We start from the raw sequence: 57,671 nt of genomic DNA, 5'->3' as shown, positions 1-57,671 counted from the left end.
AACATCAACCTTATCGGTTTCCTTGAAATCCGTTACGTTTGTTCCAAGCGAATCACAGTTAGCTATGTTTGGTGCCTCAATATCGTGAAGCAGCAAGTTTGTGATGCTCAAAAGATAGGGTAACGGCTTCCATTCTTGACCAACAACTGCATTTTGCAGTTTTTCTCCATCTTCGGCTGAACGTACACTCTTTCCCATATAATTGAGGGCAGAGGTAAGGAAGCCCCCTGTACCACTGGTAAAGTCACCAAAGGTCTCACCCAACTTCGGGTCAAGCATCATTACAATAAAATCAGTCAAAGCACGTGGAGTATAGAACTCACCTGCGTTCCCTGCCGATTGCAGGTCTTTCAATATCCCTTCGTAAATATCTCCGAATGTGTGACGGTCGTCAGCATCATCAAATTCAATCTCATTTACAATATTGACTACTTGACGCAAAAGCGTTCCATTCTTCATATACTGGTTCAAATCGGCAAATGTTTCCTGGACAATACTCTTAGCTCGTGGTGTATTGGCATCTACGGGAAGATTTTTCAATGCAGGAAATAGCTTTTCATTGACGAAGGAAAGTAGAGCTTCACCTGTTAATGCTTCGCCGTCTTTCTCATCTACCGCCCAATTACGCCAACGCAAATCTTTGGGAATAATAGATTGATATGTTTTACTCTCTCTGGATGCTTTGTATTCCCATGTTTCTTCTTGAGTGTCGTAAACTTTCAAGAAGATCATCCAAGTCATTTGCTCAATTCTCTGTGCGTCACCATTGATACCTGCATCCTGACGCATGATATTCCGGATTCGCTTTATAATGTTATTTACTGCCATTTTTATGCCAATTTATATATCTGATACTCTAATTCTCTGATAGCTTGCTCATAACCGGCAATGCCACCAAATAGTTTTATAATTTTAGTTGGTTTTCCTATGCTATTGAATGGAGGTATCTCCAAGATGTTTGCTTTTTCAAAGTCGAGAATACCATTCTCTGCATATTTTTCAAGAAGAGCCTCCAACACTTCACGTGCTTTACCTTCATATTTTCCGAAGTAGTTACACTTCTTCACATTATTTGCTCTCTCTTTCCTTGTTAATGGAGGCTGGTCAAACGCAACGTGACATATCACATCGAATATGTCGGCATCCTTTAATGCCGGATTTGCTTCACGGACAGCGTCTATCAGGATGGCATACTCCTTTAATTCATCCATTATAGCTTGCTTGCGTTCAGCTTCTGTCCACGTCTGTATGAAATCATTCAGACTTTGGTAATGACGCAATAATTGCGTTCTTGCGAATGATTGAATACTTTCTGTTCTCATCGTCTTGCCATCTTCGCCTAACACAGATACTATCTCATGGGCAATACGGATATCCTTTCCATTGATAATATATTTTTCATGAGGCTCGGAAACTACGGTTGATGGACCATCAATTATTTTATATGGTTTGGGCTTTTTACCACCTCCCTTAGGAGGTTCAGGATCACCATCGAATGTAGGGTCTTTGAATTTTGCAGTAGCATTGCGGAAATCAAGGATTTCCAAATGCCACTTTCCCTTATCTTTTCTGAGTCGTGTACCACGCCCTATAATTTGCTTAAATTCAGTCATAGACCCAATTTCTTTGTCTATGACGATTAAGCCACAGGTTTTACAGTCCACACCAGTAGAAAGAAGTTCGGAGGTGGTTACAATCACTGGATAAGGCTCATCCACACTAATAAAGTTATCCAATTGTTTCTTACCCTCCTTATCTTCACCGACAATGCGTGTTACATAGTAAGGTGATTTCTTGCACAAATCGCTATTCATATTGATAAGCAAAGTTCGCATTTCTGCTGCTTCCTCAATATCAGAACAGAATACAATCGTTTTTGTCATACGACCGATGTCATGCAGCATTTTGGTAATTCTGTTTGCTACAACCTTGCGTCTTAACTTAATAGCAAGGTCACGCCCTATATTTTGTCTTTGATATAATTTCTGCTCAATCTCCTTACCTAACAAATCTATCTCACCCTCTTCAGGAGTCCAGCCTTGCAGGTCAACGTTGATAAAGTCAGCAGTAACCCTATACGGAGCCAAAAAGCCATCGTTGATACCTTGAAGTAGCGAGTAGGTATACACAGGTTCACCGAAATAATCAAGGTTATTCGCCCCTTCATCGGCTTTAGGAGTGGCTGTCATACCTATTTGAGTAGCCGTATTGAAATATTCCAAAACTTTGCGCCATGCTGAATCGTCCTTGGCACTTCCTCGGTGACACTCATCAACTATAATCAAGTCAAAGAAGTTTGGCCGAACTTCCAAGAAGGGGTCGGGCCTACCTTCTTTTCCAACCAACTGATGATACAGAGCCATATACATCTCATACGATGAATCAATTTTTTCTTCACCCTCTCCAACTGAAGTTATCTTAGTCATAAACTTCTTGAATGGCTTGAAATCCTGAGTCATAGTTTGGTCTATAAGGATATTGCGATCTGCAAGATAAAGGATTTTCTTCTTTGCTCCACTCTTATGGAGCCTATGGATTATCTGGAATGCCGTAAAAGTCTTACCCGTACCGGTAGCCATTACCACAAGTACACGTTGTTGCCCTTTTGCTATGGCTTCAACAGTGCGGTCAACGGCTATACGTTGGTAATATCTTGGCTCATGACTATGGGCATCATAGTAGAATGGGGTCTCTATAATATTAAGTTCATCAGGAGTATAGTTTTTGGATGCAAGATAACGGTTGTACAGCTCCTCTTCTGTCGGGAAGTCTTCTAACTTAATCTCGGTTTCTTTACCTGTGATAAAGTCATGTTCCAAGAAAGCATCACCATTACTGGAGTATGCAAATTTCAAGTCAAGGATTAAAGCATAATCCATAGCTTGCTGCATACCACTTCCAACAGTGTGCTTGTTGTCTTTTGCTTCAACCACTGCAATAGGTTTACCGTTGTGGTACAATAGATAATCAGCCTTTTTACCCTCTGCTACTGAGTGCTGGTTACCAACAACAAGTACTCGACCGTCCGTAAAATAGTATTCTTCACGCATATTTACGCTTACTGCCCACCCTTTTTGTTGAAGTGCAGGAGTAATTAACAGAGTGCGTATCTCTTGTTCTTTAAGTTCTTTCTTGTTTACCTCCATGACAATAAGTTGTTTATGATTTGTTACTGCTGACAATCAAATCTTTTACATCAATATTAAGTTAAGGGCATTGCCTATGTCGTTGAGTGTCTTAATATCCGGTTGAACTGAATTACTACACCATTTACTCACAATGCAGTTGGATTTCCTAATTTGTCCTGCAAGCCATTTTCCTATTTTCTGTTGTTCTGCAAGTACTACTTTCAGTCTATTCAAATTAGCTATAGGGTAAAATGTTTTAATCAGAGAGCAAATTTATATAATTTATCTGATAGTGAAGCAACTTCCGATAATAATAAATTATTAGGAAGTAAAAATCTGGCTTAATTCCGGCTAAAACATGAGATTTTACAGATAGAAGAAGAAAAATTATGGATACAAAATAATTTTTCAAGGGTGGTTTTACAGAAGGACTACCCATTTTTTACACTTACTGTAATACTACTTATGTCAAAATTGATAATTCCAGATAACATATCTGACATACTTATAGTATCATTGTTAAAATTAACTAATTATTCCGATTAAGTTATCTTTGAAGGATTGGCAAGCCACCTTATTCACAGAGACTAGACTGTAATGGATGGTGAACTACATATCGACACGTTCCCCAACTTAACTCCGGTCTGAGCAAAAGAGAGAACTAACAGAGAAACAGCCGAACTTCTTGCACGAAAAAGAACGGTGTTATAAAACAGAAGCCCACTCTTTCTTCACGACCTTCTATAATCTGAACTGGAATGCAAATGGTAAAATATCGGCGGAAGAAGTAGCCAACAGAGTAAATAGCACCCTTGAAAAGCATCTTGTAAATGAAGAAAAGTTCGGTGTAAACAATGTATTGCAAAAGAATTTTATAGTCGAACAAAAGCAAAAATAATAGACTTGGTTTGGTTATACCAGCACTTTCTTTAACAATAGAAGGCATGTCTATTATAAAATAGGGAATCTAAACGAACCGCTGAAAAGAGTATTAAAGTTCTCCATGACTATGTATAAAAGATTCGGATAAAGCCGATTATTGGCGCATTATTGTAAAAGCATAAACAAAGGAATAGTCCTATGATAATATTTATACCAACGTGAATCCGATATAGCCACTCAAAACAGTTTCTCCCCTTTGCAAACTCATATTCTCTAAGCTACATCCTAATAACTACGAGAAGCAAATTTCATTTTCTGAACCAATCAGCAAATCATACTTCGATACTATTTGCCTAATGCCCTCTGATCTTTCATAGTCTGGAAATACTTCTATCTACATAAACTGTCATAGCTTACATTCATAGTTACAACAAAGAATATCTCTCTGTATATCAAAAAACTTATCAAAGGTACCCTTTCATCATTACTCTATTTCCGATTTCCTATCTTCATCAGCACCAGCCCGATAACAATCCAGACCATCTCCCGCACCCGCGTAATCAGAGCGGCAAATACCCCATATGCTCCGGACAAAGACAAGCCGGCTACCGCCAGGGCAAAGCCTCCTTCCCTACCCCCTAATTGCATGGGAAGAAAGAAAAGCAGATTGGCCAGTAGGGAAGAGAAAGCGACGATCAGGATGCAACCGACAAAACTGACATCCGTAGTCAATACATTCAGAATCAACCAGACTTCGAGACACCCCACTATGCGAGCGGTATACTCTAAACCCAATGCCAAATAAAAGGTACTTTTTCGCTGTTGATGAAGCAGAGCTATCTGACTGTCTATAGTCTCCAGTTTTTCTTTATGAAGTTCCGCGAAGCGGACTGCACGCTTCTTCAAAAAAGGGATATGACTACCCAGACGTACGCATGCCACAGCCATACCGTTCCGGTAGCCTTTGATAAAAAGAGTGACAAGCAAGAGGCAGAAGAGTGTGGTCAACCCCAAGACAATGCCCATCCCCCAACCGACCGGATAAAAAAAGACATAAATCAACACCGAGCTGAGCCAGAAACAGAAATGCGAAAAGATATGCATCATCACATACAGGATGACCGAAGATGTGGCACGCTCCACTCCGACATAGGGAGTAAGCTCCATAATCCGGTAAGGCTCCCCTCCCATCAGTCCCACGGGAGTGACATAATTCAACGCAAAACCGGAAACCGTGAATTTATAGAGCCGGGCGAACGACAATGAATTCACCGGACCACTGCTACGAAGGATGATATACCACGAAAGGGTATTAATCAGATAGATGAAAAGCCAAAGGACCAGAACCAGCGGCAGATAAAATCCGGCACGCCGCAGGTTGTCCAGCAGTTCATCATAAGACACATCGAAAGTGAACAGCATGATGATGACGGCCAGGATGCCAAAGGCCAAAAACAAATTACGAAATTTACTCTTCAAAACAATATACAATTTAACGCATCAAAGATAACGTTAATAATTTATACAATGATATAAGAATAGCCCGTTTAACAAAACACTTTCTTGCACAAGCTGTTTTTAATGAGAATTTAAACCTAAACAAATTAACTATGGATTGGATTATTCATCAACTTAGGGTTCACCCCGAGCTTGCCATCTTTTTGACCCTTTTCGTAGGGTTTTGGATTGGCAAAATAAAAATCGGAAAGTTCAGCCTGGGTGTCGTTACAAGCGTATTGCTGGTAGGTGTCCTTGTGGGGCAATTGAACATTACGGTCGACGGCCCCATTAAATCTGTTTTCTTTTTACTCTTTTTATTCGCTATCGGCTATAAAGTCGGTCCGCAGTTTTTCCGGGGACTGAAAAAGGACGGACTCCCCCAAATGGGATTTGCTGCCATCATGTGTGTATTCTGTCTGATTATTCCCTGGATATTGGCTAAAATTATGGGTTACAATGTAGGGGAAGCAGCCGGATTACTGGCCGGTTCACAGACGATATCGGCTGTCATAGGCGTGGCAGGAGATACGATCAATGAACTAAACATATCTCCTGAAACAAAAGAGGCTTATAATAATATTATCCCGGTATCATATGCCGTAACTTACATCTTCGGTACGGCGGGTTCAGCATGGGTATTGGGCTCTCTCGGTCCCAAGTTATTGGGCGGACTCGATAAAGTAAAAGCTGCCTGTAAAGAATTGGAGGCTAAAATGGGGAATAGCGAAGCGGATCAACCCGGCTTTATGCCCGCTGCACGTCCGGTGACTTTCCGGGCTTATAAAATAGATAATGAGTGGTTTGATGACGGAAAACGGGTATCAGATCTTGAAAGCTATTTCCAGGAGAATGACAAGCACTTGTTTGTCGAACGTGTCAGACAAGCCGGAGTTATCGTAAAAGAAATCACCCCGACCCTGATTCTCAGGAAAGGGGATGAGGTGGTATTGAGCGGTCGCCGTGAATATGTTATCGGCGAGGAAGATTGGATCGGTCCCGAGGTACTGGATCCTCAGTTATTGGACTTTCCGGCTGAAGTATTGCCCGTCATGGTAACCCGGAAAACCTTTGCCGGAGAAAAAATAAGTTCAATACGTTCACAGAAATTCATGCACGGTGTCAGCATACGCCGTATCAAAAGGGCGGGAATCGATATACCGGTACTGCCGCAAACCATTGTGGATGCAGGTGATATTGTCGAATTGGTAGGGACCAAACACGAAGTGGATGAAGCTGCCAAGAAAATGGGGTACGCCGACCGTCCAACCAACCAGACAGATATGATTTTCGTTGGTCTGGGTATTCTGATCGGAGGACTGATAGGTGCCCTGAGTATCCACATGGGTGGTGTCCCCATCAGTCTCAGCACCAGTGGGGGCGCATTGATCGGAGGATTGTTCTTTGGCTGGTTACGCAGCAAACATCCGACTTTCGGACGTATTCCCGAACCTGCTCTCTGGATACTGGACAACGTAGGTCTGAACATGTTTATTGCTGTCGTGGGTATCGCTGCAGGTCCCAGCTTCGTACAGGGATTCAAAGAAGTGGGGCTAAGCCTGTTCATTGTAGGCGCACTGGCTACTTCCATTCCTCTGATAGTAGGCATACTTATGGGAAAGTATCTCTTCAAATTCCACCCGGCACTGATATTGGGATGCACAGCAGGTGCACGTACTACTACCGCCGCATTAGGTGCCATCCAGGAAGCTGTCGAAAGCGAGACTCCCGCTTTGGGATATACAGTGACGTATGCTGTGGGAAATACTCTCCTGATTATCTGGGGAGTCGTAATTGTGTTACTCATGTAAAATAGATTTTGATATTAACTAAACATAACCCTGACATAATAATGAAAAGTAATGAAAACAACGGAGCAGTAACTAAAAGTTTTGCTAAAAAGATGGAGAGTATCAGTCCTTTCGAACTGAAAAACAGACTGATTGAAATGGCTGATGAGAGCATCAAAAAGATAGCTCATACCATGCTGAATGCCGGACGTGGAAACCCGAACTGGATTGCCACCACTCCACGTGAAGCTTTCTTCCTTTTAGGTAAATTCGGACTGGAAGAATGTCGGCACGTGATGTACTTGCCGGAAGGAATTGCTGGTATCCCGCAAAAAGACGGGATTGCCGCCCGCTTTGAGACTTTTCTCAAAACCAATCATAGCCAGCCGGGTGCGGAACTATTAAAAGGAACCTATCAATACATGTTACTGGAACATGCCGCCGACCCAGACACCCTTGTCCACGAATGGGCAGAAGGGGTAATAGGTGACCAATATCCGGTACCGGACCGCATCCTCCAGTTTACCGAGATGATTGTACAAGACTATCTGGCACAGGAAATGTGCGACAGTCGTCCGCCAAAGGGCAAATACGATTTGTTCGCCACCGAAGGCGGTACGGCAGCCATGTGCTACGTTTTCGACTCTCTGCAAGAAAACTTCCTGCTCAATAAAGGAGATGGAATCGCCTTGATGGTACCTGTCTTCACCCCCTATATTGAAATCCCTCAATTGAGACGCTATGAATTTAACGTTACGGAAATATCTGCGGACCAGATGACAGCAGACGGGCTGCACACCTGGCAATACAAAGACGAAGATATAGACCGCCTGAAAAACCCGCAGATCAAAGCACTCTTCATTACCAATCCCAGTAACCCACCCAGTTATACACTGAGTCCTGAGACTGCCGCACGGATTGTAGATATCGTGAAGAAAGACAATCCGAACCTGATGATTATCACAGACGATGTATACGGTACATTCAGTCCGCATTTCCGCTCGCTGATGGCCGAACTGCCGCAAAATACTTTGTGCGTCTATTCCTTCTCCAAATATTTCGGGGCTACCGGATGGCGCGATGCCGTAATCGCTCTGCACGAAGAGAATATTTTTGACCGGATGATAGCCCACTTACCGGAAGAACAAAAGGCAATCCTCAATAAGCGTTACTCCAGCCTGACCCTTGCCCCCGAAAGATTAAAATTCATCGACCGCATGGTAGCCGACAGCCGGCAAGTGGCGCTCAATCATACAGCCGGATTGTCTCTGCCGCAACAGACGCAGATGAGCCTCTTCGCTTCTTTCGCCATACTGGATAAAGAGAACCGGTATAAAAACAAGATGCAGGAGATCATCCGGAGACGCCTGAAAGCTCTGTGGGATAATACCGGATTCTCACTGGTGGACGATCCGCTGCGTGTAGGATATTATAGCGAGATAGATATGCTGGTGTGGGCTAAGATATTCTACGGAGAAGAGTTTGTAGACTACCTCAAGAAAACGTACAGCCCATTGGATGTTGTTTTCCGCCTCGCCAACGAAACCTCATTGGTATTGCTGAACGGTGGCGGTTTTGCCGGACCGGAATGGAGCGTACGTGTATCACTTGCCAACCTGAATGAAAAGGATTATGTCAAAATAGGCCAGGGAATCAAACGGATACTGGATGAATATGCCCAGAGATGGCAGGAATCACGGAAATAAAATCCTGAATCTTGTCAGTCCGTCAGCGTATGTACGCAATGAAAACGTACAGCCATGACGGCTTAAAACTTCACGGATAAAGACCAGGCCGATACCTTGTCCGTTGGGTTTGGTAGAAAAGAAGGGACTGAAGAGCTTTGCTTCAGTCTCTTTTGTTATGCCGGGCCCATTGTCCACCACTTCGATAGCAGCAGGTGATGAGGTGCGGATGGTAATCTGACCGTCTTTCCCGATACTTTCAGCCGCATTTTTAATAATATTCACCAATACCTGCTCAAACAGGGAGGCGTCCAGTTTCACATCCTCCAATGATTCATCACATATCAGTTGTAACCGGATATTCCGGTCATTGCACATCCCCTCCATAAAGCGTTTGCAACTGAATGCAAGGTCATTCAGGTTGATCGGAGTAAGACGGGGATCGGGAATCTTCACCACGTCGGCAAAACGGGTAATGAAACGGCTCATAGAAAAACAACGTTCCGTACAGACACGCATCACATCACAAATATCTTCCATACCATCCGACTCTGACAATGCCTGTTCGACTGTATCCAGTGTAGAAGTAATCCCTGCCGTCGTATTATTCACTTCGTGCGCAATCATACGGATCACTTTCTCGTATGCCTTTTTCTCTGCTTTCATCACTTCGTCTGTCAATCCTTCCATCAGATAAAAAGGATGCTGGAAGCCGCGGTCCACAAACGAAGAATGAGTACATTTATAAATATTTGAATCATTCAGTCGCACGGTGCTGGTTTCTCCCTTCGGAATGGCAGCCAGTTCTATGGCAAGCGGCGAATCGATCTCAGACAGTTTCCTGCCTTCGGCTTCTTCCGGACGGACTCCCATCATCTTCATCGCCATCGGGTTTAGTTGGGATACCTCTTCATCCAGTGTCATAATGACAACACCCATAGGTGAAGCGTTAATCATCAGATCAAGAAAATGATTCTGTTCACGCAACCGGAGACGCTCGTTTTTCAGTTGATCCATCATACGGTTGAACACATTCACTACCCGATCGGCTTCCTGTTGACCGACGTGGCTCAGGCGGCTGCTGAAATCCTGTTCTCTCAAAAGTTCCATACCACTGCCAATCGTATTCATTGGTTTCACTATCTTCCGGTAAAACAAAATCAGATATAAAACGAGAAACAGCATCAACCCTTCTGCGATATAGAGATATTTCGCCACAATGGTTTCGGATACATAGAACAGAAAGCCCATGATGGAAAACAACAGAAAGATAAGTATGAAGAAAAATCCTTTTACCGGCATGTGATTGATGATTAACGATTAAAAAGTAATGATAAGCAACGAGTCACTTATCACTGATATCATATTTCTCCAAACGACGGTACAATGCCGCACGGCTGATACCTAACGCTGTAGCCACCTGGCTCAGGTTCCCTTTATAACGCTCCAATGCCTGAAGAATTGTCTGTCTTTCGATTTCATCGAGTGTCATTCCCGCAAACGAAGAGGCAGTTGACGTACTTTCATCATGTCGCTGGTACTGACTCTCGAAATCGGTTGCATCCAACACTTCCTTGCCACTGACCAGAATCGTACGCTCCACCAGATTTTTCAACTCACGGATATTGCCCGGAAAAGGCAAACGACTCAGGAAGTTCAATGCATCCGACGAAAACTCCGTACGGGGTAGGTTGTTGATCTCAGCCTGACGATCGGCAAAGTGTCTGGCGAGTAACGGTATATCCTCTCTGCGCTCTCTCAACGCAGGAAGCTTTATGGTTATCAGGTTAATGCGATAGAACAGATCTTCACGGAAAGTGTGTTCGCTTACCATCTTGGCCAAGTCGGCATTGGTAGCCGAAACAACCCGTATATCCGTCTTACGCGGACGGCTGTCACCCAGTACTTCAAAAGTCTGGTCCTGCAATACCCGCAACAGTTTCACCTGGCATGAGGGATCGAGATCGCCGATTTCATCCAGAAAAATAGTTCCTTTATTCGCCATCTCAAAACGCCCCATACGATCGGAAGTGGCATCTGTGAAGGCTCCTTTTTTATGACCGAACATCTCACTTTCAAACAAACTCTGGGATATTCCTCCAAGATTGACTTTCACAAAAGGCTGACGGGCACGCTGACTGTTGATGTGGATAGCCTCGGCTATCAGTTCTTTACCGGTTCCGCTCTCACCGGTGATCAATACCGAAGCATTGGTTCGTGCAATACGAGCCACCGTATTCAACACTTCTGTCAATCCGCGGCTCTTGCCAATAATATGGCTCCGGTTCAATGAACCGCTTTGCTCCTGAAGCGTATCCTTCGGAGTTGCAGTAAGCTCCAAAGCAGTCTCTATGCGTTGCAGCAATGCGGCATTATTCCAGGGCTTGGTGATAAAATCGAATGCACCGGCCTGCATTCCCTGTACGGCAAGTTGGATACTACCCCACGCAGTCATCAGAATTACAGGAACATCCGGACGAAATATCTTGACCTGCTTAAGAAGGGTCAATCCCTCTTCTCCGGAAGTGGAAAGTGTAAAATTCATATCCATCAAAATCAGAGAAGGAGCTTCCGAACGGACTACTTCCATCGCCTCACGCGGACCGGGTACAGTTACCACTTGGTAACCGGCACGTTTCAGCATGAAACTCAACGAGGAACGAACTCCACTATCATCATCTATAATTAAAAGCATAAGTGTTATTTTTTTGATTTGCAAAACTACTCTTTTTGGGGTTAAAACCAAACTAATTCTTCACAACATCATCAAAATCGGCTTCCAGTGGTGTATTATTCTGGAAGTCCCACAGCGTCAGACTGCGGAGCTGGTAAAAATAATACCAGTACCAGTAGAGTTCATTGATATGTTTCTGCCGGGCATCATCTTTCGAATTCTGGGCATCATTCAGGTCGAGTGTATTGATTTTACCTATCAGGAAAGTCTCGATACTGGTTTTATAACGCTGCTGTGCAATCTTATCCGCTTCATTGGCAATAGAAAGTTGCTGTGCCTGATTATTAAAATTCTCTACAAGCAGGAAGATGTCCTGATCAAAGTCAATTTGTTCTTTACGTATTTTGGATAAGGTAACTTCCCGGTTACTCTTGGCTACACGCACTTTTCCACGACGCTTTCCCCAATCAAGAATCGGAATCTTCACACCGACCTCTACCACCTGGTTATCGAGTAATTTTTGATAAGAAGCAGAGAAATCCTTATTCAGTCCGGTATATCCCACGTTTGCGAAAAGATCGATACTACGAAGATTGCCACGTGCGGTAGCCACTTCGTAATCAGCTTCCAACTGCCGGCGACGTATGTTATGAGCGAAAGAATTGCGCTCCAATGCTTTATTCAGCACTTTGTTGTATTCCATTTTAAGATCGGGTGCTGATTCCGGTATTACCGGCTCCAATACCTGATCATCTCCTATTGCCAGGAAAGAGCGCAGCCGGAACATATTTGCATTCAGATTGCTCTGTGCATCGGTAACGGCAGCCCGGGCTTTCAATGCAGCCAGTTTCAATTGCAAAAGCTCATTTTCGGAAATTTGCCCCATCTTTCGTTTCGCTCCGGCCACCTCGTACAAACGATCTGCATTTATCTGATTCTGGCGGGCGGTTCCCAGAGTTTCTTTAGCCAGCAGAAGATTAAAGAAGTAAGTGATCGCGTTCATGGTTACAGTCTCTGTAGCAGTGATAAAGGCTGCTTTTGCCTCTTCATAACGAACCGGCTCAATGCGGCGATTCCATTTCAGGTCATTCACTCCAAAGATAGGTTGAGTCAATTGTAAAGCGATAGGCACGGACATAAACTGCCGGTTTCCACCACTCCCCAGCTGTTTCACAAAGTCGAGTGAAGAAGACAGGGCTATCTTACCACCCGTAAACCAGATATTCTGATCAATGGAAAGCGTACCGTTCAGCCCTAACTTATTACTGCGGACAAAGGAGTAAGAGCCGTCTTCATTCTGATAACTGTTATATTGTTTTCCATAGCTTGGCAAAGTTCCGCTGAAATTTACTTCCGGCAACAAATCAGCACGGAACGTACGATATTCCCAATAAGCTGTCTTCAACTCATTGAGAGCAACGGCTGCATCTACAGACTGTGTACGCGCCAATGCAATGGCTTCATTCAAGGTAATCTCCCGTGTTTCCTGTGCACTCAATGCCAACAAACAGAAGGCAAAAGCAGAGAGTAGAAAAGATCGTTTCATATAGAATTTGTTTATTTACCGGCAGAAAAGCAAACCCTGTGCCAAATATTGAGTGTTGCAGCGATCACTCCAGCTCGCTATATAACATAAACATTCATTTGAAAGAGTTCAGTGTATGATAATCCTCACTCCACTTCCCTCCTGGTCACTCTTCTCCTGTTCGTCATCCACCACTCCTTTTGTTCATCCTTCACCGTTTATCGTTCACCGTCTAAAATCAATCCTCCTTCTTCTGTCCGAAAATGAACAGTTTGTCCGCAGACGGACGCCCCCGGTGTACTTATTCACAAGTATCCGGTAAACGAACTGTGAAACGGGTTCCCTTTCCCTCCTTCGAAGTAACCGTGATGACTCCATTCAAACGTCCGATGATGGTTTGACAAATACTCAGTCCTAACCCGGCTCCCTGGGTAAAACTGTCGACTTTATAGAAACGTTCGAAGATATGCCTCAACCCATCTTCCGAAATACCTTTTCCGGTATCTTCTACAAAAATAGAAGTATATCCCGGCTCTTCCTCCGTATAACCGAATGTGATCGACCCTTGTGTTGTAAACTTGGCAGCATTGTTTATCAGGTTATTCACCACTTGTTGCAAACGGACATTATCCGTCACCAGATATTTTTTACTATTCTCCGGCAACTTCAATACCAACCGAACTCCGGAAGGCATGTTCAACTGTTGTGAATCGTATACATTCTTCATCAATAACGGAAGATTGTGCCCGGCAAACTGGAAATCCATCGTACCGGACTCTATACGGGACAAATCGAGAATATCATTAATAAGTGCCAGTAACAGGCCACAGTTTTTATTGATTGTCTCAATAAACAACTTTACCTCCTCTTCGGTAAATCCACTGGTATCACTCAACAAATCGGAGAAGCCCACGATGGCATTCAGCGGTGTACGTATTTCGTGACTCATATTAGCAAGGAATGCCGATTTAAGCTTATCTGCCTGAAGTGCTTTATCGCGGGCTGCGGTCAATTGCTCTTCGGTAGTCTTATAGCGCTGTATACTCTGACATACGCCCAGAATGCTGTAAGGTGTGTCTGTCGTAAGTCCTGCAAGCACCGAAGTACGATATTCCCACCATTCGTATCTGCCGTCACCGCTAAGCTGGCGGAAACTCATACGGGTACTTTGGCTCAGACCTGCCAATGCACGGTTAAAGAGTTCGAACGCCAACTCCTGATCGTCCGGATGAACCATCCGGTCCATCTCATTCCGTGAAATGGTGGTCTTGTTCTCTGCAAACCCGAAGCGTACCAGAAAGCCCGCAGGAAAAGTAAATAAACCGGTACGGATATTATACTGCCAGGGATAGATGGAGCTTTCGTCCACCGCCATACTAAAGAAACGTTTTTGCATCTCTTCATCCGATATATTACGGGCCGAAAGGGCCATTCCGGTGATTTTACCATGTGCCCGGATAGGAACGATCTCACCGGAAACAGGAAAATAACTGCCACTGTGGACTTCCTGCATAAACGAATTTTCGGGAATGACCACACTGCCCTCTTCAGTTACCACCCGCTCGAGCATGGAACGGAGAATCTCTTTACCATTATTGTAAATCTTGAAGATACTGCCTGCCGGTAATCCTTCATAAGGACGCGCGGCTTCATCCTTAGGCAAATGCAGCATTTTCAGTAAAGAACGATTCGTAAAATGAATACGGAGATCGGTATCGTACGTGATCACACCGTCACGGATTGAATGGAATACATTATCGAATTCATCACGTTGGGCAACCAACCGGTTTTGTATCAGTAAACGGGTCTGGGCATGGATGCGCCGACGGGATTCGCGACGGTTGATGCGATACAGCCACACTATCAAAAACACCAGTAAAGCTAATATCGAGCTATACAGTAAGATATAGAGCAAACGATATTTCTCTCCGTATGGTTCGTTGATAATGGTTCCTCCAATAGCCTGCACCTGCTTGGGATTTACCTTGAAAAACACCAGCTGCTTGAAATCATACATAAAATTCAAGGGAGATTCAATAATCCCCACTTCCGAAGGAGTCTTCCCACGTAACACATCGGAAGCTGTCCGCCCCACCTCACGTGCAGAAGTATATGAATCGGCATCATAAGCCCCGAAGGCGCCATTAGTCAATGCAAGATTTTCACACGAAAAGAAAGGAGCTTTTGAATTACGTCCGATGAATGACATAAAAGGCGACCATTTAGGGGCAATAATCAGTGTTCTGTGCGTATTGCGCGGATAACATGTGGAAGCTATGATTTTGTTGGTTGTATCCGTTTGCGAATTATAGAAAGTTACCGTATATTCCGGATGCTCTTTCACAAAGCCATTCCATTCGTTCATAAAGTCGTCTCTTCCTTTAGAACTCAGAAGGCTGTTGTCAGAGATACAGACTACTTCCGTCCGACTCGGGAAAAGGCGGTTCGCCTGCCTCAACAGCTCCCCGAAATCCGGATTTGCCGTATATCCACACACATTGGGTAACGAATCGATCAGACTGCCTTCCGGATATTTTATATTAAAAAAGACAACAGGCAACTGTAAAGGCAATGAATCCCCGCAAGTCAACAAAGTATGGAAAGCCTCGTCACTGACAGTAACAATCAAATCCGTTCCCCGTTCGCGGGCTCGTTCGCAGAAACGCCGCATAATAAGTTTCTCTGACTGATAAGTCCAGAAATTGGCATCCAGAAATTCTGTTGTCACATTCACTTTCAGTCCAGATTCGCTGAATCCTTCTTTCAATCCCTTGGCCAAATCGCCATGCCAAGGTGTTTCGGAAGCATACGACTGAATGAAAAGAACATTATAAATGCGTTCCGCAGCAGTGGATATTTCTGTGAGAAATAAAAAGATAGATATAAGAAATATAGTATACGATCGTCTGTTCATAGTAAAAAAACTGCGTTGTATCAGGATTATGGACGCAAATATACGTTATAATCTTGAAAACAACGCAGATAGATTACGATTTATTGCAATAAGCTTTTATTCCTCACGCAATGCTTCTGCCGGCTGGATTTTCATGGACTGACGGGCCGGGAACCAAATGCCGGCCAATATCATCAATGCCATCAACAGCAGAGTAATACATTCGCACAATACAAAACGCCCGACAGTGAACGTGGAGAATTGCCATGAAGGTGTCAGTTCGCTTTTGGCAATATAATAGTCAATGCCCAGTGCCAACGGAGTGGCCAAAAGCAGCATGAACCAGCCTTCACTGAGCAAACGGAAAAAGACACTTTTCTTGCTGCCGCCTACCGCCATCATCAAAGCCATCTCTCCTTTACGCTGCTGCGTCCGGAACCAGAAAGTGCCCAACAATCCCAGGAAGATATTAAGCAGCAAAAAGCCCATCCCCACCAAATAGTTTCGTAAAGTATTCATATCGTCTAACTGGAAAGTACGACGAATATTCTGGAATGAATTTACTTTCGACAAAAAGACATTCCCCACTCTGTATTGGGATGGTGCGTCTTTCATTAACCGTTCGGCGAATCCGGCAGGTTCACCATCACTGGTACGCAGACAGATTTCATTGCCATATGCCAATTGATCCTCCCGCAATAATATTACTACCGACCGGCTATAGCAAGCGGCCGAAAAATCATCGTAACGAATCACTTCAAGTGCGGCAGACAACTTTGTACCCCGGGCTGTATCCTGATCCAAACAAAATTCTTTGCCAATATAATCTTTTAAGTCTATATGATAACGGGATTCAAAAAGATTACGCGATGCCATAAAAGTACCCTCTTTCAGCAAAGCTCCCAATTGTTCCGGTGTTTCTCCGTTAGCTCCCCGATAACGGAATACACGGAAAAAGTCAGGGGTCACCCACCGCCGGATATTATACTTTCTTTCCATAGTATCCAGACGTACTTCCATACCACTGTTACTGCCATTGTAAGGAAAAGAATTTTGTGACATACTGACTGCCTCTACTCCGGGACGACGACGCAAACGATCTAATAACTCACGTATATCGGCATTATTTTCCTCTTCCGTACGGCCGGCTATATAATCGGGGCTTTTTTCCGTGAGATAATTAAATTCAACCCTGTAAGTATTCTCTATATCAAAACCACGAGGCTCAAAATAAGTATAAAGAGTGACAAACATATAGTCGACCACATACCAAAGCACAATACTTACTAACAGTAACTCCACGAACAACCACGCATTCGAACGCCGTTCATTAACTATTTGTTTTAATAATTTCTTATTCATCGTTCATGTAGTGTTTAAGTGAGTTTTCCGCTAAGAGCATTTATGATTGACATCCGGGATGCCCGCCAAGCCGGCCACCCGCTGCTGAGCAAGTTTAGCAGCAGACAAAAGAGCAGAGCATAAATAAACGTAGAGAGTTTGAAAAGCATCTTCCACTCAATGACCGGAGCCGTATTGAGATACATCAGCCGTGAATCGGCAAAAAGTGTACCGCCCCACACATAGGAGATCAGCAAACAGAACAATAATCCTACAACACCCGCCATTAAAGTCAACACTAAATTCTCGGCAACAATCTGTCCCATCACCCCTCCGCGGGTAGCACCGAACGAACGGCGCACGCCGATCTCCGCCACACGCTGTCGCAGGCGGCTGTGAGTCATCGAACTCAGGTTAATGGCAGGAACCAACAACAAAATAAGGAAAATGATCACTTGTTGGCGAAAATAACCCGCCATATCCGGTTGCTCATTTGCCCACTTATGCTGTGACATGGTCAACTGGTCATCCGGCTGCCCCCGGTAAAAAACAAAATAATCTCCCAATCCGGCATTATACGCCAAACGACGTCGTTCACACTCTGCCCGAATCGCATCAAAATCAGAAGAACTACGAGCCAGAATCACAACCCGCATCGCTCCCATGATACCATCACTCCATACATTATCCCCTCCTGTGATATTAGTTGAAAGATATGGGACCCATATCTGTGCATAAGCCGTCGAAGCCATTGAAGAGACATCTTTCACGACTCCGCTTAACCGGTAAGGGGCATCGTTCACAAAAATCTCTTTCCCGGCCACATTTGTAGCAGTACCGAAAAGAAGACGGGCCACACTTTCTGTTATAACAGCCACGGGCAAACCCGATTTAGCTTCAGCATCCGAATAGGGTTTGCCGTCGATAAACGAAAAGTCGAATATACGCCAGAAAGCTCCGTCTGTCTCAAGTGCATCAACTCCTGTACGCACTCCCCGCGACAAAGAAACCTGCATCGTTCCGGGAATACTATATATACTGACTTCTTCGGGAGTTTTTAATCCTTCGAAACATCCCTTCGCCGTTTTTATTCCCATTGGGCCGTTACTTGATCCGTCGTCACTCCAGGTTTTGTTGCCTACACTCATCTGTTTAACGTGTAACAAGCGATTCCGGTTACTTTCAGGAGCAAAAGGAACCGTCTTTATCTGCTGTTGCATCACCACTACCATAATCAGGCAAATGGTCAGTGCAGTGCCCAGCACACTTATCGTAGTCAACAATGGTTGTTGCTTTAGTTGCGACAGGGCCTGCTTGAAATATTGTTTAATCATTGTGTTCTTTTTATTCTCCTACTTTCAATCCGCGTGTATTAACCCCTCCGACTCCACCTTTAGAAATATCAGCTTTACGGGCTTTGCCTTTCAGGGTCATGCTTCCTACACCGTCGGCACGAGCTGTCAGTTCATCACAATCCACCCGGATATTGACACTGCCTACACCATCCAACCGTACTTTGAGGGTTTCACAAACCAAATCACTAATTTCAGCACCGCCTACTCCCGAAAGAGTTATCTTCAATTGATCCAACCGAAGTGCGGTCCGGCAATTGAAGCTGCCTACTCCCTGCAATTTTACACTCTTCAGATCAGGAGCGGCAATATACAGTTTAACATTTTTGGAATTGCTGTTATTCTCTTTATATCCAATCATCAAAGTCTCTTTTTCCACTTTCGTTGTAGTTTCGGATACATATCTCTGCGGGCCCTCTATCCGAACAGAACAACGATCGGACTGCGTAAAAATGATATCTCCGACTGCATCCAGACGGATAGAAGAAAAACCGGGAACTTTACGGTTATCAACAATGATTCCCTTACTTCCGGTAGTTTTACCACATTGGCAATCATCACTGCATTGAGCCTGTATCATATTGAAAGTTGCCCCCATTGTGAGAGCTAAAGCCACTAACATTACTCTTATTTTCATCGTTTCCTAATTTTGAGATGAATGACTGTATTATGATTATTATTGTACTTGCCGTCCGTCAAAGAACCGAATGGTGCGTGAAGTCTGTTTGGCCTGCTCCTCGTTATGGGTCACCATCACAATGGTACGTCCGTCTTCTTTATTTAACCGGTGAAGCAACTCCATTACCTCAGCCCCCATCTTGGAGTCCAGATTTCCGGTAGGTTCATCAGCAAGGATAATCTCCGGATTGCCGATAATGGCACGGGCAATGGCTACGCGCTGACACTGACCACCGGAAAGTTGAGTGGGGAAATGCCGCATACGGTGAGTCAAACCGACTTTCTCAAGCACCTCCTGAGCCAGTTTCCGACGTTCGGAAGAGCCCATACGGCGATACAGTAACGGAAGCTCCACATTATCCAGTACATTCAGGGAATTAATCAGGTGAAACGACTGGAATACGAACCCAAGTGTCTTATTACGGAAAGCTGCCAGTTCCTTATCTTTCATGCCTTCAGTGTGTGTACCGTTTATCTCTATGGTTCCGGTAGTAGGTGCATCCAGCAACCCCATAATATTCAGCAAAGTCGATTTACCACAACCGGAAGGTCCCATTATGCTCAGGAACTCACCACGGTCTACTGTTAGGTTCACATTTTCAAGAGCCACTGTTTCGATTTCGTTCGTACGGTAGATTTTCGAGAGAGAAGTCAATGTAATCATAAACTTATGGTTTTAAATTATTTCTTTTTATTAAGATCATGTTCAAATGACATGCCAAAGAATTAATACACTTATAAACAACCACTTGATATTTGGGCAGAGTGTCCGATAATGAACACTCTGCCCACAAATGAACTCTCTTTCTTATCAAAAATGAACGTTTATTCCTCGTGTAATGCTTCTGAATTATTGCACTTGTCGTCCGTCAAAGAACCGAATGGTGCGTGAAGTCTGTTTGGCCTGCTCCTCGTTATGGGTCACCATCACAATGGTACGTCCGTCTTCTTTATTTAACCGATGAAGCAACTCCATTACCTCAGCCCCCATCTTGGAGTCCAGGTTACCGGTAGGCTCATCAGCAAGGATAATCTCCGGATTACCGATAATGGCACGGGCAATGGCTACGCGCTGGCACTGACCACCGGAAAGCTGTGTGGGGAAATGCCGCATACGGTGAGTCAAACCGACTTTCTCAAGCACCTCCTGAGCCAGTTTCCGACGTTCGGAAGAGCCTATACGACGATATAATAATGGAAGCTCTACATTGTCCAATACATTAAGAGAATTGATCAGATGGAATGACTGGAACACAAAACCAAGCGTTTTATTACGGAAGGCAGCCAGTTCTTTATCCTTCATCCCTTCCGTGTGCGTGCCGTTTATTTCGATTGTTCCGGTTGTAGGCGCATCCAGCAACCCCATAATATTCAATAGAGTCGATTTGCCACAACCGGAAGGTCCCATTATGCTAAGAAATTCACCGCGATCCACTTTCAGGTTCACATTCTCGAGAGCTACTGTCTCAATCTCGTTTGTACGATAGATTTTTGAGAGGGAAGTTAATGTAATCATAACTTTAATTTATTTAGATGATTCGTTTTGTTCCATTTTGGCTTATATGAATAAGACATGTCAAATGGTATGCCAAAAGAATAACATCCTCATAAATTGCACATTAAACTAATAGAAGGATGTCCGATAATGAACATACTGCCCGCTAACGAACTGCCTGATTTACTTATCCTCCGGAACAATCTCATTTAAGCAAGCCAATGCATTGAGTGTACGCGGATAACCAATGTAGGGCAACAATTGAGTAATGACAGTCAGCAACACAGATTTATCATTGCCAACATTTATATTGCCTTGAATATGGCCTTTGACCTGCGCCTCACAGCCCCCAAGTGACACAAGGATGGCAAAAGTTAACATTTCACGCGTTTTTACATCCAGAACCGGACGCGTTTGATAATCACCGAAACAGTTGGCGGAAAGATATTCCTGAAAATGCAATTGCCCTTGGGGTGCGGTTTCATACATTTTGTCTATTCGTTCGCCAAAAATGGATTTCTGCAAAGCAAGTCCCTTCTCCATACGGTTTTCGGAAGTTATCACCGCCTGTGGCTCCAAAGGCAACTTCACTCCTTTTGACGACAAGAATCCATTGGCTATAGAAATCAATTCCGCAACCTTTGCCATACCCACATAAGGAACGGCATGATAAAGCACTTCTTTTATTTCAAGCGGGGTAACTCCGTTGACAAAAGCGGCCTGGAGTGTTTTTTGATACTCTCCCGCAGTACTCATGGCAATGGTGGAAGCCATTGTAACCAAAATCCGCATACGAGTATCCAAATCACCATATTGCTGTGTTTCGCCAAAAGCAAAATTAGTGAATATTTCCTCCAGTTCGGGATCGGTCTGTGCAAGGTTGTTTCCGAGATTGATAAACCTCGTCGTGCCATTGCGGGAAACACTCGTTGCAGCTATCCCTTGGGGGGAAGTTGCCTCAGCGTATGCCTGATCATCTACAGGTTCCAACCAAGTATTTTGGTTGGTTTCAGGATTACATTCGATGGCCAGATGCGAAAACCAACTGTCAGGGGCGGCTCCATGCCAATGCACTACATCCGGAGCTATCTCCACTACATCTCCGGGCAGTAACAGACGGGCATTTTTCCCTTTTTCCTGATAATACCCTCTTCCTCCGACAGCTATCAGGATTTGTCCACCCGTATGACTGTGCCAATTGTTACGGCATCCGGGTTCGAAAGTCACATTGCTGACAGGACAATTCAATTCATCATTCTGTGTCAAGCGCGCCAGATAGGACTGCCCTATAAAAAACTTCGCATATTGCACGTTTGCATCTCCTATGGGAAACACACTCGGATTTTGTAGAACTTCTTCTTTTTTCATATTCTGTGCATTTAAAGAATTTGTGGTATAGCACAGCAACGTTATCATTGCCGATGCCCATATAAAATGTTTCATTTTCATAAGATTATAAATTTATGATGCAAATTTAGGCACCTTTCCGTTCTCATCGTATACCCGGATTACGGATGTAATTACCTCAATTACGGATATTCTTACCCCTATTCCGGTTTTATTCCTCCAACCCATACTACATATGATGAAAATCCCTACATTTGTCACAGATAAATAACAATATGCCCTATGGAAGAAGTAATTAAGCTCAATTCGGTAGACCAGTATAACCAGATGTACGGTCTCGAAACATTGCACCCTTTGGTGACAGTAGTCGACTTGTCGAAAGCCACGTTGTTCCCCACACACTTCACCCTCAATTACGGACTGTACGCTTTGTTTCTGAAACAAACAAAGTGCGGCGATCTACGCTACGGACGGCAGATGTATGACTATCAAGAAGGCACAGTAACAAGTTTTGCCCCCGGACAGGTAGTAGAGGTAAAGGTGACTGACGGGATACGTCCGAAGTCACACGGTATATTATTTCATCCCGACCTGATACGCGGCACATCTCTGGGACAGGAAATCAAACAGTATTCATTCTTTTCATACGCTTCAAATGAAGCCCTTCATCTTTCGGACGAAGAGAAAAAGATCTTTCAGGATTGCCTGGATAAAGTCCAGTTAGAATTATCACGTCCGATAGACAAGCACAGCAAACGCCTGATTTCAAGAAATATCGAATTATTATTGGACTATTGCATGCGTTTCTATGAACGGCAGTTCGTCACACGTTCAAAAGTGAACAAGGACGTACTGGTGAAGTTCGAAGAACTATTGGATCTCTACTTCCAAAGTGAGCAGTCGCAAACCGAAGGATTACCCACAGTGAAATATTTTGCAGATAAGGTAAACTTGTCTTCCAACTATTTCGGCGACCTAGTTAAAAAAGAAACGGGTAAGACTGCTCAGGAATACATCCAGGGTAAAATAATAAATGTAGCCAAAGAAAAGATATTGGCTTCAGAAAAAACAGTCAGTGAGATTGCATATGAACTGGGATTCCAATACCCACAACATTTCACACGCATATTTAAAAAGAATGTTGGCTGTACCCCGACAGAATACAGGATAATTCAAGTATAATGGCCTCTTCCGGTAAAGAAACATTAGATATCAAAACGGTGCATCAATGCAACCGCTGCCTGGGATGCAAGACGCTGCATCCACAGGCAAGCATTATCCGTCTGGATCATACGAATGTGGAACAGCACAGCATTAAATTCGATTTTTACACAATACTGTTGATGGAGAACGACATAGAGGACTGCTGTTGTTGCGGACGCAAAGCTTATGACTATTCCAATGCGACAATGGTTTTCCTCCCTCCGGAACAAACCTTCGACATCCACAAAAACAGAGTACTCCCACAGCAGGGATGGTTACTGGCTTTCCATCCCGATCTGCTTTATGGTACCACACTTGAAAAAAACATTCAAGAATATACTTTCTTTTTCTACCGGAAAGAAGAGGCTTTACATCTGTCCCAACGCGAAAAGGATAAGATTATAGAATGCCTACGGGAAATGGACGAGGAATTACATCACCCGATAGACCGCCATAGCCAAACACTGATTTCACGATACATCGAACTATTGTTGGATTATTGTACCCGGTTCTACGAACGGCAGTTTATCACCAGGGAGAACAAGAATAAAGTGCTGCTCGACAAAACGGACCGTTTATTGGATGATTATATTTATTCCGGTAAGCTAAAGTGGGAAGGTCCGCCTACCTCCGCATATTGTGCTGAAAATTTAAAGCTCTCCGTTGCCTATTTTGAAGATTTACTCACGTTTGAAACCGGTAAAACCTTACTGGAGTTCTTCCAGTTAAAAAGAATGGAAACCGCAAAGAGAATGCTACTTGATAAAGAGAATACAATCAAAGCAATAGCCGGTCAACTGGGATTTTCTAACACGCAGTTATTCTGCTTGTTTTTCAAGAAAATTACGGGAGTAACGCCCAACGAATACAGATATTCGCAGAACTGATATTTAAAAAAGTTATATACCGTCCAAAGTTCTTTGAAATCATGGAGATGTATCAAAACTCACCACAGAGAACACAGAGAAACACAGAGAAACACAGAGGAAAATTTAAGTCACTGCTGATCAATATAAATAATCTGTGTTACTTCATGTCTCCTCTGTGGTAGAAGTATTTGCCGAACAATCCGGTTACTCGTCCCGCAAAGCATCCGCAGGATTCATCCGTGCTGCTTTTGAAACCGGAATATAAGTTGCCACAAACGAAACAGCCAGAATCAGAACATACGAAATAACCGATACAATAAGGAAGTGCAACACCGGACGATTCTGTATATAATCCGGGTTCGGATTATCCGGCGGGAAAGCAAAGCCATTCAGATATACTATTTGAAGTTGTACCAATGCTCCTACTACAAATGCGATAGTCACCATCCACCAGGCTTCAAAAAGAAACTGCCGGATCAACCGGTGGCGGTTAGACCCCATTGCCATATAGAGCCCTATTTCCTCCCGGCGGGCATTGCAACGCAGCCAAAAGGTACCCTCCATCCCCAAAAAGACACACAACAGAAAAAATAAAGCGAGAATGGTCTGCAACCGGATAGTCCCCGTAGTTCCCATATAATACTCAAAATTTTTACTTTCCGTCCTGAAATCCGTAAGCGATGCCAGATAATAGTTCCCGATCTGCATTCGGGGACGCATTTCACGTTTAAATGTCTCAGTGAAAACAGGTGAAGCGAGTCCATCACGCACCCGGAAACAAATCCGCACTCTGCCCGGAAGATGTTTCAATTCAGAAGTAGTCTTGAATATCAGAGGACCGGGTTGGTTATTACTTCTTATCTGTACGGGGTCGATTATAGCGGTCAACGGAAACTTACGGGTCGTATCTCCCCAATGCACCCATTTATTTTGCGGATATTTCTCGCCGAACAACTTCTCTGCGAGATCAGGAGTCAGGTAGATCCCCTGTTCTCCTTCCGCAAGTACCGGAGGAATTTGCCCTGTCCGTGCATCGTGTATACGGAAAACTCCAAAATAGTCGGTTCCGGAAAGGAAGGTCATCTGCTGTGAATATGCAAGAATCGTATCATTGAAAACCTGTCCTCCGTTCCAACCCCCGCTTTGCGGATAAGAATTAAAAAGGCTGACAGTCACATTAGAAACACCCGGATAGCGGCGTACCTGATCTACGATGCGCATAAAGTCAATACGTTTCAGCGAATCGGAAGCCATCTCCGGTTTATATTTGGTATGGTTAGTTGAATATTCACCTATACTGAGCAGGTAAGTATCGGTAAGATCATAATGATCGGGCAATGCCTTATCGGATAATAATACGTACACAGGGTCGACTACTCCCCATAAAAAATAAGTCACAACCACCAGTTCTCCCAGAATCCATCCATTGGCAGCACGCTGGTTCCACAACTGGCGGAGTATCATCATCAGGTTCATATCTTTTATCTTTTTTCGTTAAGCGAATATACAATATCTTTCTTCAAAGCATGTAAAGCCGGAATCAGAGCCGACAATACATTCAGCACCAAGCTGACCATGAAGGTAATACCTATCACCACCGGATTCAGCAACATACCGGGAGTCAAGAAGCTATCGACTCCCTCGGGCATCACATCTACCGAGAAAGACAACAGGTCCGGAAGCCAGTTCCGACCACAATAGACAATCAGATACGAAAGTAACAAACCGAACAGACCTCCGATGCCAGTAAGAAACAGATTTTCCCAAAATACCTGCAACAGAAGCGAAGTTTTGGAAGCACCGAAAGCCTTACGTATGCCCAATTCGGAAAGCTGGCGCTTCATACGTGAAGCAATCATTCCTGCCAGATTCAGTGCCGGAACAAATAATAAAGCTAACAGGATAGTGCCATACACTCGTAACAGCTCTCCCCAGTCGGGTGCCGAATTAGAATATTCATAAAAAATACTTTTCCAGTAAGATACCGGTTGCCCATGTAAATCGACACTGTATTTTTTCTGAGAATAATTATATTTGCGGAACACGTCACGTACCTCTGTAATTACCTTATCTTTAGCATCGACAGAAGGAGCCAACATATAGACATTCAGATCACCTACCAACTCATAGCCACCCTTATTATCCTTTATAATATCGGAATCAACCGTCAGTGGTAACCAAATATCCGCATACGTAGCAGGGGTAATGAAGGAAACATCTTTTACAACTCCACATACTCTATATTCATCGGAATCAAGAACAAAAGTACGACCTACCGGTGGAGTCTCTCCAAAAAGCTGGCGAGCCATTGTACGCGAAATGACAGCTTTTCGTAATCCGGAATCAAAATCGGCCTGACTAAACGGCTTGCCGTCTACAAAGGCAAATTGAAACACCTTCCAGAACCCGGCATCTACCAGCTTCACCTGTACCTCTTTCAAATCTCCGTCACCAGGCAATTCAAGTAATGATGTACTGCGCCCATCCATAGATGCCCCTACAGCCTCGGTACTCTTCAGCGGATAATAAAAACGCTTCACTGCCTGAAAGGATACGTGAGAACTGAACCAATTCTCCTGGTTTTTCTGCTCTACAACAGTCATTCCTTTACTGACCAGGATACGGTTCCGGTTCTCTTCGGGATGGACCGGAGCCATCTTGATGTAACAGATGATCACCAGGCTCATGGTCATGGCAATCCCCAGTCCTGTACCGAGTATGTACACACTGCTGAATAAAGGATTCTGTTTCAGGAGTTGCCAGGCCTGTTTGAAGTATAATACCATCATAGCAATTTATTTTATTTATTGGTTATTCGTCCCGCAAAGCATCCACCGGATTGATGCGGCTGAGTTTGTGTGCCGGCATCCAGATTCCGATAGAAACAACAATCAACAGCAAAAGGTATACAATCAGGGAAACAGCCGCAAAATGCAGACCGAAATGGTTAATCCAATAAACAGGCATCATCTCTTCCGAACCGATACAGGTAGTATAGAGACCATCCTTCAACGCATATTGCAAATAGAGCAAGCAGCCTATCAACGTCCCCAATGTGGTCAGCACCCAACCTTCGTATAAAAGCAGGCGGGTGATATGTGAAGGATTACCGCCAAAAGAAAGCATGATGCCCACCTCTTCACGGCGCGAACGGGTCTGCATCCAGAAAGTTCCGGCCACTCCCAAACAAAGGTTCACTAAAAAGAATATACCTAAAGCCAGGTTCAGGCGATACTGGTTAGTGATACCTTCAGAAAACTCATGTTGATCCTGAATGCTGCTGAAGGGCCGTACAGACTTCACATAATAGTTGCCTACCGTCAGTCCTTTATCCATCCACTCACGGAAGTGATGCAGAAAAGCCTTCTCCGACAGATTGTCGTCTATACGAAAAGCGATTAACGGAAGATAATAGTACATATAATCAGGAAACTCTTCAAACACGCATAACTCTATGGGCATGGGTTGCATATAACTCCGGTAACGAAGAGGGGCGATCACTCCTCCCACCCGATAGTCTTCATCATCTCCATTTTCCCCCAAACGACGTCCGTAAAGCGGTTTTCCATCCTTCAGCCGATACGCTACGTCCGCAGTCAATACCGATTCGGTCCAACGGAAGTCACGGTTATCCAATTGTTCGGCCGTCATACCTTCGGCTCCCTCCATCCCCATGGTCCGGAAATAATCGGTGTGGGGCATGAAAGTAAGACGGAGAGTGCGGACCGGAATGGTATCGAACATCGTATTACCGTTACTCGTGGAATTCGATGAAGGATATTGGCCATTCAAGATGAAAGTAGTATACTTTACTCCTTCATAATGTTTCAGCTTGTCGAGCAACCGCTCAAAATTGGCTTTACGCGCCAATGTATCATTCTCTTCGATATGGAATTGCTCCGATTCGGCAGGGAACGATGCCAACTGAAGCAAGAAAAGATGATCGGGACGATAGCCCTCCGGCAGATTCCGATCGTGTGTCAACACTACCAACGGATCGACAATCACCCACGTGACGATCGATACCAATATCAATTCGGCCAACAGCCATCCGTTTTTCCGACGACGGGCCCAGAGGTTCTTTATTATAAGTCGTATCATGATTTATTTCTTAGTGTTAAGTGAGTCAATAATATCGTTGTGCAACGAGCGCCATGTGGGCCACCAGGCAGAGAGCAGGTTCAGTATCAAACAAAAAGCAAATGTTACGCAAAACATTAAAGGACTGAACAGCATTTGCGGATTGATAGCCACATCGACTCCGTCGGACACAACTGTCGGATATTTGTCGAACAGGCTAAATACCCAATTACGCCCTAACACAAGCAGCCCCCATGAAACAATAAGTCCCATCAGCCCGCCGATGCAAGTAAGAAGCAGATTTTCCCATAACACTTGATTCAATAATTGTTTCCGATTGGCCCCGAACGCTTTTCGTATCCCCATTTCCGCCAGACGATCGTCCATGCGACTGGATATCATCCCACTCAAATTAATAGCAGGCACTAACAACAAAGCCAAAAGAGCTCCTCCATACAGTTTAATGACCGACATCCAATCAATCTCGTTCGTATTGCCCTCTCTGAACCAAGTCTGCCAATACGGATCCGGCTGATGAAAAATATCAACTGTATATTCTTTCTGGGAAATATTGTATTTATGCACCATTTCATTGACCTCCGCATACAGTTTCGGCATATCTTCTTTCTGGCGAACCTTAAAATAAACGATATAGGTACCGACTTTATGACTGCCATCATTGTTACTGTCATATCCTGGCAAGCAAGAATAGGGCATATAGATTTGCCCGTAAGATGCCGGCAACAGATAACTGCCCTCACGTACCACTCCGACGACTTTAGACTCTTTGAAATCCAGTTTAAACGTTTGCCCAACCACATCGGTCCTGCCAAAAATGCGGCGGGCCATCCGGTCAGAAAGTACTACATTACGGATTCCACTGGCTAAATCCGCTTCCGAAAAAGGCTTCCCGTTCAAAAATTCAAACTCAAATAACCGAAAAAAATTAGGATCGGTATACTTTACCAAAGCCGGTATCTGCTCACCTCCCCCGGCCGGTTGTATATAAGCCCCCTCCCGGTTCAGAAAGTGTTCGTTTACAGCGGTAACCAGCTCCGCTGATTTCAGTGGGTAGAACCACTCTTTCAGCATTTCATAAGAACAGAGATATAAATTTCCGCCTCCTTTCACATGCATGGCACTCACCCCTTTCATCCGCATCGTCACCGAACGGTTCACTTCCGGATAAATAGGAGCTATTTTAATATAATACACAATGGCAATAATCATCGTCATGGCAATGGCAAGCCCCGTACCCAGTACATACAGACTGCTGAACAACTTGTTCTGACGGATCAACATCCACGATTGTTTTAAATAAAGTTTTATCATAGTATGTAATTTTAATAGTTATTCATCACGCAAAGCATCTACCGGATTGATGCGGCTAATCTTCCGGGCAGGTATCCAAATGCCGACTGAAACGACAATCAGCAACAAGATGTACACCATCAGGGAAGTTGCCAGGAAGTGCCAACCGAAATGATTGATCCAATAAGCAGGCGAAGCCACTTCGGGTGACCATGATCCCCAATTTGTGGAGTATAGTCCTTCTTTCAAGGCATATTGCAAATAAACAAGGCATCCCAACAGCGTTCCGATTGTTGTCAGTACCCATCCTTCACCCAGCAGCATCCGAACAATGTTTTGCGGCCGGGCTCCGAATGAAAGCATAATGCCGACTTCCTCCCGCCGTGTACGGGTTTGCAGCCAGAACGTTCCGGCCACCCCCAGACAGAGATTGATCAGAAAGAACAAGCCCAAAGTTATATTTTTACGGTATGTATCGGTAGTACCGGCACTGAACTCCGACTGTTTACGCAAATCGGTATACGACTGCACCGAATTCACATATATATTTCCGGCTTTCAACTCTTTCCCCGTCCAAGGGATGAAGTGATGCAAAAACACCTCTTCGGAAAGACGATCCCCGATTCGGAAAACAATCTGAGGCAAATCCGAATAATACCGTTCGGGCATAACCGACAGGGGATTCAGACGGACCGGCTGAGGTTGCATATAGCTTCGATAGCGAAAAGGTTTTATCACACCCGCCACCCGATATTCGGCAGTGCTGTCGTTGTTCCATGTCGTCCGCCCGGTGAGAGGACTCTCCGGATGCAAAAAGAACTCCGACGTATTGGCTGTCAGCACATATTCATCTTTATCAAAGATACGTTCGTCCAGCTCTCCGGCCGTCATCCCCTCAGCTCCTTCAAACCCCATGGTCCGGAAGAAGTCCGAACGGTTCAGGAAAGAGATCTGCCATGCCGACATATAGGTAGAATCTCCCTTAAACGTCTGGGGAGAAGTGGTACTGCTACCGGAATAAGGCATTATACGATTGAAAAAAAACGTAGCAGACTCCACACCTTCATAATTCTTCACCTGTTGAAAAATGCGGCCCAGGTTTTCCCTGCGGGACAGGCTGTCGTCTTCTTCGGGACGAAACTTCCCGGATTTCTCCGGCAAAGTCGCCAGTTCAAGAACAAACAAATGATCGGAACGAAAGCCCTCAGGTAACGTACGGTCATGGGTAAGCACGACCAAAGGGTCCGCTATTTTCCAAGAGACAATACAAACCAATACAATCTCGGCCAATAGCCACAGGTTGCGACTGCGGCGCGCCCACAAGTTTTTCAGTATTAATTGATTCATGGCTATTTATATCTTTTCGTTGATGGAATATATGATGTTTTTACGCAGTGAATACCATGCGGGACAAAAAGCCGAAAGCAGGTTGAGCAATACACACGTACCGAACGCAAGGACAAACACAAACGGACTGAACAACATATCCGGACTTAGATTAACCTCCACTCCTTCGGGGATGGGTACCGGCCACGAATTGAACAAACCGAAAATCCAATTACGCCCCAACACCAGACCTCCCCATGACAACAGCAGACCGATAAAACCGCCTACACAGGTGAGCGCCAGATTCTCCCAAAGCACCTGTCCTAACAATACCGAACGATTGGCTCCGAAGGCTTTGCGTATCCCCATCTCGGAAAGACGTTGTTCCATCCGGCTGGAAATCATCCCGCCCAGGTTGATGGCCGGAACAAACAGGAAAGCAAGCAACAGCCAACCATGTATTTTGAATACGTTCGCCCAGTCAATCTCCGAATACCCCATTTGTTTAAGAGGATACTGCCAATAAGGAAGAGGCTGATTGTTCAAGTCTATTTCCAGATCGGGCTGAGAGTGGTTGAATTTATGAACCAACTCCTGTATTTCAGCACGTAGCTTCGGGGCATCATCCGCCCCAGGCAGTTTGATAAACACCTGATAAGGACCTACCATATTGGCCATTTTATCCCCCCGATCATAACCGGTTATACAAGTATAGGGCATATACACGTCGGCATAAGAGTCGCTGAGCATATAACTGCCGCTACGCACCACGCCCACTACCCGATAGTTTTCAAAATTCAGCGAGAACGTACGTCCCACCGCTTCTGTGTCACCCAATATCCGGCGGGCACCACTCTCCGAGAGCACTACATTGTGGATTCCGCTTTCAAAATCGGCCTGTGAGAAAGCCTGTCCGCCCAGGAATTCAAACGGGAACACCCGGAAGAATGCAGGATCGGTCTGTTTCACCATTACGGGAATTACATTCCCACCATCTTCGGGCTGTACATAATTTCCCAATAACATACGTCCCAAAACGGCCGTCACTTCTTCCGCGTTTTTCAACGGATAGATCCATTCTTTCAGCATATGATAAGAACAGGAGGACTTGGTCATAGAATGTTGCTCGGTGTTTTTTACGGCTACCGACGTCAACACCATCGTCTGAGACCGGTTCGTTTCGGGATAGATAGGGGCGATCTTTACATAATACACAATGACAATAATCATTGTCATGGCAATGGCCAGCCCTGTGCCCAGCACATAGAGACTGCTGAACAGTTTATTCTGGCGGATCAACGCCCACGATTGTTTGAAATAGAGTTTTATCATGTCTGTTCGGTACTAAATTTATTATTCATAGTGCAGCGCTTCCGCCGGCTGCAACTTCATGGCCCGACGGGCAGGCAACCACGTGCCCAACGCAATGATCAGCCCCATCAGCAACAGTACCCCACCAAAACCGACAGCAAAACGCCACCAGGAGAAAGGAAGATTGTACAAATCGGGAATTTCCATGTGTATCATATTGAACATGACAAACAGCACCAGCGGAGTTACGGTGGTCAGCAATAACCACCCCTCGGCAGTGAAGAACCATCCTACCCGCCTGCGTGTACTGCCCAGTGCCATCCGCAGACCGGTTTCACTACGCCGTTGCTCGATGCGTAGCCAAAAAGTTCCCGTAATGCCGAAAAGCACGTTCAGCAAGATGAAAACGGACAACAGAAGGTTAATGCTGATTTTCCGCCATTCAGACCGCAATCGTTCACTGCGTTGTTGCTTCATATCCTTCATGCTGGCAACGTAGAGATTATTCTCCGTCAACTGGCTCTTCATCCGGTTTAGGAAAGTCCCCATCTGTTCCGGAGTCAAATCTTCTTTCATCCGCACGGTTATCTCCATATTAGCTACCCCGGAAGCATTCACCTGACGTTCCAGTTCTTTCGGTCTCATAGTAAAGAAAAGTTCGGGCTCCGGCTTCACAAACTCGGTCATACGAACCGGGACGGTCACTGCCGCAATGCGTATCTCCCGCATACTACTGCCGGGATAACATACTTTCTGTCCTACTGCCGACTCCTCACCGAAGAAATCTTTTTCCAGATCCGGAGTAATAAAATATTCCAACTGTTTTTTGTTCAATAATTCACTCAGAAGCTGTCCCTCACGGCTCCGGATACGAAATACATCATAAAATTCGGGAGAAACGGTATATTGGTGATAGGATTGCTCTTTGAACTTACCGCTATCGGCCGTACAAGGCATGATCTGTGTCCATGAATTACCTCCGGAATAGGGTGAGGAATAGAAAGCAACACAAGCATTATCCACTTCCGGGGCACGACGCAGGCGTTCAAGGATCCGGGCCAATGCTTCGCCTTCGGTAGGAGCCTGAGTAGTGTCGCTGACATACTCGGCGGCATCTTCGGGATAAACATCAAACGAAAGCCGCCAGCAATTCGTGATATCATAGCCCAACGGACGGGAATAGGAATAGAACTGTACCACAAACATATCTACCAGATACCACAGCGCAACGAATACGACCAGAAGTTCCATCCATATCCAACCGTTAGAGCGGCGTTGGTTCCATATTATCTTAAATATTTGCTTTATCATAACGGGTCTTTGTTTTTAAAATTATTCCATATCATGCAACGCCTCTGTAATAGGCATCCGTGAGGCCCGCCAGGCGGGGATCGCGGCACTCAGCAAATTCAGTAACAGCGTGAAAAAGAAAGCCGCAACAAAAGTGAAGGGCTGTATCAGCATATCGTGTGTCAGAGCAATAGTTCCCGAAAAGAAAAACGACCTGCAAAGAGATAACAAGGCGTATGACAACACCAGTCCGATCAGCCCACCTATGCAGGAGATCAACAGGTTCTCGGTCATCACTTGCTCTACCAGCGAAAACGAACGAGCACCGAACGCTTTACGAACCCCAATCTCACTGCGACGTTTGCGAAACTGTGTCAGCGTTATACCTATTATATTCAAGGCAGGCAGGAGCAAAAGGAAAAGAACCGTCGCACCGGTAGTTTTAAACCATTCGCCCACTGTACCCCGATCGAAACCATTTGTACCCAGCACGGCCTGCCACTGGGTATAGGGAGAATACATATAGTCAAGTTTTGTGTTGGTAAGCGAAGCATTGAAAGCCGCCTGCAACTTCAGCATCTCTTTGCGGATCGGTTCGAAATCGGATGAAGAACGTGCCAGGATGCAGGAGGTAAACTCCCCCGTAGTTCCTTCGCAATAGTTAACATTTTCCTTTAATAAGGAGGAGTTGACCGTATAGGGCACCCATACATCTCCATAGGCGTTTTCGGCAGCTTGACTCACCTCTTTCACCACACCGCATATCTGATAATCGGCATAATTCATGCGTAAAGTCTGCCCTGTTGCTTCAACCGTACCAAATAACTTACGTGCCAGTTTATCAGAAATAACCGCTTGCCGTATACCCGATTCCCAATCGGCATGTGTAAAGGGGACACCGGAAAGAAAGGTGAAGTCAAATACTTTCCAGAAGCCGTCATCGGTAAACTTAATCGTATATTTATCATAAAACTGCTGTCCGCGTATATTGACCGGAAGTTGTCTGTCGGTAAAAGCAGTCACTGCCTCGGGCGTCTGCAAAGGATAAAGACATTCGCGTACTACCTTGTGACTCATACCCCCATTATTGATGGGATTCCCGTCACTCCCGCACGCTTGCAGACTGTTTACAAAAAGGATGCGGTATCGGTTAGACTCCGGCGCATACGCAGAGAAATTTACTTGATAGACGAGGTAAATAAGCATCACTGCTGCCACCGACAAAGCGGTACCCGCTACAGAGATTCCATTTACGAAACGGTTCTCTTTCAGCAAATTATAAGATTGTTTGAGATAAATTGTTATCATAGTTTCACATCTTAAAAGGCACACAATCCACCTTTTAAACCAAAATTCCGTTGGCTTAAAACCAACAAGCCTTTGGTTTAAACCCTAAGGTGCCTTGATTTAAAAAGTTTTTTCGGCGTATTATTTCACTTTGAGTTTGTTCTTATTTTTGTAGTTGGTCATGTCGCTGACCACCACCTTGTCTCCCGGATTGAGTCCGCTCACCACTTCTACAAACTCAAAGTTCGAATCGCCCAGCTGAACTTTCCGTTTTACGATTTCATCGTCCGAAGTCATCACGAACAGATCGTATTCGCCGCGGCCTACATAATAAGAGGCATTGGCTATACGCAACACATCTTCTTTCACGGCATTCATCACATATACATCGGTCTTGAGTCCCGAACGCAACCGCTTGTTATTATCTTCTTTCAGTTGCACGGAGAAAGAGATAACTCCGTTCTTTGAAAGCGGAGTGACACTGCTTACGGTCCCCTCGAGTTTCTCACTGCCCACTTTCACAATAGCCTTTCCGCCCGCTGCCACACGGTCACCATAAGTATCGGCAATCTCGCCATCCACTTTGAAATGACTCAGATCCGAAATGATAGCCACCTGCCCTCCTTGAGGAATCTGCGCACCGATCTGGTTGTTGATATAAGTAAGGATGGCTTTGCGCGGCGAACGTATCTGTGCATCGTCCAACGTACGCTTCATTTCGGCAAGTCCCTTACGGAACATGTTGAGGTCGAGTTCAAGCACTTTCAGGTCGGCGGCTGCTACCTGTTTCTCGTTGGCATATTGTTGTTTGAGTTGTTCCAATTCGAGGCGGGACGTATTGTAGCTCAATTCGGCCTGGCGTACCTTATCGGTCGTACCGGCTCCAAGACTGTCGAGGTATTGTTCGTTGCGAAGCTCCACCTTCATCCGCGCCAGTTTCATTTCCGACACTTTGATCTGCATGGCCATATCGCTCAATTTGGTCTGGCTGTTCACCTGCGCCTGATCGAGCTTATAACGTTTCATTTGCTCTTCATCCAGTAGTTTTTTATAGTCGGTTTCCGTACTTTGTAAGTCGAGTTTCAGGATGGGAGTACCTACATCTACACTGTCACCGCCCTTTCTATATACTTCCACGATGCGGGTGTTGATCGGTGAATTGATGATCTCTTCAAAAGCCGGAACCACTTTGCCCGAAGCACTGACACTGACCTCGATCGTCCCCTTGTCAACGGTAGACAACACGAGATCCTTCTTCTGTACTCCCGTACGCAACAACGAAATTAGTAGGCTAATGCCTACTATCCCGATAATACCGATGGCCGAAAAACGAATAATCTTTTTATTACGCTCTTTATTGCGCACCTCTTTTGGAATTTCTCTGTCCATATATAGTCAATTATAGATTTACAAATATTCTTTGTATTTCTATGATCAAACCTTATGCCAAAAAAGGAAAGTACTGTGTTTCAGCAGGAAGAAGAGAAACAAGGTGTCCGATAATGAACACCCTGTACAGTTTCGTAACAAAGCGTAACTGTGTTCTCTGCGGTGAAAAACACACGTTTGGGTGTAGCCATCCGGCAGAAAGGGTGTAGCCCTAATAGCAAAAGGGTGTAGCCATGCATAAAGTATGGCTACACCCTTTTGCTATTAATACATTTCTTATATACCGCAGCGGCAAAGTCTACCTCAGCCTCAACCTGTCTCCCACTTCGGGAACATAATCCCCGTCCTTACGGTTCATCTTATACAGGTTCTTCAACCGGATGGCATATTTCTGAGAAATGGTATGCATGGAGTCTCCGTCTTTGACGATATAAACGGTATAAGGTTTCGACGCTCTCTTTTTCTTCTCTTTCAGATAAATGATATCACCATCCATCAAGGTATAATCACGTTGCAAGTCGTTATACTTCACCAACTTCTTCCAACGGATATCGAACTCTTTACCCAACGACTTAAACGTATCTCCGTCACGGGCTACAATATAAGCGATACCGTTTGCTATGTAGACCTGATGCGGATTGAGTACCGTCGGTTCACTCTTTGACGAACTCCATCCTCCCTTACGGTCATATTTATAAAGGTCGTAGTCTTCAATAATCGTAATCAGACGGTTGGCATACGAAGGATCGGTGGCATATCCCGCCTTTTTCAACCCACGGGCCCAGCCTTTATAATCCGTTATCTTCAGTTTAAACAAGAAAGCATAGCGGGCACCGCGTTTCAGAAATGCCGAATGGTCCTCGTACGAATCACGGGGATTGCGATAAGCACGGAAGCATTCGTTACGGGCATCGTCGTCATGGCGTACGGTACGTCCATTCCAGCTACTACCGCATTTGATGCCGAAGTGGTTATTACTTTTACGCGCCAGCGTGCTCATACCGGCACCACTTTCAAGCAGCCCCTGCGCCAATGTGATACTGGCGGGTATCTTGTGCTCCTTCATTTGCTCTACAGCCAGGGCACTATACTTATTTATATAATCTACGTAACGGGAATTCCTGCGCTGCGCCTGGGCACCGACAGAAAAAGCAAGAACTGTAACTACGGCAATCAGCCTGAGAAGTTTGCTATTCATCTATATAATTTGTGTATGTTAGGTTATGCGGCACAAAAATCATAAAAATAATTGGGATTATCAATCTCTTTTCTAACTTTGTAACATGATTTGTAGAACTATAAACCACCTACCCACATGAAAGACCTGACTATTACCTCTGTAATTAAAGTATATGAATATGACGAACTCAATGACGCAGACCGTGCCTTATTGGATGATGCCATCGAGGCAACCCAGCGTAGCTATGCACCTTACTCGCACTTCTCGGTAGGAGCGGCAGCACTGCTGGCCAACGGAGTGATAGTGACAGGAACCAATCAGGAAAACGCAGCCTACCCGTCCGGACTTTGCGCCGAACGAACTACGTTGTTCTATGCCAATTCGCAGTATCCGGACCAGGCAGTGAAGACTCTTGCCATCGCCGCACGTACGGAAAAAGACTTTATCGACACTCCGATTCCTCCTTGCGGCGCCTGTCGCCAGGTGATTCTGGAAACGGAAAAAAGATACAAACAACCCATACGTATATTGCTTTACGGCAAAAAGTGTATTTACGAAATACAGAGTGTGGGACATTTATTACCCCTGTCATTTGACGCATCAGCCATGGAGGATTGATTATGATAAGAACTTACCAGACAAAACTGAAAGGTATGCTTGCATTGACCACAAGCTATCATACCGAAAAGAACTTGCAGAAAGAAAAGAGTTTGTATAAATTCATATGGGTACGCCAAGGAAGCATTACCCTGGAGATAGACCATCAGGAAGTGACACTGGCCGAAAACGAGGTGATCTCCCTCTCCAATCTCCAGCATCTGGAGTTCCTGTCCATCGATGGAGAGTATCTGACGGTGCTGTTCAACAGCAACTTCTATTGTATTTACGGCAATGACCATGAAGTGTCGTGCAGTGGATTTCTGTTCAACGGTTCTTCGCACGTGGTGAGATTTATGCTCAACGAATCGGAACGGCGGTCGATGGAAGATGTAGTGGGTTTGCTGGACCGCGAATTCACCGTATCGGACAATCTACAGGAAGAGATGCTCCGCATCCTGCTTAAACGTTTCATCATCCAGAGTACACGCATCGCCCGGCAAAGACTGAATATCACCCAGGAGAAGGAATACAGCTTCGAGATCATCCGCCAATACTATAATCTGGTAGACGAACACTTCCGGACTAAAAAGCAAGTGCAGGATTATGCCGACATGCTGCATAAATCACCCAAAACACTCTCGAACATCTTTTCTTCCTGTAAACTGCCTTCGCCCCTGCGCGTCATCCATGAACGGGTGGAAGCAGAAGCCAAACGACTCCTTTTATACAGTAACAAAAGTTCGAAAGAGATTGCTGATATTCTGGGATTTGAGGACCAGTCCTCTTTCAGCCGTTTCTTCAAAAACATGACCGGAGAAAGCCCTGTGCAATACCGAAATTCGGTAGAAGGGAAGAATTGACAATTCATCCGGCGATATTGCTATTTCCCGCCGATGGGAAAAACCGGATCTTTGCATCAGAAAGTTAAACCCATAAAAAGAAATAGCATGAAAGAGAAATTTATCACTCTGCTCACAGTAGCATCCGGTCTGAAAGGTTTCGGACTGAAATTTATCCGCGTAGCCATCCTCGTTGTTTTCGTTTGGATCGGCGGACTGAAGTATTTTCATTACGAGGCCGACGGCATTGTACCATTTGTAGCCAACAGTCCGTTTATGAGTTTCTTCTACGCCAAAGATGCCCCCGAATATAAGGAACACAAAAATCCGGAAGGTGCTTATGTTCCGGCCAACCGCGAATGGCACGAAGCGAACAGAACCTACACGTTCTCTTATGGATTGGGAGCTTTGATTATGTCCATCGGTATCCTGGTATTCTTAGGCATCTTCTTCCCCAAAGTGGCGCTTATCGGCGACACACTGGCCATCATCATGACACTCGGTACACTCTCCTTCCTGGTGACCACTCCCGAAGTCTGGGTTCCGAACCTGGGAAGCGGAGAATATGGCTTCCCGCTCCTATCCGGTGCCGGACGTCTGGTAATTAAAGATATCGTAATTCTGGCAAGTGCCGTTACCCTGCTTTCCGATTCATCGCAGCGTGTACTGAACTCCCTCAAAAAAGCCGACTGGGAAAAACGGAACAAATAAGGGTTACGGAATGTTATAAACTGACATTAAAGATACATCCTTCTAAAGTATAAGAATTATGAAACAATATGATGCCATTATTATCGGTTTCGGCAAGGGCGGCAAGACGCTGACCGCCGAATTAGCCAAACGCGGCTGGAAAGTCGCACTGATTGAACGCTCTGCCATGATGTATGGAGGTACTTGCCCCAATATAGCCTGTGTGCCTACCAAACGCCTTATCCATGAAGCTGAAAAGGTGAGTTGGCTCTACCCAACCAGTTACGAAAAGCAGGCCGAAGCTTATAAAGCCGCCATCGCACGGAAAAACGAAATGACAGCAGCTTCAAGGGCTAATATGTTCGACAAACTGAGCAGTCTCCCCAATGTAACCATTTACACCGGAATGGCATCGTTCGTTTCAAAAGATGTGGTGAAAGTAACCCTTCCCGACGAAGTGATCGAACTTCAGGGAAAAAAGATTTTCATCAATACCGGATCAACCAGCATTATACCGGCAATAGACGGGCTGAAAGACAGCAAACGGGTATATACCAGCACATCATTGATGGAACTGGATGTATTGCCCCGACATCTGATTATCGTGGGCGGCGGTTATATCGGACTGGAGTTTGCTTCCATGTATGCAAGCTTCGGAAGCAAAGTGACCGTGCTCGAAGGAGGTGACAAATTTATTGCCCGCGAAGACCGCGATATAGCAAACGCTGTAAAAGAGGCACTCGAAAAGAAAGGAATAGAAATCCGCCTCAACGCCCGTGCACAATCCATCCGCGATACAACGGACGGTGTAATCCTGACTTATACGGATACCGCCGGCGGTACATCTTCTGACATAGAAGGTGATGCCATCCTGGTAGCTACGGGACGCAAGCCAATGATTGAGGGACTGAATCTTCAGGCAGCCGGAGTAGAAGTGGATAGCCACGGGGCTATTGTTGTAAACGGTTACCTGCATACCACCTCCCCAAACATTTGGGCAATGGGTGATGTAAAAGGCGGGCTGCAGTTTACTTATATTTCACTGGACGATTACCGGATTATCCGGGACGACCTTTTCGGAAATAAAGAACGTACGGCCGACGACCGTAACCCGGTGGCATACTCGGTATTTATAGATCCGCCGCTTTCACATGTCGGGCTGACCGAAGAAGAAGCCATCAGACGGGGATATTCCTTCAAAGTATCACGTCTCCCGGCCTCAGCACTACCACGTGCACGTACTTTACAACAGACTGACGGTATACTGAAAGCCATCATCGACAGCCATTCGGGACGCATCATGGGCTGCACGCTGTTCTGTGCCGAATCTTCCGAAGTCATTAACATAGTAAACATGGCAATGAAGACCGGACAACATTATACCTTCCTTCGCGATTTCATCTTTACACATCCAAGCATGGGCGAAGGACTGAATGAATTGTTTTCAATAGATTAGTTTAACAAGAAGAGGGGAAAAGTTTCAGATTTTTCCCCTCTCTCTTTTGTAATTGCCGGAATATCTTCTATCTTTGCAGTCTAATTTCATATGTATACCCATGAGAATATCTAAGTAAGACAACACTTTCCGGTAAACATCACTTTTCACATATGCTTCTTTTCATGTATTGTTAAGCATCACGAATCCGTGTTGTTTAACCCCTATTGTGTTTGTCTCTCCCCTACCCGCTATCATCAACAGCAAGTATTTACTTTCAAACCAATAGACAAGTATGTGTATCCAAGTACAACAAATCACCTATATCCATCCCGATAAGGAAGTTCTTTTCCAAAATCTCAGTTTCTCTGTCAGCAAAGGACAGCAATTGGCTCTGATCGGCAATAATGGTTGTGGCAAGTCAACATTGCTGCAAATCATATCCGGACAACTGCAACCGTGTTCGGGAACAGTACTCCGTCCATTCGCTCTTTATTATGTGCCCCAGCACTTCGGACAATATGATAAAATGAGCATTGCCGAAGCCCTCGGGATAGACGGAAAACGAAAAGCCCTCCATGCCATTTTGGATGGAGATACTTCCATCGTCAACTTCAATATCCTCGATGACGACTGGAACATCGAAGAAAAAGCCACAGCAGCTCTCAATGAATGGGGGCTCGGAACAATGTCTCTTGACCAGCCCATGCATACACTGAGTGGTGGAGAAAAGACACGCGTATTCCTGGCAGGCATCGAACTGCAGGAAACTTCCGTGATATTGATGGATGAACCTACCAATCACCTCGACAGCCAAGGACGCAACAAACTGTATGAATGGGTGAAGAAATGCCGTTCTACGCTGATTGTAGTCAGCCACGACCGCACTCTGCTCAATCTGCTTCCCGAAACCTGCGAACTGAGCCGTAGCGCACTTGTGTTTTACGGAGGAAACTATGAATTCTACAAACAGCAGAAAGAGCTTCTGCTAAGTGCTTTGCAACAACAACTGAATGAAAAGGAGAAAGAACTCCGGCAAGTACGGAAGCTTGCACGTGAGGTTGCCGAGCGGAAAGACAAGCAGAATGTACGGAGCGAAAAAGCGGCTCCTCAAAAAGGCATTTCCCGTATGGCCATCAATACCCTGAAAGACCGGGCAGAAAAAAGTACCACCAAACTGGCGGACATCCACCGGGACAAATCGGAAAAACTTGTCGCCGAACGAAGTCAGATACGCAACAGGTTGGGCGAAGTGTCACTGCTTAAAACCGATTTCAATGCTTCTGCTTTACATCCGGGAAAAATATTACTGACTGCCCGTGATATAAACTTCACTTATGAAATTTCGTTTTTATGGAAGGCTCCCCTAAGTTTCCAACTGAAAAGCGGTGACCGGATACGTATCGAAGGAGACAACGGGAGTGGTAAAACTACCTTATTAAAACTGGTCACCGGAGAACTATTGCCTGCTTCGGGCACACTGGAGCGCACCGCGTTCAGTTACATCTATCTCAATCAGGAATATTCCATCATCTGCAATCAGCTGACAGTGCTCCAGCAAGCAGAGTCATTCAACCTCCGGAACCTGCCGGAACACGAAATAAAGATCATATTGAATCGCTTTCTCTTCCCGGTGGCAAGTTGGGACAAACCTTGCAAACAGCTTAGTGGAGGTGAAAAAATGCGGCTCGCTTTCTGTTGCCTGATGATCAGCAATAACACCCCTGACCTCTTTATCCTGGATGAACCCACCAATAATCTGGACATACACAGCATCGAAATCATCACCGCCACCATCCGGAATTATACGGGTAGTGTACTGCTGGTATCACATGATGAATATTTTATAAAGGAGACCGGCATGAAAGAGAGTATCTTTTTATAATTTTGCACCGGTTAAAAAAGAATTATCCAAAATGACACATACAAAAAACAACCGGTGGTTCATCTTCTACCAAGATCAGTTATTAGTGGAAAAGACAAACAACGCTTTCTCCATCCCTTCAGGAGAAAGCGCCCCCATCGCCATACCGGAAGGAACAACCGTACACACCCTAACTACGCCCGATGGCATATCCGGCAAAAGTTTCTACATAGATTCTCCGATCACAGAAACACCGGAATATGTACAAATGGGGTTGCGCGCTTCTTATGATTACCTGCCGCTCGAACACTACCAAGCAGCAGGTAAAGCTCACGAAATCCTGTACTGGGACCGTAGCAACCGCTTTTGCCCCACATGTGGAACTCCACTGGTACAGAAAGAGCCTATTATGAAAAAGTGTCCGGATTGCGGTAAAGAAGTCTATCCCGCCATTTCAACGGCAATTCTGGTATTGGTACGCAAAGAAGATTCTTTGTTACTGGTACATGCCCGCAACTTTAAAGGTACATTCAATAGCTTGGTGGCCGGCTTCCTTGAAACCGGAGAAACCTTGGAGGAATGTGTGGAAAGGGAAGTTAAAGAAGAAACCGGACTGGATGTGAAGAACATTCAGTATTTTGGAAATCAGCCCTGGCCCTATCCGAGCGGACTCATGGTAGGTTTTATTGCCGATTATGCCGGGGGCAGCATTCGCTTGCAGGATGACGAACTCAGTTCCGGGAATTTCTATACAAAAAATAATCTGCCGGAACTTCCGCGGAAGCTAAGTCTGGCACGTAAGATGATTGACTGGTGGATAGCACAACAGTGAAAAAAGACAAGCTACGAAAGGTACACCCACCATAAACGAACAACCAGAAACGGATAGAAAAGAAATCCGTTCTCAGCATCATAAACCTGTGTACCTATTCGTAGCCTGTGTTTTACAGTTAAAATTCTATTCAAAAATAGTCAGCTCTTCCAGCCCTAACTTCTCTTCCCAGTCACTGATGGTCATCTGGCAAAGATCAGCCGGTTTCATATCGGCAGGGACAGCATTCTGGGCCAAATAGACAGCAGGAGTGCACGACAAAGCACAACCAACCTGATCGGGTTCTACAAACGTATATTTATAACCAATATAAATACGGTCGTAAATTACATCCTGATCCTGTCCGCAAAGTACAATGCTGTTGGTGGCTTTCCGGAGTATCCCTTCCAAAAAACCAATTGCTTCGCCTTCCGTTGTCGAATCATCCCCGTAAGTTCCGGCGTCTTTCACAAACAGGCAGGCTCCTTTACTACGGTTTTTCAAAATAGCCAGTCCGATCACAGACCACACCCATGTGGGACCGCATGCTACAACCTTTCGGCTTCCTCCCGGCACATAAGCTCCGGGGAGTATGGGAAAACGACGCTCTTTGGCACGGCCGAACAAACGTTCGGTTGCCTCCAGCAACGGACGGATATTATAAACAGGAACGTCTACCCCTTCAGGCTGTGCCTGCATATAGATAGGCATCTCCTTTCTTTTGGCAATGTCATCGTGCATTGCCAGGTCAAATCCCCAGATAGCTCCATTTTGTCCACAAAATGAAGAAGCCTTCATTAGATTGACTTGTCCGAGATATGCGTCGTTTTTCTCACAGCGGTCCTTTGCTACAATCTTTTCAGTTATTGCATCAAGGTCTTTCACGTCGACTGTACCGACTGACAATTTCATTGTCGAAATATATCCTTCACCACTTGCAACTCCGGGATTCAAATATCCCATGCAAAATTCTTTACTTGGCCCTATAGCCTGACTAATCACATTAGAGGCATCATAACGGATGCCGGACACAAGATCTTTCATACGTTTTTAAGTTTAGATGTTGCAGTAAGAACAATATATTGCCAAGAATGATTAGCCTCTGCTCCATAAAGAAAGCAAAAGAAGACGAAGAAGACAAAATACTAAAAAATGTGAAGCTATCAATTTGGTAAGTTCAAACAGATATTCCATCAATCTGCCTATCATTCAAAGAGTTCGTTTCAAGCAATTATCAAGTTTAAATCAACTGTTTATCTTATAGATAGCATACTAACAGAATGTTTGTTTTAATGATGTGTTAAAGTTAATCATTTGGAACCAAACAATTAATTACGTAAACCAATAGTTAATGATTAATCAAAAGAAAATTAATATCTTGGGAAAAGAAAAACTAGGAACCCGGAGGGTGTATCGAAACTCACCACAGAGGATACAGAGTAACACTGAACAAACACCAAGTCACTGATTATCAACATTATTATTCTATAATAATCTGTATAATCTGTGGTGAAAAGAGTTTTGACACAGCTCCATCAAAACAAAATGTATTATGAAAGAACAAAATTTTATCCGATTTATGGATAGCATTATCAGCGAACAAAAAGCAGGTAATTTTCTCGGAACTGCCCATATTTATCAAGCCAGCCTGAATGCATTCGGAGCTTTCACAGGCAGCAAGAACATCCTGTTTCGTCAGATGACACCTGCATTACTAAAACGATTTGAACATTATCTCCGCCTGAGAGGAAATAGCTGGAATACCGTCTCCACCTATATGCGAGCCTTACGCGCTGTCTACAACCGGGCAGTGGACCGCCAACTGGCCCCCTACTCTCCCCGCTTGTTCAAACCTGTATATACTGGAACCCAAGCCGATGTGAAAAGATCTCTCAAAGCAGAAGAAATGGGGCTTTTACTGCAAATGAACCACACTGCACAGCATCCAGAAGCCATTTGCCGTGCCCACAAGATGTTTGTACTTATGTTCTTATTACGCGGACTTCCCTTTGTCGACTTGGCCTATCTGCAAAAGAGAGACTTAAAAGGAAATATCCTCACTTACCACCGGCACAAAACAGGACGCCAACTTACAGTAACCGTTCCTTCCGAAGCTATGGAGATTATTCTGGAATATATGGATACCGACCCTGACTCACCTTACTTGTTTCCTATTCTGAGCAAAAAGCAAAAAAGCCATATCAATTATCAGGAATACCAATATGCTTTACGTGCATTTAACTATCAGTTGATACAATTGGCGCATCTATTGGGAATTTCGAAAAACCTGAGTTCATACACCGCACGACACACCTGGGCTACCTTAGCTTACCATCTTGAAATTCACCCGGGCATCATCAGTGAAGCCATGGGACATTCGTCAATCAAAGTGACAGAAACCTACTTGAAACCATTCAACATTAAGAAATTAGATGAAACAAATGCTCATATTATATCATTTGCGAAAGAAGCATACACAGGACTAATACTTTGATTATCTGAGCCATTACTTTATAGGTAACTCTTCTATAAGTGCGCTACAAACATAAATCATTTTTCACAATAAAACAAATAAAATACGATTATTTATTAAAATAAGTCATTGAATCATCCTTTATAAAAGAAAAAGACGACTATAGTCTTTGGTGTACATTACATTAGTATCATGAATGCGCACAATTCGCTCATCCCGTTTTTAATCCCCAACGAGATGATCCATCTCCTATATGCTTTATGCTACATATAACCGGAATTTAATGTTAAAAACTCCTCTCAAAGACGCTTCTTATCGAAAAGCGGACTTCGATCCCGTTACCTATAAAGTAACGGTAGATAGAGGTATTACACAGATAGAGGAAAAGCCGCAATAGGCAAGAGAATACATTGATTTACTTACATAACATTTTTATTAACGCTAAAAAAACAGAGGTATGAGAAAATGGACTTATCTCGTAGCTGCACTCTTAGTGGGAGGAGCAACTACAACGTTTACCGGATGTATCGATAATGATGAACCGGCAAGCATCACAGAACTTCGCGGAGCGAAAGCAGAATTGATTAAAGCAAAAGCAGCTGTACAAACTGCTGAAGCGGCTTACAAAGAGGCACAAATTGCTATCGTCAATGCCAAAGCCGCTTACCTGGAAGAAAAAGTAGCCCAGGAAAAGCTTAAAACAGAAGTTCAAGCAGCCAAAACAGAAGCGATGAAAGCCTATTGGCAACAAAAAGCCGAGAAAAGCGCAGAGTTATTCAAAGCTAAAATGCTTGAGCTACAAATTCAGACTGCACAAGCACAGGCCGCTTATGAAAAGGCAATGATCGATATCGAAGTGGCTTTACTTGGTTACAAGGATAATGCCTATGCTACCAAATTGAACGAACTGCTATACACGCAAAGTTTTGCATATACTCCTAAAAAGATCACCTACAATGAAGAATCGGGGAAAATCAGTGTAGAAGATGGAGAAGAGACTACCGTAAAAGGCCTGATCGAACTCTCCGGTACATTAAGCGATGCTCAGGAAGAACTGGCTGACCTGATGAGACAGAAATCTTTATTAGAATTCAGCTATGATCCGGAAGCACTGATTGCCGGCGTTACCAACCAGATTGCCATTCAGAAAGGTGAAGTAAAAGGTATCGAAGAAAACCTGGCACAGCTGAAGGTTGTCGCAGAAATTCCATTGGATCAGTTTGAAGCCAAATACAAAGAACTTAATGATAAGAAAACGGATCTTGACAATAAAATCAATGCTATCGACTTATCAAAAGTAAGTGACGCCGATTATCAGGCAGCCGTACAACAGGTAGCTGAAGTGCAGAAAGCAAAAGAAGCAAAAGGTGAATTCACTTTCGATATTCCTGCTGCCATCCAGGATGGATTTGCCAGAATGATTCTGGAAAAACAAACTTTGGACAACAATGACCTTGCCAATTCCTTTAGGCCAGCAATAAAGATAGATCCCGCAACCGGAAAATACTATTTTCCTGATGGGTTCCGCTTCTCTAAAACCATGCAGGAGAAAAGAAACATATTAGAAGCTATCACTACTTTATTAACCGACAAAGTAAAGACCAGCGAAGAACAGGCACAGGCAAAACTGGCACAGGCACAAGCTAAAGTTGACTATGATGCGTTCCAAGCAGAGCTGACCAAAGTAGAGGGTACATGGGCAAAAGCATCTGAAGCTTTTTATAAGGCAGTAGATGCAGGCAAGTATCTCAGTCAGGAGGGACACGACGCACGCAGCTTGATCATCGCAGATTATCAGACTTACCAGAAAGATTATGAAAGTGCCGCCGGAGATGCAGCTAAAGAAAAAGCTGCTTTAGACAAATTTATTGCTCAATACAAAACTTATCTCACCGCCAGAACCGCTTTGGACGGACTAAAGCTGAAAGAAGAAACAGACATTACTAAAGATGCAGCCAAACTGGACGCATGGAAGGCACTTATCATTGAGAACAACGGAACAACAAGTTATGATGCCGTATTCGGTGTGGAGGATTTGTTTAAAGCTGAAGGTGGCCTCGCTGCCGATTTCGTCAAAGCAGCCAAAGCCGCCGGCTACAGTAACGAACGCCAAACTACAGCAGTTTACGCAGAATGGTTGGCGGCTTACAATAAAGCATTAGCCGAACACACCGGAGAAGGAGAGTTTACATTCGATCTTGACGGAATCGCCCTAACCCAGAACGGGCTGGCAGACAAAACATTTGGAGCAAAGAAGGAGTACGATGCTTTAACAGATGAAATCAACAATGTATCTGTATGGGCCGACCTGAACTCAAAATTAATGGCTATGGGTACCGACAATGATAAAGCAATCGCCGCAACAGATACAAAACTGGCAACAGCACAAATTACCCTGAACCAGATTACAGAGAAGTACGATGCGGAGAAAGCAAGTCTGGAAGTGCAGAAAGCCGGTTTGAATTGCATCTTAGGTACAATGAAAAAGGCTTTGCCTCAGACTGGTGATAATAATCAGCCATTGTCCACTTATGAGGATGCAATTAAATACCTGAAGAACGAAATAGCCAAAATCGAAGGTGCACCTTCTGAAGTTGACGACGAAAGTGGCAACATCACTGTAAAGAGCGGTACTCTGGCAAAGGCAAAAGCTGAACTGAATATGTACGATGCTTTGCTGAAAGCACTACAGGACGGTAGCTACGAACAAGAACAAGCAACAGCCATCAAACTTAAAGAAGCTCAAATCGATGCCAAAACTTTTGAAATCGAAGCATTGACGGTATTATTCAACAAGGCAAAAGAGATGAAAGATCAGCTTATCAAAACACTGACCGGAGACACTTCAGCCGAATAAATAAAAACTAAAGGAAAAAAGTATGATTAAAAAACTATGCATAATCCTTCTGACTGCATGTACTGTTGCGCCACTTATGGCGCAACAACGCAGCAGCAGTGACGATGCGTCGTTTGCCCCGGAAAAAGGTAACTGGCAGATATCCGTCGCATTAGGCAATTCACAGCAATTCGCCGATGGTATGGAATACTTGTTACCGAAATACTGGAACGGAACCGGAAACGCGCCGGGCATTGGCTTGGGCGATGATACAGGCAACAAGTCTGAAGATCCGGGCATGTATCTGAATCTGGGAAGTTGGAATAATAATAGCTTGGTCAACATCATCGGTTTGCAGGGAAAATATTTCCTGACCAATCGTTGGGACGTTAATCTGATGTTCAGCATGAACATTGGAGTCACCCCGAAAAAGGATTTCATTGAAGGCGACAATAGTGTGTCCGATATGCAAATCCCCGCTTCCAAATATGTAGAAGGACGGGTGAAAAACAACTGGATGGTAAACATTGGTTCAAACTATTATTTCAATACGAAAAACGAACGTATCAATCTTTATGTGGGTGGCCTTATAGGCTGGCAAATGGGACGAATCGAAACGATGTCTCCCAACACGGGTGAAACTGTAAGCGACGGTGATGCAATAACTGACGATGACGATTTGAATGACGCAGAAACACTGCCTTTACAAGTATATATCCCTTCGACCAAAACCGGACAAATATTCGGATTACGTGCGGCAGCGGTAGCCGGCATCGAATACAGCCTGGGTAAAGGACTGGTTTTCGGATTTGAACTGCAACCGGTAGCCTATCGCTACGACATGATTCAGATTTGTCCGAAAGGGGTAGCCACTTACAAAGTGGGACATCATAACATAAACTTGTTTGCACAACCCAATTTGAAATTAGGATTTAGATTTTAAATAAGTCCAGATATTACGAAAAAATCACCCCGTCCTACCTTCGGGTATGTATGGGGTGATTTTTTACTTAACGAACATCACAACCAAGATGAAAAGAATAACAGCAGGAGGAATCATACTGGGAACCATCTTTCTGGCAGCATGCAACCATGCCCGACAGAACGGTAGCTATTATGTCAGCGGCATAGTAACCAACCCTCAAATGGAAGGCAGAACAATCTATTTGCAGGATGCTATCCACAGCACAACCCGATATGACAGTACACAAGTGATTGACTGTCGGTTTGCATTTGAGGGAAAAATCAATTCTCCCCAAGTCAGGGAACTATTTATTCAGGAAAATGACAGTGACCGCTTTCCTGTTACTCTCCCTATCGTTGTCGAAGCGGGAAAAATCAGCACGCAAATAGGAGACGTAGTCCAAGTGGAAGGGACCGCACTCAACACAGAGATGATGCAATTTCTTCTTGCCATCGATCAGTTCAGGGAACACGACTTCTCCGGAAAAAGTGTCCATGAAATAAAAGAAAGCTTTACCGGGCTATTGATGGAACAGATTATAAAACATGCCAGCAGTCCCATCGGAAAGTATATCTATGCGGCATACGGAAACAAGTTAAGCACAGGGCAAAGAGCTATCGCAAAAAAAAATCTGGGCATTAACTAAAAACCATACATCCGGGAAATACAGACGTGAGTTTCACCTAGTTCTCCGTCTGCCCGGATCTTTTAGTGTTGTGAGGGTGTGTCGAAACTCACCACAGAGGACACAGAGTAACATAGAGCAATTTTTAAGTTATTGATTATCAACATTCTTATTCTGTGATAATCTGTGTAATCTGTGGTAAAAAGAGTTTTGACACAGCCCCTTTAAAAGAATAATCCCAAAAGAAATGCCCCATCCAATTCAGGACAGGGCATTTCGATAATACTATAATACTATGGACACATTTATATTACCCAAAGTATCTGTTAAAAGAGTGCTTAAAGAAGTTCCTTAAATACCCAACGATTTCTTCACAGCTTCCACTTTTTCAGTAGCTTCTGCATCGGCAGTGGCAAAGCAGTTGCGGCATCCCATCTGGCCTTTCACTTCGATGTAGAATTTGATCTTCGGTTCCGTTCCTGACGGACGAACAGACACTTTACCACCATCTGCGGTGAAATATTGCAGCACATTCGATGGTTCCGGCATATCGATGTCACTTACATGACCTTCTGCATCTGTCTGCTTCAGAGTTTTATAGTCTTTTGACAGAATCACTTTCGAGCCACCCAACTCTTTCGGAGGATTAGCACGGAAGTTTTCCATCATGGCTTTAATCTCTTCGGCACCGCTCTTACCCGGTTTCACTACGTTTACAGTAAATTCTTTAGAGAATCCATATTCAACGTAAATGTCCATCAGCAACTGATACAGAGTCTTTCCATTGTCTTTAGCCCAAGCAGCCACTTCGGCAATCAGGCAGCAAGCAGAAACAGCATCTTTGTCACGAACAAAGTCTTCGGCCAGAAAACCGTAGCTCTCTTCACCACCACCGATGTATTTCTTCTTACCCTCACGTAAACGAATTTCACGGGCGATCCATTTAAAGCCGGTATAACAGTCGAGCATCTCAATTTGATTTTTGTCGGCAATCTTCTTGATCAGTTCGGTAGTAACAATGGTCTTCACACAGAATTCATTACCGGTCATCTTACCCAGTTTATTGTATTGAGTGATGATATAATACAGATACATCAGGCAAGTCTGGTTACCGTTGATCAATACCCATTCACCCTTATCGTCCTTGCAAGCGATACCTACACGGTCGGCATCCGGATCGGAAGCCATTACAAGGTCGGCATCGATTTCTTTAGCCAGATTGAGAGCCATTGTCAGGGCTTCCGCATTCTCCGGATTGGGAGAAACAACCGTCGGAAAGTTACCATCCTTAATCATCTGCTCGGGAACAGTGTATACATTTTCAAATCCCCACATCTTCAGTGCACGGGGAATCAGCATCATACCCGTACCATGAATCGGAGTGTAGACAATCTTCATATCTTTATGACGAGCAATAGCTTCAGGATCGATAGAAACGGTTTTCACCATATCCAGATATATTTTATCGACATCTTCCCCGATAATCTGAATCAGCTCCGGATTACCCTGGAACTTAATGTCGGCAGCAGAAGCAATCTTGTTCACTTCGTCGATAATACCTTTATCGTGCGGAGCCAGTACCTGTGCACCATCATCCCAGTAAGCTTTATAACCGTTATATTCTTTCGGGTTGTGTGAAGCAGTCAGAATGATACCGCTCTGGCAACCAAGGTGACGGATGGCAAAAGACATCTCCGGAGTAGGACGCATCTCCTCGAACAGATATACTTTAATGCCATTGGCAGAGAAAATATCCGCAGAAATCTTAGCGAACAGAGAACTATTGTTACGGCAATCGTATCCTACCACAACAGAAATCTGTTTCAGATTCTTAAAGTTTGCGTTCAGATAGTTAGAAAGTCCCTGAGTTGCGGCTCCAACAGTATAAATATTCATACGGTTGGTACCTACTCCCATGATACCACGGAGTCCGCCCGTACCAAATTCAAGGTCTTTGTAAAAGGCTTCAATCAATTCTGTCTTATCTTCGTTCTCCAGCATGCGTTTCACTTCAGCCTGAGTTTCGGCATCATACGCCGGGGTCAGCCACTTCTCGGCTTTCTCAGTCACCTGTTTGATTAGTTCTTCATTCCCCATGGTTATATCTATTTTTAGAGATTAATAATTATTCTATTCAAAATACAAATGTAAAAGAATAAGTTTGAAATTCCTATCTTTTAGCGAGAAAACTCTCCGGAAGCGTTTATTCAGTCACTTTATAACGTTCGCCGGTTTGCTTCACATATTCCTCAAGGAATTCTTTTGAATAGCCCGGACGTACCACACCGGCGGGTTGGCCGATAGCGTTGCGCTCGAACTTACCGTCCTTCATCTTGCGGATGACACCGTCATTATACTTCACAATGATAAATTCTCCCAGACGTTTCCAGGTGTCGAAAGTGCTTTGCGCCGTCATGTTGGTATAATTGGTCAGAAGCGCCACAGCTGCTTCCGGATTTTTCTCGTACAGTTTAACGGCAGCAGACTCAATCCCCTCCTGCGCCTCGTTGAAGGTGGTTTCAAGTTCATTCTGTGTGGAACGTACATCACCGATCATCAAATCGTAACGGGGATATACCATATTAGCCACCCAGTTGAAAATCCAGAAAGCAGAATTCCATGAGAAAGTGATGTAATCGGCACCATCCACACGGGTATAGCATACCGGAACTTTGGTAGTACAGCAATATACGGGAGTGAAAACGGTCATGTTGGCATCATCCGTACCGAACCAGAGTACACCGCCTACTGCATCAGGCAGATTGGCACGCATCTGGGCCACAAAAACGAACCCACTCTGCTGTGTAGAAATAGGACGTTCGTTGAAGTATTCCTGATCGCCCACTTTAAAAGTCAGCGGAGAGAGGCGATAAGGTGTTTTATAAGGTCCGGCACCAAAGTCATTGCTGATATCAAGAGCAGTTCCTTCATAATGGTCACGCATGGCATTCTTTACGTCCTGAACTGAAAGTTTGCGTTTCGGTTTCACGAACAAAGGCATCGGTTCGTTGGTCTTTCCCTGGATATAAGGCAGATAAGCCTCACCCTGATCGGTAAACATATTGAAATAGCTCCATACACGGGCCTCGCAAAAACGGCGGGCACCGAAATCAAGCGGCGCATAAGCATCGGCAAAACTGAAATCTTTATTCACTCCGTTGAAATATCCTTTTTCACGGGCAAAGGAAATGACATCGTTGGAGTACATACAGTTTGCCTTGTCATTCATATCAAACTGATGGATACGAGACTGGTTGGCATGTGCCGAGATGCAGTCATCGGGCACACGAACAGCTACCCAGACGGCTCCCCGTATGCCGGGCCCTTTCCCTATCATTTCCATAATCCATATTTCATTAGGATCGGCAATGGTAAATGACTCACCACTGCTATAATATCCATATTCCTGAACCAGCTCAGTCATCACCTTAATGGCTTCACGGGCAGTGCGCGAACGTTGCAGTCCTACGTAAATCAAACTTCCGTAATCGATAATGCCCAGTGTATCTACCAATTCAGGACGGCCGCCAAAGGTAGTTTCACCAATGGTTACCTGAAACTCGTTCATATTGCCGATCACATTATAAGTCTGACGCGCCTGCTCAATCTGTCCCAGATATTTTCCGGTATCCCATTCATGGATATCCATCATCGTACCCTTGGGATAGGTAGCTGCGGGATAATGATATAACTCGCCAAAGAGTCCGTACGAGTCAGCCGAATAGGAAACAATGGTCGAACCGTCGGTAGAAGCATTCTTACCGACAATTAAGTTAGTACAGGCGAAGGTTTCCGCCACTGCCGCAGTCAAGAGAGCGGCAAAGAGAAAGATTCTTTTCATATAATAAATTATTAATATAATATCTTATTCTGTTTTACCCGGATAATCTCCGGTTATTTGGTTTTGAAAGCTACCAGACGAAGGTTTCACGAACCGTTGTCTCGTTCCCGCAATCGTCCGTAGCGGTCATCTCTACCGTATGGCGTCCACCTTTCTTTACATATTCAAGATCGAGTTTACACTCCCAATACGATTTTGTCAGGTTAGGACGTCCGAACAGAGCGAATTTTCCATCAATCGTGCCACGATAAGACCGGATGCCGGTTTCTTTGTCCTTCAGCCGATAAACAATTTTCCCATTACGTCCCCAGACATTCTTACCCACCGGAATAATTTCGGGAGGCACTGTATCTACTCCTACCGTATAAGTGCCCAATTCACGGATACGGGTTTTCATAAATCCACCCTCGTAAGTTCCTCCGGCACTATACATACCACCTTTGGGAGTAACACGAGCCACGTAATATTTCGTTGTATCGGCAACCGGCTGATGACGAAGCCCGATACGTAACTCACAGCCACCGTGCAACGGCACTTTCTCATCATTGAGCTGATAGGTGTAAGCAATTGCCCCGCTGTCGGAACGTACTTCATAATTGAGAGCCACATTGTCGTATAACATCCCCCGGGGGACGGTAAGGGTCAAACCGGGTTCTTGCAAAAAGTTCGTTTTGTCCCAGGCAAAGAAGTACTTCTCCCGATGTTCAGACGGCTTTATCGGCTGTTTTTTTCCACGCACCGTAAAGTGATAACGGGAAGTGTTGCCAAAAGCGTCTTTCAATTCATATTCGAACTTGTAATCCCGTTCTTCATTGATGGTCACCAATCCACGGTTATCATTCGAAGCCCGGAGCATACGCAGCGTATTGCCCGGATCAATAAATGATTTCATATATTGCCCGTAGGTCCAGGAGTTTATCATCCGGTTCTCATCCGGAGCAAAGCGATCGACCACACTGCGAAACACTTCCGTTCCATCTACCTTGAGCACAACGGTATGCACACCGTAACGATTGTGAACACCGTCCATGTAATCATAAGCCTTGATACCCGATCCGATCACTCCCCATGCCTCGATGGGACGCGTCCCATTGGGTTGGAAGGTTTGCCGCTCCGAACTGCCTTGCACGATTCCGGTTCCCGGCTGTGGAAACAACATAACGCCCTCAGCCCGGGGAGCAGTGGTATCTTTTATTTTTGATTTGAAAAAAGGCATCGGATCGACAGATTCACCGGTAGCGGTTTCCAGCAAGTCCAGATGCAGGTGCGGTCCGAACGAATAACCCGTATTACCGCTCCAGGCTATCTGTTGTCCCGCCTTTACCGGATATTCCCCCGGTTCGGGAACAATCTCTACTTCCCAATCTTCTTTTTCGTATTGAAGCTTCTTCACTCTTCGGGCAATGTCCGGCATAAATCCGCTCAAGTGCCGGTTAATAGTTGTATAACCGTTATTATATACTACATCGAGTACATGTCCCGAACCATTGGTGACACGAATACGTGAGATGTATCCGTCGGCCAGCGCGCGCACCGGTTTACCGACAACTCCCTGAGTCTTAAAGTCAAGACCGCCATGAAAATGATTGGCACGAATTTCTCCGAAATTACCGCTCAGAGTCAGTGTAAAGTCAAATGGAGGAACAAAAGCAGCCTGCTTCACATCTTGTGAATGTCCCTGAATGCTGCAGGCAAGCATCAGAGCAACTATATACTGTTTCATGTAGTTTGCTTAAAAATGGAATCTTTGCAAAAATACATTATTCCTGCCATATCAGAAAACAGAAAGATGGATTTTATTCCTGCCTGCCACGGCTCTTTCATACCGCGCCTTCCTCTCATACAAAAAATACGTTTCGATCTTCCATCTTCCACCTTTTAGAATGCATATCGTTGATTGTAAGATGTATAGATTGGTGGAAGATGCGGTTTTTATGCCATTTATCTTCCACCCCCATCTTCCATCTTCCACCCGCTGTTTTAGGGGGCATTTTAGTAGTAACTATTTGGAAAACAAATGGATATATCCAATTTCTTATCCGTTCATCTCTCTAAAAGCATTTCATTTCCCTTACTCTCTTTAGTGCAAATGGTCGGATCCTTATCTCAGCCCCGGCATGCGGGCTCATCGGCCCGGGTATGCGGGCTCATCAGCCCAGGTATGCGGGCTCATCAGCCCGGGTATGCGGGCTGGGATAAAGAGTTGTATGACAATGGTTAATCTACTACACTTCTCCGGTAATAGCCAGCCGGATTCTTTCTTAAAAAAGAAACAACGAAGCACTGCTTCCGCATCGCTGTGTGCGAATGGAAGGTTTTGCGGGGGGGGGACAAGGGAGGAAGGCGGTTGTTAAATGAAAGAGCCGTGCCTGCACCTCTACTATCACTCTGCTGTAAAACATCCGTATAAGGATAACAACATAAGCAGAATTTTCTTACATTGTGCCATGTTTAACCCTTAATAGAGTAACGTTATGATTATCGGAGTACCTAAGGAGATTAAGAACAACGAGAACCGGGTGGGCATGACGCCCTCGGGAGTTGCCGAATTAGTGAAACGCGGACATACTGTATACATACAGCACACCGCAGGAGAGAACAGTGGTTTTCCGGACGAGGCATATATAGCCGCAGGAGCGCAGATCCTGCCCACTATGGAAGAGACGTATGCCGCAGCCCAGATGATAGTGAAAGTGAAAGAACCTATCGCACCGGAATACAAGCTGATCCGCAAGGGACAGTTGCTGTTCACTTACTTCCATTTTGCCTCCGATAAAGAACTGACTCTTGCCATGATAGAAAACGGCTCGATTTGCCTTGCTTACGAAACGGTAGAAAAAGCTGACCATTCTTTACCCTTATTGATTCCTATGAGTGAGGTAGCCGGACGCATGGCTATACAGGAAGGCGCCCGTTTCCTGGAAAAGCCGCAAGGTGGAAAAGGTATTCTGCTGGGAGGTGTACCGGGTGTGAAGCCTGCCAAAGTATTAATTCTCGGCGGAGGCATCGTAGGCAGCAATGCAGCCCAGATGGCAGCCGGCCTGGGAGCAGATGTCACAATTGCGGATATCAACCTGGCCCGTCTTCGTTATTTGAGTGAAACACTGCCCAAAAATGTAAAAACCTTATATGCTTCGGAACTGAGGCTGAAGAAAGAGTT

42 protein-coding genes and 1 pseudogene (2 of these 43 only partly in view) are annotated in these 57,671 nt (G+C 44.7%); 16 read left to right on the top strand and 27 right to left on the bottom strand.

The features are described 5' to 3' along the window. A protein-coding gene (locus DBK98_RS11275) for a class I SAM-dependent DNA methyltransferase (protein ID WP_010992487.1) crosses the window boundary here: on the bottom strand, positions 1-828 show its 5' portion. 693 nt of this gene lie to the left of the window's left edge; 828 of the gene's 1,521 nt are visible here — the first part of the coding sequence; the start codon lies at positions 826-828; the stop codon falls past the left edge of the window. A 2-nt stretch (positions 829-830) separates the two neighbouring features. Further along, complete coding sequence (gene hsdR, locus DBK98_RS11270; protein ID WP_032536873.1) at positions 831-3,146, bottom strand: EcoAI/FtnUII family type I restriction enzme subunit R; 2,316 nt, start codon at positions 3,144-3,146, stop codon at positions 831-833. 501 nt (positions 3,147-3,647) lie between these two features. On the opposite strand from hsdR, the pseudogene DBK98_RS11265 reads away from it, so the two are divergent. Then, positions 3,648-3,981: pseudogene (locus tag DBK98_RS11265) on the top strand (AAA family ATPase); the annotation flags it as partial. A 518-nt stretch (positions 3,982-4,499) separates the two neighbouring features. Here the strand turns inward: DBK98_RS11265 and DBK98_RS11260 are convergent. After that, positions 4,500-5,489: a lysylphosphatidylglycerol synthase transmembrane domain-containing protein gene (locus DBK98_RS11260; protein ID WP_032536891.1), complete on the bottom strand. Its 990-nt coding sequence runs from the start codon at positions 5,487-5,489 to the stop codon at positions 4,500-4,502. A gap of 131 nt (positions 5,490-5,620) precedes the next feature. Here DBK98_RS11260 and aspT point away from each other — a divergent pair, with 131 nt between their 5' ends. Both aspT and aspD read left to right on the top strand, forming a co-directional pair. Next, positions 5,621-7,318, top strand: a complete 1,698-nt coding sequence (gene aspT, locus DBK98_RS11255) for an aspartate-alanine antiporter (RefSeq protein ID WP_032536874.1) — start codon at positions 5,621-5,623, stop codon at positions 7,316-7,318. Between the two features lie 41 nt (positions 7,319-7,359). Then, positions 7,360-9,003, top strand: a complete 1,644-nt coding sequence (gene aspD, locus DBK98_RS11250; protein ID WP_005809417.1) for an aspartate 4-decarboxylase — start codon at positions 7,360-7,362, stop codon at positions 9,001-9,003. On the opposite strand, the gene DBK98_RS11245 is transcribed toward aspD, so the two are convergent. From DBK98_RS11245 to DBK98_RS11200, 10 genes are all read right to left on the bottom strand, one after another. Beyond that, the gene (locus tag DBK98_RS11245; RefSeq protein WP_032529886.1) at positions 8,992-10,284 is read right to left on the bottom strand and encodes a PAS domain-containing sensor histidine kinase; all 1,293 of its coding nucleotides are present in this window, start codon (positions 10,282-10,284) and stop codon (positions 8,992-8,994) included. The genes aspD and DBK98_RS11245 overlap by 12 nt on opposite strands. Positions 10,285-10,327: 43 nt before the next feature. After that, the gene (locus DBK98_RS11240; protein WP_005776286.1) at positions 10,328-11,677 is read right to left on the bottom strand and encodes a sigma-54 dependent transcriptional regulator; all 1,350 of its coding nucleotides are present in this window, start codon (positions 11,675-11,677) and stop codon (positions 10,328-10,330) included. A gap of 52 nt (positions 11,678-11,729) precedes the next feature. After that, on the bottom strand, positions 11,730-13,202 hold the full coding sequence (locus DBK98_RS11235; protein WP_005776285.1) for a TolC family protein: 1,473 nt from the start codon (positions 13,200-13,202) through the stop codon (positions 11,730-11,732). 280 nt (positions 13,203-13,482) lie between these two features. Further along, positions 13,483-16,095 (bottom strand): ATP-binding protein, encoded by a 2,613-nt coding sequence (locus DBK98_RS11230; protein ID WP_005776284.1) that lies wholly within the window; start codon positions 16,093-16,095, stop codon positions 13,483-13,485. A 96-nt stretch (positions 16,096-16,191) separates the two neighbouring features. Further along, positions 16,192-17,436, bottom strand: coding sequence for an FtsX-like permease family protein (locus DBK98_RS11225; protein WP_032536875.1), 1,245 nt, complete (start codon positions 17,434-17,436; stop codon positions 16,192-16,194). 14 nt (positions 17,437-17,450) lie between these two features. Further along, on the bottom strand, positions 17,451-18,749 hold the full coding sequence (locus tag DBK98_RS11220; RefSeq protein ID WP_032536876.1) for an ABC transporter permease: 1,299 nt from the start codon (positions 18,747-18,749) through the stop codon (positions 17,451-17,453). Between the two features lie 10 nt (positions 18,750-18,759). Continuing rightward, a complete protein-coding gene (locus tag DBK98_RS11215; protein ID WP_032536877.1) occupies positions 18,760-19,404 on the bottom strand; it encodes a GIN domain-containing protein in 645 nt (214 codons plus the stop codon). Positions 19,405-19,443: 39 nt separating this feature from the next. Continuing rightward, entirely contained in the window at positions 19,444-20,109 is a 666-nt protein-coding gene (locus DBK98_RS11210) for an ABC transporter ATP-binding protein (protein WP_005776280.1), read from the bottom strand. A gap of 186 nt (positions 20,110-20,295) precedes the next feature. Continuing rightward, positions 20,296-20,961 carry an ABC transporter ATP-binding protein gene (locus DBK98_RS11205; RefSeq protein WP_005819156.1) on the bottom strand — a complete coding sequence of 222 codons (666 nt, stop codon included), beginning with the start codon at positions 20,959-20,961 and terminating at the stop codon, positions 20,296-20,298. A 162-nt stretch (positions 20,962-21,123) separates the two neighbouring features. Then, complete coding sequence (locus tag DBK98_RS11200; RefSeq protein WP_005819154.1) at positions 21,124-22,389, bottom strand: carboxymuconolactone decarboxylase family protein; 1,266 nt, start codon at positions 22,387-22,389, stop codon at positions 21,124-21,126. A 180-nt stretch (positions 22,390-22,569) separates the two neighbouring features. On the opposite strand from DBK98_RS11200, the gene DBK98_RS11195 reads away from it, so the two are divergent. Both DBK98_RS11195 and DBK98_RS11190 read left to right on the top strand, forming a co-directional pair. After that, complete coding sequence (locus DBK98_RS11195) at positions 22,570-23,469, top strand: AraC family transcriptional regulator (RefSeq protein WP_005809437.1); 900 nt, start codon at positions 22,570-22,572, stop codon at positions 23,467-23,469. Continuing rightward, on the top strand, positions 23,469-24,377 hold the full coding sequence (locus DBK98_RS11190; RefSeq protein ID WP_032536878.1) for an AraC family transcriptional regulator: 909 nt from the start codon (positions 23,469-23,471) through the stop codon (positions 24,375-24,377). The genes DBK98_RS11195 and DBK98_RS11190 overlap by 1 nt, the downstream gene beginning before the upstream one ends. 186 nt (positions 24,378-24,563) lie before the next feature. On the opposite strand, the gene DBK98_RS11185 is transcribed toward DBK98_RS11190, so the two are convergent. The 10 genes from DBK98_RS11185 to DBK98_RS11140 all read right to left on the bottom strand — a co-directional run bounded on the left by DBK98_RS11185 (position 24,564) and on the right by DBK98_RS11140 (position 37,551). Continuing rightward, a complete protein-coding gene (locus DBK98_RS11185) occupies positions 24,564-25,835 on the bottom strand; it encodes an ABC transporter permease (RefSeq protein ID WP_032536879.1) in 1,272 nt (423 codons plus the stop codon). A 5-nt stretch (positions 25,836-25,840) separates the two neighbouring features. Next, positions 25,841-27,148: an ABC transporter permease gene (locus DBK98_RS11180; RefSeq protein WP_022012341.1), complete on the bottom strand. Its 1,308-nt coding sequence runs from the start codon at positions 27,146-27,148 to the stop codon at positions 25,841-25,843. A gap of 22 nt (positions 27,149-27,170) precedes the next feature. Then, positions 27,171-28,460, bottom strand: coding sequence for an ABC transporter permease (locus DBK98_RS11175; RefSeq protein WP_032536880.1), 1,290 nt, complete (start codon positions 28,458-28,460; stop codon positions 27,171-27,173). A gap of 3 nt (positions 28,461-28,463) precedes the next feature. Then, on the bottom strand, positions 28,464-29,771 hold the full coding sequence (locus DBK98_RS11170; protein ID WP_032536881.1) for an ABC transporter permease: 1,308 nt from the start codon (positions 29,769-29,771) through the stop codon (positions 28,464-28,466). Positions 29,772-29,789: 18 nt separating this feature from the next. Further along, entirely contained in the window at positions 29,790-31,097 is a 1,308-nt protein-coding gene (locus DBK98_RS11165; RefSeq protein WP_005809448.1) for an ABC transporter permease, read from the bottom strand. A gap of 6 nt (positions 31,098-31,103) precedes the next feature. After that, positions 31,104-32,408: an ABC transporter permease gene (locus DBK98_RS11160; RefSeq protein WP_032536882.1), complete on the bottom strand. Its 1,305-nt coding sequence runs from the start codon at positions 32,406-32,408 to the stop codon at positions 31,104-31,106. 21 nt (positions 32,409-32,429) lie between these two features. Then, complete coding sequence (locus DBK98_RS11155; RefSeq protein WP_005776265.1) at positions 32,430-33,698, bottom strand: ABC transporter permease; 1,269 nt, start codon at positions 33,696-33,698, stop codon at positions 32,430-32,432. Between the two features lie 21 nt (positions 33,699-33,719). Further along, entirely contained in the window at positions 33,720-34,985 is a 1,266-nt protein-coding gene (locus DBK98_RS11150; protein WP_005809456.1) for an ABC transporter permease, read from the bottom strand. A 120-nt stretch (positions 34,986-35,105) separates the two neighbouring features. Then, the gene (locus tag DBK98_RS11145) at positions 35,106-36,353 is read right to left on the bottom strand and encodes an efflux RND transporter periplasmic adaptor subunit (RefSeq protein WP_005776262.1); all 1,248 of its coding nucleotides are present in this window, start codon (positions 36,351-36,353) and stop codon (positions 35,106-35,108) included. A 298-nt stretch (positions 36,354-36,651) separates the two neighbouring features. Then, positions 36,652-37,551: a glucosaminidase domain-containing protein gene (locus DBK98_RS11140; protein WP_005776261.1), complete on the bottom strand. Its 900-nt coding sequence runs from the start codon at positions 37,549-37,551 to the stop codon at positions 36,652-36,654. A gap of 117 nt (positions 37,552-37,668) precedes the next feature. On the opposite strand from DBK98_RS11140, the gene cdd reads away from it, so the two are divergent. The 6 genes from cdd (at position 37,669) to nudC (ending at position 43,793) form a co-directional block, all read left to right on the top strand. Beyond that, positions 37,669-38,151 (top strand): cytidine deaminase, encoded by a 483-nt coding sequence (cdd, locus tag DBK98_RS11135; protein WP_032536883.1) that lies wholly within the window; start codon positions 37,669-37,671, stop codon positions 38,149-38,151. Positions 38,152-38,153: 2 nt separating this feature from the next. Next, positions 38,154-38,993, top strand: a complete 840-nt coding sequence (locus tag DBK98_RS11130; protein ID WP_005776259.1) for an AraC family transcriptional regulator — start codon at positions 38,154-38,156, stop codon at positions 38,991-38,993. An 87-nt stretch (positions 38,994-39,080) separates the two neighbouring features. Then, positions 39,081-39,683, top strand: coding sequence for a DUF417 family protein (locus DBK98_RS11125; protein WP_005809464.1), 603 nt, complete (start codon positions 39,081-39,083; stop codon positions 39,681-39,683). Between the two features lie 58 nt (positions 39,684-39,741). Then, positions 39,742-41,118, top strand: coding sequence for an FAD-dependent oxidoreductase (locus DBK98_RS11120; RefSeq protein ID WP_005776257.1), 1,377 nt, complete (start codon positions 39,742-39,744; stop codon positions 41,116-41,118). A 274-nt stretch (positions 41,119-41,392) separates the two neighbouring features. Next, the gene (locus DBK98_RS11115) at positions 41,393-42,982 is read left to right on the top strand and encodes an ABC-F family ATP-binding cassette domain-containing protein (protein ID WP_032536884.1); all 1,590 of its coding nucleotides are present in this window, start codon (positions 41,393-41,395) and stop codon (positions 42,980-42,982) included. Between the two features lie 31 nt (positions 42,983-43,013). Beyond that, entirely contained in the window at positions 43,014-43,793 is a 780-nt protein-coding gene (nudC, locus tag DBK98_RS11110) for an NAD(+) diphosphatase (RefSeq protein WP_032536885.1), read from the top strand. Between the two features lie 126 nt (positions 43,794-43,919). Here the strand turns inward: nudC and DBK98_RS11105 are convergent, their stop codons facing one another. Continuing rightward, positions 43,920-44,816 (bottom strand): histidine decarboxylase, pyruvoyl type, encoded by an 897-nt coding sequence (locus DBK98_RS11105; protein WP_005809470.1) that lies wholly within the window; start codon positions 44,814-44,816, stop codon positions 43,920-43,922. A gap of 508 nt (positions 44,817-45,324) precedes the next feature. Between DBK98_RS11105 and DBK98_RS11100 the strand changes: the two genes are divergently transcribed. The 4 genes from DBK98_RS11100 (at position 45,325) to DBK98_RS11085 (ending at position 50,691) form a co-directional block, all read left to right on the top strand. Then, a complete protein-coding gene (locus tag DBK98_RS11100; protein WP_032536886.1) occupies positions 45,325-46,266 on the top strand; it encodes a site-specific integrase in 942 nt (313 codons plus the stop codon). Between the two features lie 436 nt (positions 46,267-46,702). Further along, a complete protein-coding gene (locus tag DBK98_RS11095; RefSeq protein ID WP_032536887.1) occupies positions 46,703-49,102 on the top strand; it encodes a hypothetical protein in 2,400 nt (799 codons plus the stop codon). Positions 49,103-49,124: 22 nt separating this feature from the next. Beyond that, on the top strand, positions 49,125-50,024 hold the full coding sequence (locus tag DBK98_RS11090) for a BT1926 family outer membrane beta-barrel protein (RefSeq protein WP_005809477.1): 900 nt from the start codon (positions 49,125-49,127) through the stop codon (positions 50,022-50,024). An 88-nt stretch (positions 50,025-50,112) separates the two neighbouring features. Next, positions 50,113-50,691, top strand: a complete 579-nt coding sequence (locus DBK98_RS11085; RefSeq protein WP_032536892.1) for a DUF4369 domain-containing protein — start codon at positions 50,113-50,115, stop codon at positions 50,689-50,691. 330 nt (positions 50,692-51,021) lie between these two features. On the opposite strand, the gene DBK98_RS11080 is transcribed toward DBK98_RS11085, so the two are convergent. The 3 genes from DBK98_RS11080 to DBK98_RS11070 form a co-directional block, all read right to left on the bottom strand. Beyond that, a complete protein-coding gene (locus tag DBK98_RS11080) occupies positions 51,022-52,767 on the bottom strand; it encodes a phospho-sugar mutase (RefSeq protein ID WP_022012117.1) in 1,746 nt (581 codons plus the stop codon). Between the two features lie 106 nt (positions 52,768-52,873). Next, entirely contained in the window at positions 52,874-54,511 is a 1,638-nt protein-coding gene (locus DBK98_RS11075; RefSeq protein ID WP_032530190.1) for a C69 family dipeptidase, read from the bottom strand. Positions 54,512-54,581: 70 nt separating this feature from the next. Then, positions 54,582-56,234, bottom strand: a complete 1,653-nt coding sequence (locus tag DBK98_RS11070) for a M23 family metallopeptidase (RefSeq protein WP_032536888.1) — start codon at positions 56,232-56,234, stop codon at positions 54,582-54,584. A 751-nt stretch (positions 56,235-56,985) separates the two neighbouring features. Between DBK98_RS11070 and ald the strand changes: the two genes are divergently transcribed. Continuing rightward, positions 56,986-57,671, top strand: partial view of an alanine dehydrogenase gene (gene ald, locus DBK98_RS11065; protein WP_032535982.1) — the 5' portion only. The gene runs 424 nt beyond the window's last position; the window shows 686 of its 1,110 coding nt (coding positions 1-686); its start codon is at positions 56,986-56,988; its stop codon lies beyond the right edge, outside the window.

This window comes from Bacteroides sp. PHL 2737 (genome assembly GCF_004115325.2).
Taxonomy (GTDB): domain Bacteria; phylum Bacteroidota; class Bacteroidia; order Bacteroidales; family Bacteroidaceae; genus Bacteroides; species Bacteroides hominis.
This window is presented reverse-complemented; position numbering and strand designations above follow the sequence as displayed.

Bases quoted from the DNA above. Each gene is read 5' to 3' on its own strand.
- hsdR (WP_032536873.1), bottom strand. From the start codon at position 3,146: ATGGAGGTAAACAAGAAAGAACTTAAAGAACAAGAGATACGCACTCTG.
- aspT (WP_032536874.1), top strand. From the start codon at position 5,621: ATGGATTGGATTATTCATCAACTTAGGGTTCACCCCGAGCTTGCCATC.
- aspD (WP_005809417.1), top strand. From the start codon at position 7,360: ATGAAAAGTAATGAAAACAACGGAGCAGTAACTAAAAGTTTTGCTAAA.
- DBK98_RS11245 (WP_032529886.1), bottom strand. From the start codon at position 10,284: ATGCCGGTAAAAGGATTTTTCTTCATACTTATCTTTCTGTTGTTTTCC.
- DBK98_RS11240 (WP_005776286.1), bottom strand. From the start codon at position 11,677: ATGCTTTTAATTATAGATGATGATAGTGGAGTTCGTTCCTCGTTGAGT.
- DBK98_RS11235 (WP_005776285.1), bottom strand. From the start codon at position 13,202: ATGAAACGATCTTTTCTACTCTCTGCTTTTGCCTTCTGTTTGTTGGCA.
- DBK98_RS11230 (WP_005776284.1), bottom strand. From the start codon at position 16,095: ATGAACAGACGATCGTATACTATATTTCTTATATCTATCTTTTTATTT.
- DBK98_RS11225 (WP_032536875.1), bottom strand. From the start codon at position 17,436: ATGAATAAGAAATTATTAAAACAAATAGTTAATGAACGGCGTTCGAAT.
- DBK98_RS11220 (WP_032536876.1), bottom strand. From the start codon at position 18,749: ATGATTAAACAATATTTCAAGCAGGCCCTGTCGCAACTAAAGCAACAA.
- DBK98_RS11215 (WP_032536877.1), bottom strand. From the start codon at position 19,404: ATGAAAATAAGAGTAATGTTAGTGGCTTTAGCTCTCACAATGGGGGCA.
- DBK98_RS11210 (WP_005776280.1), bottom strand. From the start codon at position 20,109: ATGATTACATTGACTTCTCTCTCGAAAATCTACCGTACGAACGAAATC.
- DBK98_RS11205 (WP_005819156.1), bottom strand. From the start codon at position 20,961: ATGATTACATTAACTTCCCTCTCAAAAATCTATCGTACAAACGAGATT.
- DBK98_RS11200 (WP_005819154.1), bottom strand. From the start codon at position 22,389: ATGAAAATGAAACATTTTATATGGGCATCGGCAATGATAACGTTGCTG.
- DBK98_RS11195 (WP_005809437.1), top strand. From the start codon at position 22,570: ATGGAAGAAGTAATTAAGCTCAATTCGGTAGACCAGTATAACCAGATG.
- DBK98_RS11190 (WP_032536878.1), top strand. From the start codon at position 23,469: ATGGCCTCTTCCGGTAAAGAAACATTAGATATCAAAACGGTGCATCAA.
- DBK98_RS11185 (WP_032536879.1), bottom strand. From the start codon at position 25,835: ATGAACCTGATGATGATACTCCGCCAGTTGTGGAACCAGCGTGCTGCC.
- DBK98_RS11180 (WP_022012341.1), bottom strand. From the start codon at position 27,148: ATGATGGTATTATACTTCAAACAGGCCTGGCAACTCCTGAAACAGAAT.
- DBK98_RS11175 (WP_032536880.1), bottom strand. From the start codon at position 28,460: ATGATACGACTTATAATAAAGAACCTCTGGGCCCGTCGTCGGAAAAAC.
- DBK98_RS11170 (WP_032536881.1), bottom strand. From the start codon at position 29,771: ATGATAAAACTTTATTTAAAACAATCGTGGATGTTGATCCGTCAGAAC.
- DBK98_RS11165 (WP_005809448.1), bottom strand. From the start codon at position 31,097: ATGAATCAATTAATACTGAAAAACTTGTGGGCGCGCCGCAGTCGCAAC.
- DBK98_RS11160 (WP_032536882.1), bottom strand. From the start codon at position 32,408: ATGATAAAACTCTATTTCAAACAATCGTGGGCGTTGATCCGCCAGAAT.
- DBK98_RS11155 (WP_005776265.1), bottom strand. From the start codon at position 33,698: ATGATAAAGCAAATATTTAAGATAATATGGAACCAACGCCGCTCTAAC.
- DBK98_RS11150 (WP_005809456.1), bottom strand. From the start codon at position 34,985: ATGATAACAATTTATCTCAAACAATCTTATAATTTGCTGAAAGAGAAC.
- DBK98_RS11145 (WP_005776262.1), bottom strand. From the start codon at position 36,353: ATGGACAGAGAAATTCCAAAAGAGGTGCGCAATAAAGAGCGTAATAAA.
- DBK98_RS11140 (WP_005776261.1), bottom strand. From the start codon at position 37,551: ATGAATAGCAAACTTCTCAGGCTGATTGCCGTAGTTACAGTTCTTGCT.
- cdd (WP_032536883.1), top strand. From the start codon at position 37,669: ATGAAAGACCTGACTATTACCTCTGTAATTAAAGTATATGAATATGAC.
- DBK98_RS11130 (WP_005776259.1), top strand. From the start codon at position 38,154: ATGATAAGAACTTACCAGACAAAACTGAAAGGTATGCTTGCATTGACC.
- DBK98_RS11125 (WP_005809464.1), top strand. From the start codon at position 39,081: ATGAAAGAGAAATTTATCACTCTGCTCACAGTAGCATCCGGTCTGAAA.
- DBK98_RS11120 (WP_005776257.1), top strand. From the start codon at position 39,742: ATGAAACAATATGATGCCATTATTATCGGTTTCGGCAAGGGCGGCAAG.
- DBK98_RS11115 (WP_032536884.1), top strand. From the start codon at position 41,393: ATGTGTATCCAAGTACAACAAATCACCTATATCCATCCCGATAAGGAA.
- nudC (WP_032536885.1), top strand. From the start codon at position 43,014: ATGACACATACAAAAAACAACCGGTGGTTCATCTTCTACCAAGATCAG.
- DBK98_RS11105 (WP_005809470.1), bottom strand. From the start codon at position 44,816: ATGAAAGATCTTGTGTCCGGCATCCGTTATGATGCCTCTAATGTGATT.
- DBK98_RS11100 (WP_032536886.1), top strand. From the start codon at position 45,325: ATGAAAGAACAAAATTTTATCCGATTTATGGATAGCATTATCAGCGAA.
- DBK98_RS11095 (WP_032536887.1), top strand. From the start codon at position 46,703: ATGAGAAAATGGACTTATCTCGTAGCTGCACTCTTAGTGGGAGGAGCA.
- DBK98_RS11090 (WP_005809477.1), top strand. From the start codon at position 49,125: ATGATTAAAAAACTATGCATAATCCTTCTGACTGCATGTACTGTTGCG.
- DBK98_RS11085 (WP_032536892.1), top strand. From the start codon at position 50,113: ATGAAAAGAATAACAGCAGGAGGAATCATACTGGGAACCATCTTTCTG.
- DBK98_RS11080 (WP_022012117.1), bottom strand. From the start codon at position 52,767: ATGGGGAATGAAGAACTAATCAAACAGGTGACTGAGAAAGCCGAGAAG.
- DBK98_RS11075 (WP_032530190.1), bottom strand. From the start codon at position 54,511: ATGAAAAGAATCTTTCTCTTTGCCGCTCTCTTGACTGCGGCAGTGGCG.
- DBK98_RS11070 (WP_032536888.1), bottom strand. From the start codon at position 56,234: ATGAAACAGTATATAGTTGCTCTGATGCTTGCCTGCAGCATTCAGGGA.